The sequence below is a fragment of the Streptomyces sp. R41 genome, from assembly GCF_041053055.1.
Taxonomy (GTDB): Bacteria; Actinomycetota; Actinomycetes; order Streptomycetales; family Streptomycetaceae; genus Streptomyces.
On sequence record NZ_CP163443.1, the window covers coordinates 9580346 to 9637348 of the forward strand.

Sequence of the window (57003 nt, forward strand, 5' to 3'; positions counted from 1 at the left end):
CGTGTGACGCGGTAGACGATGTCCCATTCCTCATCGTTCAGATCGAGGATGCGCCGGACAGCGTGGAGGAAAGCGTCGCTGTAGTTGGCCGGACGTCCGGCTTCCAGGTTGTTGTACCAGCGTCGGCTGACGCCGGCGAGCTGGGCAGTCTCAGCCTGCGTGATTCCTACGTCGGATCTGACCCCGAAGGCGGCAGTGAAGCCGGGGATGTCCGACGTGTTCCGGCGCGTCCGGGCTTGCCACAGGGTGCGGGTGACGATCAGGCGCTGAGTGTCGCTCTTGTTTATAACGTTCATATATCGAGGGGGGTTGAGGTGCAGGTCACATTCTTTGCGCGTCCTGGCCTCTCCGCCGGGGCAGGAAATCACGCTCATGACGGCCTGCATTTCGGGGAGTTGACCACGAATACGCTGTCCAGCATTTGGAACTCGAAGGCCCCTTGCTGGGCAATGAGAACTGTCAGTTCTCACCGACAGCATAAGCGCAGGCTTTGGGTTCCTGTGGCGCACCAGGTGTCGCCTTAGGGTCACTGTCATCACCGCGGTGAATCGCTTCCGGCGGTGGGAAATCCCCATAGTTACTCGTGTAAAGGATCTTCATGTCGCGCTCCGTTCTGATCATCGGCGGGAACCGTGGAATCGGGCACGCCACGGTCCGCGCATTCGCCCAGCGCGGCGACTCTGTCGCCTTCACTTACCGCACCGGTGAACCCGAGCCCGACCTCCTCTTCCTCGGCGCCATGCCCGTGCGCTGCGACATAACTGACCCCGAACAGGTCGAGAGCGCCTTCAGGGAGGTCGAGGCCGACCAGGGCCCGGTCGAGGTCCTGGTGGCCAACGCCGGCATCTCCCGCGACAACCTGCTGCTGCGCATGTCGGAGGAGGACTTCGCCGCCGTCCTGGAGACGAACCTCACCGCCTCCTACCGGCTGGCCAAGCGGGCCACGCGCAGCATGCTGAAGGCCAAGCGCGGCGGCCGGATCGTCCTCGTGTCCTCGGCCGTCGCTCTCAGGGGTGAAGCCGGGCAGACCAACTACGCGGCATCAAAGGCGGGCCTGATCGGCTTCGGCCGCTCGCTGGCGAGGGAGATCGGCTCACGCCAGATCACCGTCAACATCGTGACCCCGGGCCTGACCGACACCGCCATGGCTGCTGCGCTCCCCGAGGACCGCGTCAAGGAGATCCTCCGTGACGTGCCGCTGGGCCGGATCGGCAACCCGGAGGAGATCGCCTCGACCATCTCCTTCCTGGCCAGTGAGGAAGCCGCATACATCACCGGCGCTGTGGTGCCGGTCGACGGCGGTATCTCCATGGGGCACTGACCCCGCCCTGGACAAATGGCGGCGCCGCGACGCTGCACAGGCGCGGTGCGAGCAGATCGGGAAGCACGATGGGGTGGGCGAAGTTGTGGCGCGGCCAGGGCAGGGCCCCGGCCCCCGGAGCCCTGTGGGAGCCGGACGGAACGAGGGTCAGCTGGCGCGCGGTCCGCGAGGAGTGTCGGGCGCTACTGGCGCAGATGCCGATCCTGCGGCCGTTCAGCCTGGAGCGGCTGATCTCCAATATCGAGACGGCGCGTGGCTGGCGGATCAAACTGGTGGCGATCCCCAACCACCTGCTGGCGAACACCGACGTACGCGGCCCGAGGCTGCGACTGGAGGGGGCTCCGGTCGACTTGATCGTGCCCGTGGAGGACGCCACGGGGTTCCACCGGCTGAGGATCATCCTCCACGAGCTGGCGCAGTTGTGGTGCGACAACAGGACCGACGCCAGCTTCGACCAGCTGGCCAGGCCCCTGCCGGACGTCCCGCCCGCTGTCCTGCGGCGTCCGACGAACAAAGGCCGGGTCGTCGCCTGTCACCACGATGGACATCTGCTGCGAGGCAGATTGATCGCGTTGTTCCGTGGCTTCCGTGCGCGCCTCGCCGACTTCCTTGTTGATGAATGCCAGCAGCTCCGCCGACAGCCCTTCTCCCTCGCCCCCGTGAGCGGCGATCGCCGCGATCTGGCTACGCAGCACCAGCGTCTTCGCGATGACCCGCTCGCCATCGGCATCGTTGGACCGGAACATGAGGGGTGTGGTGTCGAGGGCCTCCGCGAGTGCGTCGATCTCCTCGTCCGACGCGCTCGTCACGACGACGGTCCGCAGCTTGTGCACCAGGCCTTCGCGCAGGGCGGGCCTGCCCGTCCGGCCCTTGCCGACGGCAGTGATCTCTGCATCCGACAAAGGGGCCGCCATCAGGCCCAGAGGATAAACGATCTTGTCAGCAAGCTTCTGATGCAGCGCCGTAGCGTTCTCGCTGACGGCTCCCATAGATCCTGGCTCGTGCGGCCCCTGTCCTGGAGTCGCCATGCGCTCACAGCCGCTGCCTGCTGGATCCGGCACGCTGATGCCGCCGCCTACAGGCCGCACTTTGGCTAGGTGGGCATGGCGTCCCACGAGTCGTAGAGAGTTCAAGAGCTAACGCTGGATGTTGTGGCAGGTGCCACGTATGTTGCTGGTCCCGCGGCGAAATCGCCGAATCGGAATCCGCGTGGAGAAGGGATCTGGCAGCTACATCAGACGTCAAGTCCGCTGTTTCCGGAGGGAAATGAGAACGGCGCCCAGAAGTTAGCAGCTTCCGGGCGCCGAAACCGACACCCCGGAGGGCACGGATTCATAACCGGAGCGAGTCGGCTGACCTTTTCGACGAGAACGGCCGATTCACCCCACCTACGAGTGAGGAATTGTCGCATGCCCGAGTCCAGGAGCGAAAGGGCGCTCGTCTCCCACCCCACCGATGCCGTTGAACCCACTGTCCGCACCCGCGAGGAGCGCCTAGCTGCTCTCCTCGCGGACATGGTGCCCGGTACTCGCACCATCCGCGTATCCCAGTACGAACCCGGCCAGACCTGGCCGAGTCCGTACGCCCGCGCATACGACGCGCGGGGGCGGCTCATTCCCATCAACCGAGCGCAGAGGCTGACTGCCGCACGCTGGGTGATCCGTGCCCACCCCGAGGTGTACTGGGAAGAGGCGTACGACCTCAACATCACTACCGGGATCCTGCGGCCAGCCGCCGAGGCATACTCCGCCGCGGGCGGAGGTTGCTGATCATGGCCCGTATCAGGACCATCAAGCCCGAGGCCTTCGCCTCCGAGTCCCTTGCCACCGTCTCCCTCGCCGCTGAGCGGACGTTCTTCGGCCTGCTCACCCAGGCTGACGACCACGGCCGCTTTCGCGACCAACCCGCGGTCATCGCCGGGCTGCTGTGGTCCCTGCGCCCCGAGCACAATCCTGTCGATGTCGACGATGACCTGACCCAGCTTGCCTCCTCCCGCCTGATCTGCCGCTACGAAGGCGATGACGGCAAGCGGTACCTGCACATCGTCACCTGGCGCCAGCACCAGAAGATCAACCGGCCGAGCGGTGTCCGCTTCCCCGCCTGCCCGCACCACGACGTCGAGCAGCACACTCCGGACCCTCCACACACTCACGGAGACGGCACTGAGCCCTCCGTGAAGTCTCACGGAGGGTTCAGTGAGGGCTCACGCACCCCGCAGAAACTCGCCGAGGATCAAAAAACAGCAGATCAGAGCACATTCAACGAGCCCTCTCGGAGCCCTCATGTAGGGCTCACTGAGCCCGCCATGAGCCCTCACGGTCCGGATCTAGGACCTAGGAACTTGGATCTAGGAACTACTTCTCCTTCGGGAAGCGCAGGCGCCCCCGCACCCGAGTCCGTCTCGACCCAGCAGCTCATAGCCGAGTACGCCGCTGCCTGTGCCCACCGTCCGCCCAGCGGTGTGCTCGGTCACCTCGGACGGGAGACCGCCAAGCTCCTCGCCGAGGGCATCGACCCCGCTCACATCCGCGCGGGGCTGGCCCGCCACCGGACCAAGGGGCTGCACCCGAGCACCTTGCCGAGCCTGGTCCACGAGGCCATGAACGCCACCCCCGCCGGTTTGGTGCGGACGGAATCGCGGTCTAACGTGCCCGGTCACCGGGCCTGGGCCAACCCTGCCAACCCTGCCGCTGCCTACGCCGAGGAGCTGTGATGCGCGACCACGACGCCCAGCCCATCGGCGGCATCGCCCGCCGCCTGGCCAACATCCTCACCGCCCGGGGCATCGATCCCGCCGCTCCGCTCACCGACCCCGTTGAGCCCATCCCCGCCCTCCAGGCCGCCCAGGACCGCATCCCGGCCCGGTACCGGGCCGCGGTCGCCGACCACCCGGCTGTCGCCGCCTGGGTCCACGAGGTCGCCGAGGCCGGCCGTCCAGGACCTGAGGGAGCCCCGGGCATCGCCCAGGGCCGCTCGCTGCTGATTGTCGGCACCACCGGCACCGGCAAGACCCACCAGGCGTACGGCGCGATCCGGTCGCTGCTCATCGCGGGAGTCCGGCTGCGCTGGAAGGCGACCACGGCCGCCGACCTGTACGCGGAGCTGCGGCCTCGCCCCGGGCACGACGGTGAGCGGGAGCTGATGGACCTCGCCCGCTGCCCGCTGCTGATCATCGACGACCTCGGTGCGGCCAAGAACAGCGAGTGGACCGAGGAGATCACGATGCGGCTGATCAACCGCCGCTACAACGAGATGCTCCCGACGCTGATCACCACCAACCTCGGTATGGCCGACCTGCGTCAGCACATCGGCGACCGGGTCGCCTCCCGGCTGACCGAGATGAGCGACAAGGTCATCCTCGACGGTCCCGACCGCAGACGAAGCCTCGCAGCCGAGCGTCGCCGCATCGCTGTCGCCTGATCCCTGCCGGGACCGGCTGCCACCGCTTCCGCCTCCTTCACGCACCAACCCCTGGGTTGCGTATGCCCAAAACGCGCCCGGGGCGACCGGAGACACCCACATGCACAGCACCGAGAACCAGATGCCGCGCACCCTCGGCGACCACACCTGGCACGAGAGCGCCGCCTGCCGCGCGACGACCCACCACCAGGTCGACCCGGACCTCTTCTTCCCCGAGCCGGACGAGATGGACCGCATTCGCGCAGCCAAGGCCCTGTGCGCGCAGTGCCCCGTCCGTGCCACCTGCCTCGACGCTGCCCTCGAAAACGGTGACCGCGACGGCATCCGGGGCGGCATGACCGAAGAGGAACGCGACCTGCTGCACCGCAAGTTCCAAAGCCGCCTCGACTACGCCCGCGTGAACGCAGTGCTGGCAGGTCGCGACATCCACCTCACCCAGGCGGAGCGCGAGGCCGTCGTCCGCGCCGCCTACCAGGCCGAGATGCCGGCCGAGCGGCTCGCCTGGCTGCTCAAGGTGACCGAGGAGCACGCCGAGAAGCTCTACCGCCGCACCCGCCGGGAGATCCGCAACCGGGCCGTCGACCAGCTGAAGAGGACGAACAAGACCGAGGAGAAGCCCAAGAGCCGTACCAAGGTGCTCAAGGCACCCGCAGGGGAGACACCCGCACGAGGCGACCTCGGGACGGCCGCGTGAGCCACAGCGTGCCCATACCGGCGCGGATCACCGGCTGGGACCGAGCCGCGATCGTCGCCCTCGGCGGCGCCGGGTGCGCGCTCTCGTACGACGCCCTGCAGCAGATGGCCACCGCCATCCACGTCCGCGGACCCCTCACGTTCCTCTTCCCCCTGGTGATCGACGGCTTCATCGCCTACGGGGTGCGTGCTCTCCTGGTCCTGCGCACCGCCTCCTTCGCCGCCCGCTTGTACGTGTGGATGCTGTTCGGCACGGCGACGACGGCCAGCATCTGGGCCAACGCCCTGCACGCCGTACGCCTCAATCAGCAGCGCCCCGAAGGCGGCGGACTACGGCTCGGCGACGTCACCGTCGGCGCGTTGTCCACCCTCGCCCCGCTCGCCCTGGCCGGAGCCGTCCACCTGTACATCCTCATCGCCCGGCGGGTCACCGAAACCGGTCACCACGGACACCCGGACACTTTCGGCGTCCGTACTGACCGGATCACCGCTGACCGACCGGAGGCCCCGCTCGCGGCGGACGGACACCGGCCGGTCCCGGTCGCCACCGGACACCCGGCCGCCCTGTCCGGACCGGAAGGCAGCCGTCCGGCGGTTACCTCCGGCCCGGACACTCTGCTGACGGTTGATCGGGAGGAGCCGTCCGGACACCCGAAGAGCGCCCCGGAGCCGGAGCCCGCACACGGCGGAGACGCCGCTGACCTGGGCGGACAGCCGGTCAGCAGACCTGCCCCGGTCACCCGCCTGCGGCTGGCCGCCCCTTCGGTGTCCGAGCCGGAGAACGGCCCGGACACCGCCTCGGAGACCTCGGACAACGACGGTCCGGACACCGCCCCGTCGGCGGACACCCTCCTGCCGATCGCCCGTCAGGCGGTCGCCGACGCGGGCAAGGTCACCCGCGAGGTCGTCGCGGACGCCATCCGCGGACAGGGCAAAACGCTGGCCAACGACCGGCTGACCGCCCTGATGCGGCAACTCCGCGCCGAGACCGGCCAAAACTCGGCCACCAAGACCGGCTGACCGAACGGCCCCGACGGGCGGGCGGCCAACGGCAACAGCCGGGCCGCCCGCCCGCACCCCACCAACTCCCGTCCACGCACCGGAGACACACAATGCGCACCACACCGACCACGCTCGCCGAAGCCGACGCCTGGATCACCGTGCTCCGGCGGTACGGACACCTGCACCGCGCCGAACCCGGCCCGGACGGCAGCTGGACCGTGCAGCGAACCCCCACCAGCACGCCCCGCACCCTGCACCACCCGGTCCTCGCCCTCGACTTCGTCGCCGAGGTCCTCCACGACGTGCGCCGTACGAAGGCCCAGACGCCGCGATGACATGCCCCGAGTCGGCCGACACCACCTCTGACGTGCAGCAAGACCATTGCCCGGCACGAAGCCGAGCAAGCTGTAGCTTCCGAAACTCCTCCGCTGCCACGGGCCGCGGAGGAGATTCGGAAGCGCATGCCCCCGCCCCGGGCGGGGCGGGGGAGGCCCGGCACCAGGGGGTGCCGGGCTCGGAGGCCGCGACCGAGGGCGGATCGCAGCCAGGAGGGAAACCGAACCCACCCGCCACGCCGCCTACGCGCCCTCGCCTGCGCCAGAGCGTGCACCGCGACCAAGTCCGCAGTGTCCGCCTGACCCAGGACGAACTCGAGCTGGTGAAGCGCGCCGCGGAATCCGTCGGTCTGAAGACCGCCGGGTTCCTCGCAGACGCCGCGGTCGCGGTCGCCCAGGCCCAAGGCGGCCCCCAGCCATGGCTGTTGGACCAGCGAGGCCGGGTCGAAGAACTGATGGCCGCCAGCGCACAGCTCGCCCGCGCCGGCAACAACCTCAACCAGGTGGCTCGCATCCTCAACTCTGGCGGGCAGACGGAATACGCGGACGACGCGGTCGCCCGTGTCCTGCGGGCTGCAGACCGGGTCGAGGCCGCCGCGATCGAGATCGCGCGGCGCTGACGGTGGTCCCCGACATCTCCACCGGCAGCCGGACGTACGGGCTGCTTAACTACCTTTACGGACCGGGCCGTCGGGACGAGCACACCGACCCGCACCTCGTCGCATCCTGGATGCCGGAGCTCGCCCCCGACCCTGGTCGGGACCCGGCCGCCACGCTCAGGCAGCTCACCGACCGGCTCGACCTGCCCGTGCTCGCCCTCCCGAAGAGCCGCCGTCCGGCCCGGCACGTGTGGCACTGTCCCGTCCGCACGGCGCCCGGCGACCGTCACCTCAGCGACGCGGAATGGGCCGAGGTCGCCCGCCGCATCGTGCACGCCACCGGCATCGCCGAAGACGGAGACGCCAAGGCCTGCCGGTGGATCGCCGTACGACACGCCGACGACCACATCCACCTCGTCGCCACGCTCGTCCGCGAAGACGGCCGCCGCCCCCGACGCCACGAGGACGGCATCCGCGCCCAGGCCGAATGCCGAAAGATCGAGAAGGAGTTCGGCCTGCAGATCCTCAACGGCGGCGACCGCACTGCCGCCCAGCGCCCCACCAGCGCCGAACGCTCCAAGGCCGAGCGATCCGGCCGGACGGAGACACCCCGCGAGACGCTGCGGGAGAGCGTCCGCCACGCCCTGGCCGGAGCCGCCAGCGAGGAGGAGTTCTTCCACCGCCTCGCCGAGGCCGGCCTCCGGGTCGAACAGCGCATCGCCCCGTCCGGCGACAGGCTCGGATACAAGGTTGCCCTCCCCGGCGACCGCAACCGCGACGGCGAACCCATCTGGTTCTCCGGCTCGAAACTCGCCCCGGACCTCTCCCTCCCCAGGATCCGACAGCGCCTCGACGCCGGACGGCACGACGACGAGCCCGTCACCGACCATGCCGATGAACGAGCACCTCGCCCGGCCCGCGCTCGACGCCAGGCAGCCCCGGTCGCCGAACGAGCGGTATCGACCCTTGACGGGGACGACGACGAGGACTCCGCCGCCCAACTGGCCGGCGTCGGTGAACTCCTCGACGCACTCGCCCAGACGGCCCCGGCCTCAACCCGCAGGGAACTCGCCGAGGCCGCTCGCTCCTTCGAACGCGCCACCCGCTCCCACATCCGCGCCGAGCGCGCCGACAACCGAGCCATCCGCTCCGCCGCCCACGGCATCATCCGCGCCGGCAACGCCCTCGGCAAAGGCGAAGACGGCGGCGCCACCGCGATGCTCCTGTCCACGATGGTCCTCGTCACCATCGCCGCAGTGCGCTGGCACTCCGCCCGCGGTCACGCCCAGCAGGCAGCCGCCGCTCAACGAGCCGCACAACACCTGCGTAGCGCCTACCGATCGGCCGCCGCTGTCCCCATGAACGCGATGCGCGAGCACGGCCGGCGCCTCCCCGAACCCGTACGAGAGCGGTACGCCGACACCCTCGAAACCGCCCTGCCCGAGCAGGCCGACGCCGTACGCCGCGAACCCGGCTGGGACGCCCTCGCCGCCACCCTGGACCAGGCCGAGCGCGCGGGACACGACCCCAATGCCCTGCTCCAGAAGGCCATCGAATGGCGCGAACTGGACACCGCGGACAGCGTCACCGACGTACTCGTCTGGCGACTGCGACGCATCGGCAAACTCCCCGCCACCATGGACCCGCCCCGCGCCCGTACGAACACACGGGCAGCGCAATCACGCCCCCACCCGTCCCCGCCACAGGCGCCCGAGACGACCGCTGAGACTCGCCATGTCGACCCTCGCTCCCGAGGGCCGAGGCGCTGAGCAGCACAAAGAGCTGGACATCGACTGCCAGTGCCTGTTAGGGCTGGTTGATATGGAGAAGGAGACGATGCAGATACTCAACGTCCGCCCTCAGAGAACCGTTCTGCCGGAGACGGCCCTCGGCGACGACCCCCTGTTGCGGCTCCAGCAGGAGACGCAACTCGGTGACGGCAGCATCGGTCTCCGTGCCACCACCCACCCTGAGGAAATCGTCATCACCGGGATCCCCGTGATGTGCCCGCAGTGCGGCGCCCGGCGCGACTGGATGGTGATCTGCGACCGCGACGAGATCAGCATCCGCTGCCGCTGCGCACACCAGTGGATCGAGCGCGAACTGACCCGCGCGGACTACGAGGCGATGATCGACGTCGGAGGCCAGGACTATCCGAGCTTGGAGGCCGCGGCCCAGGCCGCAGGCTACGACGGCACGCTCGCCGGCATCTATCTGACCGAGCGCAGGCGCGAATAGGACCTGCGGCCAAGCACCGTGGACGCCGCCCGGTGGCGCATGCGGTCAGGCTCATAAGGTTCCCTGAGAACCACCAGGTCTCGCTTCTGATCGCACCTCAAGTAAGCCTGGCCGTAGGCAGAATGGGGCGATGGACGCTGGACTCACCGCGCTGCTCGGCGCCGCCGTAGGCTCACTCGCCACCCTCGGCTCCGCGATGGTCACCGGGCGCGCGGCGGCGCGCTCGCAGTTCGGCCAGTGGCGTCGGCAGCACCGCCGAGACGCCTACGCGAACTACCTGGGCGCGGTGTACGACCGTGACGTCGCCCTAGACGCAGTGCGCGACGCGCTGCGGGCGGACCGGCCTGACCTGAGGGACATCGACGAGAAGATGGAGCGCTTCGCCGCCCAGGCCCGCGGCGTCCACCGGGCCGCCGAGCTTGTCATCCTGGAGGGGCCGCCTTCCGTGGTGCAGGCGCTGTACGGTGTGGTCCACGCGGCCGACGACCTCGCCGAGGTCATGCGCCGGATGGTGCGTGACGCCCACGCGGAAGACACCTCCCGCAAGGCCGAGGACACCGCGCTCGCCGCCGAGCGAGAGCACTTGCTGTACCAGGCCGTGAAGGGACTTCGCGCAGCAGCCGCCGACGTCCTGGGCGACAGCGGGATACGCCTCTACTAGCCGCGCTCGTGGGCGCACCGGCGGATTGCAGTAAGAAGGCACTCGGCCGTCCGAGACAGGACTGCGATGTCCCAACGCCACGAGGGCTGCCCCAATCTTGGGGCAGCCCTCGGAAGTTCGCGGCGAACGGATCGTCAGCGGGTCGCCAGATGGTTGGCGAGGTGCAGCGCGTCGGTGGCGACGGACAGCGCGGTGTGAAGCCCGATGACCTCGTGAAGGGTGGGGTGCACGACGGCGGTCCAGTCGCCGCGGAGGTCCGGCCAGCTGGCGAGCAGGACCTCCGCCGAGGCCAGACGGAGGTGAGCGGTCACATCCATTCCGCCTCCGAGGCCGGGCTCCCAGCTGAGAAGGATGGAGCCGGGATGGAGACGCTCGGGCTTCAGGTCAGTAGTCCACACCGTGTGGATCGGCTGGGTGGGATGAGGAGGCACGTAGCGGAGGAGTGCGCCGCGCACCGACCGTGGCATGGGGTGATGGACCAGGTCACTGAGGAGCAGGTGTTGCTGGGAGTTGGAGGAGTTGATCGACGATGCAGCGGGCCGTGTACGCGGGTGGCACGTCATACGTCGGCCCAGTCCAGCTGGTTGCGGACGGCGGGCGGAAGCACGCCCTCCTGGCCGTTTTCAGCGATGTAGACGGCTTCGTTCGCTCCGGTGATCTCCACGATGCGGCCGATGCGGTGGGCGTAGGGCCAGTCGGGATTGATGGCGAGGCACACGGGCAGGTCGGGGTCGAAGGTCTGGAGCTGATGAACCAGTTGGCCAACGGTGATCTCGTAGGGCAAGGCAGTCTCCTGGGCGATGAGAGTGCGGAGCGGGTGTCACACGCAGGTGCAGTAGCGGGTGGGGAAGGTGATCAGAGCGGCGAGGAATCCGGCGACGGCCTGTGCCGGGGTATCCGGTCCGAAGGTCTGGCGCCAGGCTGTGGTGCCGTCGTTGTCCGTGACGTGGATGTGCCACAGCTCACCGCGTACTGCCTCCCGGCTTTCGGGGAGGAAGCCCACGTACACGCGTCGGTCGGGGCTGGAGCAGTGGACGTTGCAGTCCAGGTCGGCGACGACGTCCCATCCCTGGTCCTTGAGAAGGTCGGTCACGGGTCGGGCGCAGTGACATTCGAGGAGCCATTCACGCTCGCCGAGGGCGGGCGGAGGAAGTTCTGCGAGAGGCTGGAACGGGGTGGTGGCGGTGAGCGTCACGAACAGAGAACCCTTCGTTGACCTGGGGTTTTTCCGGGCTCTCGTACGTTGACATGGTCTTGGGCGGTGTCTCCAGTCGTTGCCCGCGGTGTGCGTCTGCCGTGGGCGAACTGGCCGCGGATGCGAGGACTGCTGTCCGTCCAACGCGGAATGAAACGGCCGTCCGCTCAGCTGGTGCGGGAGTGGCCGGTCGCGGGGCCGCGTGGAGAGAAGGGGAGGAGCGGGCTTGAGCAGCGAGGAGATTCGCGCGCACGACGAGGCTGTCGACGACGTCGAGGCGGCGTCGTTGGGCCGGTCCCGGATGGCTGATGGGCGGCGGATCGAGCTGAGCGTGGGGGAGCTGGCGCGGTTGGTGGGCGCCGAGGCCGACGGTTCCCTGTGAGCGGGTCGGTACGAGTGGGGCGGCGTCGGGCTAACTCCGCGCCGGGCGAGGCATGTTGTGTGGAGCGTTCTGGTGTGCCGTGGCGTTGGCGCTCGGTTGGTCCCTTGGCGGCTTCGGCGTCGGTGCGCCGGAGCGAGCCAGCGCCGCCTCGGCCCGAGGCTCCGCTGACCGCTTCAACGACCGGGCCAGGCCCTCGGTGAGGTATCCCTCCGGGTAGGCGTCGATGACGGCAGATGTGTTCGCGCTTCTCCCAGCGGAAAACCACGGGCGCACGCCGACAGCACGCGGGATCATGAGGCATGAGTCCGGATGACTGGCACCTCACCGAAGACATCGACGACTTTCTCGCTCGCGCCGGAGACTTCCTGCGCTCGCGTCCCGCCCTCCACACGGTCCCGCTGACGGTGACCGAGGCACTGCGTACGCGCGGGGCGGACGCGTACGGCGACGACGCCCCCATCTTCGGTCTGCTGGAGCGGACGGGCGAGGTCCGCGCGGCCTTCTTCCGTACCCCGCCCCGCCGCCTGACCCTCACCCCCCTCACCCCCGAAGAGGCCGACAGCCTCGCCGCCCACCTAGCCGACCTCGGCCATTCCCTCCCCGGCGTCAACGCGGACCACGACACCGCCACCTCCTTCGCCGAGGCTTGGCAGCGGCACACGGGCGCGATACCGACGCTGCACGAGCGGGAGCGTCTGTACCGCCTGGGCACGCTCACACCACCGGAGTCGTTCCCTGACGGCCGGGGGCGAGTCGCGGGCCAGGAGGATCGCGAGCGACTCATGCTCTGGCACCGCGAGTTCGTCACCGACATCGGAGGGACCCCCTCTGCGGACAACAGCTCATGGGCGGACACGCGCATCGCCGACGAACGCGTCACGCTATGGGAAACCCCGGACGGCACCCCCGTCTCCATGGCGGGCAGGACCCCCATGGTCGCGGGCCAGATCCGGGTGGCCCCCGTCTATACCCCGGCACACCTGCGCGGCCGCGGTTACGCGGGCGCCGCGACAGTCGAGGTGAGCCGGGCCGCGCTAGCCGCGGGCGCGGCGGAGGTGCTGCTGTTCGCGGACCTGGCCAACCCCACCAGTAACGGCCTGTATCAGAGGATTGGGTACCGCCCGGTCGCCGACTTCGCGGTGTACGACTTCTAGTGCGCCGCTCCGGAGAGCCGGCGAAGAACTCCGGAGGGCTCCGTAGCGGGCAGCGCAGCGAACACATCTGCCATCAGGGGCCTTCTTCCGCCGAACTTCGCTGGACTTCTTCAGCGCACTCGCAGCACAGGACACTGGCGCGGCAGGCGCTGAGCCCGCGCGGAGAGGCGCCGGGTGCCTCTGCCCCGCTCGAACGCGCAATTCGCACATCCCCTGGGCGCCTTGTCTGAGCCGTTACCTGCCGATGCAGTAGGCCGTGGACGGGATACGGGAGAAAAGATGGCCAAGGACGCCGCAGACGAACGCGCAACCGCTCACACACCAGTCACCGCGAGTGATGCCGACGGAGGCCGCTCGAAGTCCAGTGACGGCCCGACTCTCGATGAGATCCGCTCCTGGCCCGCTACGGTGAGCGTCCCCAAGGCCGCGACCGCGCTCGGCGTCTCAAAGAGCCACCTTCACGCACTGATCAAACGGGGTGAGTCACCGGTCAAGCTCGTGCCCCTCGGAGGCCGTCACCGCGTGATCACTGCTTCGCTGGTGCGTTTGCTCGAAGGCGCCTGACTGGGAGACGAACATGCCTCGCATGTGGTGGCCGAACTCGACGCTGAGGGCCATGGCCCCTGGCTGGGTGTCTGCCGACGGGTCTGATGGGACCGTCGAGTGCATTACCGGTCACGTGGCTTCCCCTTGTGGGGTACGTCGGTCATCGACGCCGGAAGGTGCGGACCGGAAGGACTGCGCCGGGGCCAGCCGTCGTCGCCATCGCTGGCGCGCACGACGGCCCGGGGAATGGTGGTGCGAGCTCGGGCGGCAGCCGCTCGCCGGACATCCAATGGAGTCGGTACCGGCGGCGTGACCGGAGTGATGCGGGCCGCCCCGCGGTTTCGGGACGGGACCTCGGGCGCGTACCGCAGCACGGGTGCCGGGTCGGCAAGGCGCGCAGTAGTCGCCTCGATCAGCTGGATGGGCGTGCGAGAGGTGAAGGACGCGTACCAGCGTGAGCTGTAACCGTCCTGACCACCCCACAGAAGCCATCGGTGCGTGTCGGAGTGCAGCTCAGCCTGCGAGTCGGGGAGTCAGCGCGAGTAGGTGAGCCCGGCCAACTGGTCGGGGGCCGTGCACACGGTCGCGGCCCACGTGTCCGTGCCCTTCCACGTCCGCCACGGCAAACAGGACTGACGATGCGTAAACGAGTGTGCGTTCTGTGAAATTTCGCCCGATTTCATCCTCGGATGATTCCCTGGCTGCCTTCCCATATCTGCTGGAGATGCGCCAAATGGCGGTGTGCCTGGCGGGAGGCATCGCGTCGCGCTCTCGCTCGACGGTAGTGAGCAGCTCGTCGGCATGCAGGGTGAGGTAGGTAACGTAGGCTTCGACCGCTGCCTGAATGAGAGCTTTCCATCCTGAAGTTGGCCCCGGGTAGCTGTTGCGGCGTAGTGATGGACCGTTCGGCCACGGCGATCCCGTGTGGTGTTGAGCGTAGTTTCTGCCTCTCCGTAGAAGACAGTCATGCCTCGGGGCGGCGCTTGTTGCAGAACGGTGCAACTGTGCCGCGGGGAAGAGGTGATGGTTGTTATTCCTGCGGGTCCGCGTGCAGATCGGTCAGCTTGTTGATGTCAGCGCGCAGCTGGTCCAGCTTCTCGCGGTACGCGTTCACCGTGTCCATGGTCAACTGGGAGCGAGGCGGGATTCTGGTGACAACCATTCCGCCTACGGGGGTCACCCCGACAGCGCTAGTCACGTATCCCCACTTGCGGTCTTCCAGGGCTTTGATGGATTCGGCGATGACCATCCATCGGGGATCACTGGTGGATCGGTGCAGCCAGACCGCGATGCTTGAGGGAGAGCGAACATGGAACGGTACTTGCAGGCGGTGGCGGACCGTCTTGAACTCCTTCTTCAGGGCCGCCCAAGCTTTATCCAGCAGATAGAGGTGAGTCCGCTGTTGCTTGAAGTAGGCATCGCCGGGATAGGGAGGTTCCCTGTCGGGCCGCCATCGTCCGACGGGAGCAGGCCGCCAGTCCGGCTCGGGCACGCTGGCCAGGACGGCAGACGGCACACCTTCAACATTTTTCTGAATCTGATCGATTTCGGTCGAGATGCCAGGCAATTCGGCGCTGTAGCGCTTGGTTTCCTCGCTCACGTCAGCAGGCGCCGCCGCAGTGGCGGCACGGTTCGGGAAGCAGAGGGAGTCAGCCACCGTGTTTTGGGCGAACTGTTGGGGCGCCGGGCTTCCCCTTTCCAGCAGCCGCTTACGCACCCGCTGCCACGCAAGGTCGACGCTGAACTCCGGCCCTATGCCGGGGATTCCGCGTTCAAGAATCTTGATCAGCTCGCCTGTGGCCTCCGGATAGGTGGCGCCGGGCAGTACGAAGGACTCCCGGTTGTGCGGGGCAGACGTAAGTACTACGTCCCCGTAATCCCCCGAAGGATCGCTGTCCGGAGTGGCCGGTTCGCCCAAGGCTCGAGCCAGTTCGTCGCGCGTGGCCCGACCATGAGGACCCATCGCGCCGGCCAAACCGCTGTAGCAGCAGTCCAGCACGGTCAGGCGGTAACGTGCCAACGCGCCAGCTGTCCGCAGGACACGGCGCAGGTCCCGGTACGCAACCGTTCCGACTTGCGGGTAGTTGGGGTCGGCGCTGGCCAGGCACAGGTAGAGGTTCTCCCCTTCTTGGTCGCGGAGGCCGTGTCCGGCGAAGTAGACGACCAGGGTGTCCCTCGTCGCTTCCGCGGCGTCGCGGACCGCGCTCAAAATGCCATCTGCGGACGCTTCGGCACCGAGCACTGTGACATGGCTTCCGGGAAGGCCCCAGAGGTCGCGCAGCAGCTTGGAGAGCCGCCGGGTTCCGTCGGCTGCAGCGGGTAGTGATGTCATGCCGGTGTAGGTGTCCAGTCCGACGAGCACTGCCCGGCTTGCCCGCGGGTCAGGAATCACCGTCAGCTACGCTGTTGGAAGGGGTGCCCCCCGCCAGTCCTGGCGCCTGGCCGGGGAAACCGGTACCGGTGAGCAGGCGTGTGATCTGATCTGCTTCTTCGGCGGAACCCGCCTCGATCACCATTCGGGAGTCGCCGTGTTCGACGACCAACCGCACCGCCGACTGAACACGGGGAGGCAGCGAAGCTCGGAACGCTTTGTGTGAGTACACCAGCGATGCCACGGAGAACCCACTGTTCAGTGCCAAACCGAGCCACTCGACCAGGCCAGCGGACATCGCGCCGTCATCTGCTTCTGAGCGGATCCGACTGATCTCCACGTGCGGACCCACCGTGCGGTCCTGGACAAGCCACCGCGCGAAGGCTTCCGTTAACCGCGGTGCATCCTGATTTTGCACGCTGCCTGCCAATTCGATACGAATGCGCACACTACCCCCACGTCGGGCTTCCGTTAGCGGATGCCGCTTGAACTGTACTGGCTGATCAGTGCACGTTCTACCGGACAGCGCAAGGGCATTTCCGTCGGCAAGGTGGTGAGGGTCGAAGGTGGGGCGGATCGGTCAAGTCGACTTGGGCGGCAGGGAGTCGAGAGAAGCATCGGCGGTGAAGTGAGTCCGCCTCACAGGGAGGCACCTCCGTTTCCCCCCCCGACCGTACTCGCTTCGATGGGGTGGCTGATCACCTCCGCCGCGCGCCTTGGTTTGCGACGAAGGCCGAACCGTCCTTCGTGGACATGGTCGCCAAGCTCCGCTGATTCGTGATCGCGACCTGGTTTTCCGCCACCGACCCAGCTTTGCCCACCTCGGACGATAGGTCTCGCAGGTCGGGGCCGGAGCCAGCGCCGCGCACCCAACCGCATGACCTGCGAAACCTGCGTGAGTCGAAATACCATATTTCACGCACACAACCGAGTGGCCCTTGACAAACCTGATTCCACATAATCGCCAACTCGTCGTCGTGGAGGGCGAAGCCGTGGTCGAGCAGGGGTGCAAGGGCGGGGTCGCCGGTGACGGTGGAGCCGGCGAGGTAGAGCGGAGAGACGTACAGGTCTCCGTCGGGGGCGAGGGTTGGCACGGTGGGACTTCAGGGCTGAGGGGAGTGTTAGCGCTGCCGTTGGGAGCCGGCGTGTGTGGCGAGCGCGGTCGGCGCAGCCGGAGGCGGAGGAACGTGCGTCGCCTGGGCTCGGGTGCTGCGGGCGAGCGCCGCCGCGGCCCGCGGGTCGGGCCTGGCCGTGTCTGCGCGGCTGACCGAGACGAGTGCGCGGTGGCGGTCGGGAATCTGGTCCAGAGCGCGCGGCACGGGGGTGGGGTCCGTGAACACGGCGGTGGAGGCCGTGATGAGGTGCTGCGGGGTGTACCGGCTGAAGAAGGCCTGCCAGCTCGGCGCGTACACCGGGTCGGCGCCGGCGGACATACGCCACGTCGACTTCTCGGGTGTGAGCAGCTCGTCGTACTCGTGCAGCCAGCCGACGCCCATCTGATAGGCAGCGTGGCCGTCGGGCGAGACCGTACGGAACGGCCGGGAGCCGTGCACCGGCTCCCACCCGTGCCGCGCGGTCAGGGACGCGGGGCTGGTGCCCGTGTAGTGTCGGCCACCGCTGAGGTAGTCCGCGAAGTTGTTGTGCAGTCCGTCGACGACGGTCTCGGTGAAGGCGACCACGATCTCGTGGGGCGTGTTCCGGTCGAACGTGGTGATCCAGTCGGGGACGCCGAGCGGGTCCTCGGCGTAGGAGATGGTCCACCCGCCGTAGAAGCTCTCCACGGCGTTGGCGACCCGTACGCGCTGGCACGGGCTCGTGTAGTAGGTGTCGGTGCCGAAGGCGATGGCCTTGGTCCAACCAGGAGCGAGATCAAGGGTGTTGAAGATGCTGCGGCTGTCGCCGGGGCCGGCGAGGTAGCCGGGGCTGACCAGGACATCCGCATTCGGGTCGAGGGCGAGGGGATCCAGGCTGGGCATGAGAGGGCCTTCGGGTGGTGGGGCACGGGCGGGCTGAGCGGCTCGTGTGGGGGCACGCGGGCGCGGTCGCGCGGCGGAATCTGGCTGGGGGCACTCGAGTTACCTGGTCCGGGAAGGGTGGGAGAGCGCGGTGACGTACGCCGGGACGCGCGGCTGAGGGGCGGAGACGTGCGAGAACGGCTCGGAAGAAGCCGCAGGACTGCGGCGCACGGCGGCGCTCGCCCCTACGGCCTGCTGAGCTGTCGCACCGTGCTGGTCCGGGCGGGCCGCTGCCGGGTGTGCCTTGCGGGCGAACTCCGCGAGTTCGGCGTACACGGGCGTGAGTCCGCGGGCCGCGGACGTCAGGGTGTACTCGGAGCCCCGGCCGGAGAAGGGGCTCGTGCGGGTGATGAGCTGGTCGGTCTGGAGCTGCGTGATGCGGTAGTGGAAGGAGCCGGTGGCGAGCGCGGCGCACCGTTAGGAAGGGGGCCGTGCTGCGCGAGGGCATGGAGGAGGGGGGATCGTGCCTTTCCTGCGCAGTCGGCCGAGTGCGTCTTCTGCGCGCTCCGCCTTGGCGAGTGACGACGTGCCGTCAGCGAGGTGGGTACGGTGCCAGGCCGAGAGCGCACGGTGGACGTGTTGTGTGGCGCGGCCGAGCGGTGAGGTCGTACACCCCGAACTGCGGCCGGTACAGGAGGCCGCTGGTCTGCATACGGCGCACGATCTGGGCCATGGCGTGGACACCTACCCATGGAAGCGCGGAGTTGATGTCGACCAGGCGCATGGGGCCGTGGTGCTGGATGGTCTGCATGGTCCAGGTGGTCCAACGGGGTGAGAGGCGGGCGACCGCCTGGTCGACGAGTTCGGTGTGACGGGTGGGTGTGGTGGAGAGGTCGGGCACGGTGGGGTCTCCGGAGGGTGGTTGAGCGCCGTCAGCGGGACCGGGCGGCGCGTTCCGACGTGGTGCGGTTCGTGTCGGTGGTCGTTGCCGCAGGGTGCTGGGGAGTGGTGGTCGGTTGCCCGCCGTGGTGCTGAGGTGAGCGGGCCCTGGCGGCGTGGGCGCGCCGATCGTGCGAGGACGTGGCTGTGGCTGCTCGCTCGCGCTCCAATCGACGGGCCGCGGTGCGGTAGGCGGCCTGGTCCTGTCGCTCGCCGACCGCGAGGAGATAGATCTCCCGTTTGTGCTGGGAGGAGGCGGGAGCGTCCCGGTACCGGATGACCAACCGCCAGCGGGTTTCCGGGTCGACGTAGACCTTGTGGCAGCCCGCCAGTTCGCGCTGGAGGGCGGCGCCGCGTTCGTTGCCGTGGACCAGGTGCTGCAGTTCGAGCAGGGCCAGGTCGCGGATGTTCTCCGGTACGGCGCGCAGGTCGGCGAGAGCCTCGGGATGGGCGGCGAAGGCGTACCGTGCCCGGCTCATCGCGAGCTCCCATGGGGGCGCGTTGGAGCAGGTTCTGCTGATCGCGGCGGGGAGACCGCCAAAGGAGCCACGGCGAGGCCGTTGCCGCTGATCGTGGAGCGAGCGCGGGCGGCTGCCGCCCGACGGCCGAAGGCGTTTGGTGGGGCGGGCGCCAGGGGGAGCGGCGAGTCCCGCTCCACGACCCACGCGTCCGCCTCCTCGGCGCTGGCGAAGACACCCTCCCGCACGGTGTACGAGCGCAGGTCTTTGGTCGTCTCTTCGAGGAAGAGGCGATACGGCGCAGACGCGGAGTCGGGGTGGCTGTCGTAGACGAGGGTGCGGACCTCGACGCCGACGTCGAAGGAACACGGGTTGTCGGTGTAGTGATCGAGGACCTCGTACCGGTTGCCGGGGTTGGTCCGGAGCAGATCCTCAAGGCGTGCCGTGAGCCCGTCGGCGGGACGGGGCCCATGGCGGTGGGACACCTCGACGGCTTCCTGTGGACAGCCCCGGCGGATCAGCCAGTGCTGCGCCAGCGGAACGACCGGGTGGCGCTCGGACGTGAAATCGAACGTGCGCTGCTCGACGTCGCGGGCGATGTGCAGCATGACGTACTCCGCCGTCCCGGGGATGTCCCAGATCGCCGACCGGTCGTACAGCAGCAGGTAACTGTCGCGGCCGTCGGCAGTGTGGTGCTCGGAGATGGGGATGAGCTGATCGTCCGAGAGCGTGACGGAGGAGAAGTCGTCCTCGATCTGCTCAGTGGCGGCTTGGAATCCGTCGAGCCGGTAGCCCGGCGCAGGGGGTTCGTACGCGCGGGCCATTTCAGACTCCGGCGGGCTCGGGCGAGGCCAGCAGCCGGTGGTGGGGTCGGGCTGCACTGGTGGTGCAGGCACCGAACGGGCCGTCTGGGGTGCGGAGTTGGAGCAAGGCCGGGTCGAGGTGGTCGCGGTGCCAGGTGGAGGGGCCGGTGAGGCCAGCCTGGACGTCGGTGAGTTGCTGCCAGGCGAGCCAGAGGGCGTGCAGCCGGGCCACTGCCTCGGGGTGCTCCTGCCACTGCCGGCACCACGGGCGGCCGGTGGTGATCTCCCGTCCATAGACCGGCAGGAGCAGGTTGTGCACCCAGTTGGTCAGCGCGGCCAGTTCTACGGCGTACGCCTTGGCGCCGAGCGCCAGGATGAAGACGGAGGCCGGCCCGTCGTTGGCATTGCCTTCGCCTGGGGCGGAGGCTGATGCCGGGCGTTCAGGGTGCACGGGATCGGCCGGTTCGGCGTCTTCCTGGGACGGCTGGTCGTCGGTGAGCCGGGCGAGCGTCTCGCCCTGCTTGCGGCTCTCGGCGACCAGCCGGGTGACCGTAGCGACGAGGTCGTCCAGGTCGTGGTCCGGTATGCGCACCGGCTCGCTCTCGTGGGTGGGTTCGGACATTGGTTACCCCTGGTGCAAGTTCTGGTGGGTGGGGTGCCGAGGTTCCGGAGAAACGGGGGTTTGGCCCGGCCGGGAAACGGGTGTAGAAGGCGCGGTTCAGCGCGGCGCGCGATGGCGGCATACGGTCCTGGGCGGGGCCAGGATCCGCAGGGCGCGAGCGGCCTGCTGGGGAACAACTCCGTTACCCAGAGCGGTCAGTTGGGCCTGGCGCCCCAACCCGGGTGTGCCGGTCACCCAGCCCGGAGGAAGGCCCTGCATCCACTCCACGAACCGCGGACTGAGGCGGCCGGCGTCGTCGGTCGGCCGAGGTGCGGGACGGGTGGCGCGCTCCCAGCGGGTGATCGCGGCGGCGTATGGCCCCCAGATCTCGGCCCGTCCCCTGTGGCCACCGGATCCTCGAACAGAGGCAGCGACTGCGTGCACGGGGTCCTGCTCGTGGCTCCCTTCCGCTGCCCGGCCGTGCGGGTGGGTGCGGCATGCGGGGTGGGCCGCAGGCGTGCTGCCGCCGAGGGCAGGGTCAAGTCCCCATTGCCGTGGCGCTGGTTGGGCGAGCCCTTGGTGCCGTCGGAGGCCTTCGGGGTGGGCAGGAGCCACTCGACCTCGTCCGCCAGGTTCGGGCCGTGGCCGCCCTGCTTGCGTTTCGCCGGGTGCTGACTGCCTCCGTTGGCCCCCAGGTTGCTGGTCGGGGTCTTGAGCAGCGGTGATCCGTCCGGATGGCCAGGCGGCGAGGAAGATCCGCTCTCGGCGGTGTGGGGCTCCGACGTCGGAGGCGCGAAGCACACACCAGCGCGCATCGAACCGGATGTCGGCCAGGGAGCCGAGTACGGCACCGAGTGCGCGCAGAGCAGGCTGGCCTGCCGTGTCTCCCAGACACCACGGGCAGAGTTCCACGTCGCCAGGGGAACCGGCGGGCGAGGTGAGGAGCCCCCGGACATTCTCGATCACCACCAGGCAGGGGTTGAGGGCTTCGATGGCGCGGACGACGTGGTGCCACAGACCGGACCGGGTGCCATCAGCCAGTCCGGCTCGGCGGCCGGCGACGGAGACGTCTTTGGCAGGGGAAGCCGGCCGTTACGACGCACACCTCCGGGATCTCGTCCCAGTTCACGGCCGTGATGTCGCCGAGATTGGGCACGGTGGGCCAGTGGCGGGCCAGGATCCGGGCGGCGCCCGGATCGATCTCGGCGTGCCAGGCGAGCGTGCCTCCGAGGGCGGCTTGGACGCCGAGGTCCAGGCCGCCGTAGCCGGAGCACAGGCTCCCGATCAACGGCGGCACAGCCACCGATGCCAGGTCAGCGGCCATGGCGAGGCGCCGGAGTGTAAGCGAGCCGGACCGGACCAGGGGCGGGCGGCTCCGCGGGCAGGCGGTAGATCGAGTTCGTCGGCCGTGCCGAACGGCTCAACGCCGCGAGCACGCGAGGTGGCGTGCCGTCCAGCCGGTCCGCCGCGCCCCGCAAGGTGTCGCTCACCTCTTGGAGATCGTCGCGTACGAGCTCCATCCGCTCCTGGACGACGTGGAACGCCGCCGCACGGGCGTCGCGCAGGTCCGCCGAGTCGGGGGCCTCGGCGAAGTGGCGCAGGAAGCCGAACTGGGCGTACGCCTCGGTGTAGTTCTCCATCGCGCGTCCCGCGGGCACCGCTGTCGAGGTGTACGCGTCGATGACTGGCCCGAAGTCGAGCCCGGGGTCCTCGTCGACGGCCCGGAAGAGGACCTCGTCCGAGAGGTCCTTGACCAGCCCTGTCAGCGTGGACAGTTGCTGGGACGCGGTGACGAGGTCGAGAAGATCGCTCGGGGCTTGGGGGACGGTGATTTGAACCCGCAGCTGGTCGAACTCCCGGGCAACGGCGTACAGCTCGTCCTGCTCCAGGCCGGCGCGGCCGGTGTGATCTGTCATGACGGGCTCCGGCGGGTGGGACGGTCGGGGGCAGGAGAGCGCGGGGCTGCGGTGGTTGCCGGGGCCGAGGCGATGGTGGCGTGGGGGCAGCTGCGGGATCGAGCCGCGTCGATGCGGGTCTCCGGCGGGGTGGCGGCCGCCAGGCTGCTTGTACGGGGTGGCGCGGGCTCAGTGCCGGACGCAGCTTGTAGACGGCGCCGGACCTTGTCCAGCGGGCCCAGGGCGTGCAGGGCGTAGCCGATCAGCCGTCCCGGGGCCAGGGACTCGTCGTCGGCCAGTGCCCGCACCTGCCGGGCGGAGGCCGCGGCCGTGCGGACGAGCGAGGCCTGGACGACCTGCTCGCCGAAGTGCTCGGCCACACCGGAAAAGGACAGCGGATCGCAGACACGCAGGACGCGTTCGCCGTCGAGAGTCCCGTCGGACAGCGCACCCCGGCGCTGCGTTTCCCACAGCACGGTCAGCTGATCGATGGGTTCGCCCCGGTGATGCAGGGCGCCCAGGGCGCGGTAGATCTGCTGATGGCCGATGTCCGCGAAGTCGCCGGGACGCAGCCAGTCGACGACGTCGAGCAGCTGCTCGGGCCGGGCGATGATGCAGCCGAGGAGGAACTCCTCGTCGGCGAGGACCTGTTCGTCGACCGACTGTGGCTGCTGCAAGGCCAGCGTGATCGAAGCCGGGGGCGCTAGCGGTCGTGGCTCGGTTCCCCACCGGTGGGCGAGATCGGCGAGGACCTCGGCCAGGATCTGGGCGTGGCGGACCGTCTCCTCGACTCCACCGCGCACGGCGTCGGCACGCGCGGCCTGGTGGAGGCGGATGGCGTGCTGGGTGACGCTGCGGTGGATGGCGCCCTCCAGGACCATCCGCCCGTAGACGGGCGCATGGGTGGGCCGCGGACACGCGGAGATCAAGGAGTGGGCGTACGACGCGGTGAGTCCACGGGTCCGGGTGCCGGCCTCCCGCACGGTGTCCGTCACCCAGGACAGCGGGATCGGGTCTCCGTTCTTCCCCGTTGTGGCCGGGTGGCCGTCGGCGCGGAGCTTGAGCATCGCGGCGTAGAGAGCGGCGTGTGCCGGACGGGAGAAGTGTTCGGGCCGCAGCCAGGGCGAGAGATGGTCGAGCTGAGCGGGGTCGAGGAAGACCGAGCCCAGCACCGCCTGCTCGGCCTGGACGAGCGGCGTCACCGCCGGTCCTTCCGCGCGGCTGCGCGCTCTGTGCGCACCTTCGCGACGGCACGGTCGGCGGCGGCCATGTCGGCGGCGAAACGGTCCAGTTCGCCGGTGAAGACGGGGTCCGAGGCAGGCATGGCGTCGGTCGGGGTGATCAGCCACCAGTTGCCGTCGCGGCGTACGGCGGGAGTGCCGGCGAGCCGCTCGGACGGGCGGACGGATGCCCAGGTCGGTACGGGGTGGGACATGGGAGCACCTCAAGAAGAACGAAGGGGAGGGCGAGCGGCGGCTCGGGGACGCGAGGGGTCGTACATCCGCGCGTCTCGTGCGGGCGTCGCGTCGGGCCGGGGTGGTCATGCCGCCGGGCCGAAGTCGTCGTGGTGCGGCTGCTTGGCCAGCGCGCGCTCGGTGATGGCCGCGGTCGCCTGGGCGGAGGCGGCGCCGAGCCGGTCGGCGTCGGGCTCGCGGTACCAGGGCTTGAGGTTCAGGAGGGCGGGGCGGATGCCGGTGGCCAGCAGCAGTGCGGAGCCCTTGGGCAGGGCCCGGATCGCGTCGGCTGGCAGCACGCGCTCCTGGCGCATCGACACCGACGTGGACTTGCCCGACTCGCTGGTGGACACGGACACCGTGCGTACGTCGTGGTCGCCGACGAGGCGGGAGAGCTTGTCCGCGAAGTCGGCGTCGTCGATGCCGGAGCCGACCAGCTTGATCGTCGCGGCGGACCACAGGGCGTCCATGCCGGCCTCGCCCCATACCCGTACGCCCTGGCGGTAGGACTGCAGGATCGTGATCGGGATGACGCCACGGGACCCGAGGTGGGAGTACAGGTCCGGGAGGTCCGAGATTTTGCAGACGTTGGCGGCCTCGTCGAGGATCGCGAGCAGCGGGGCGTCGAGGCGCCCGCCGTCGCGTTCGGCCTGGATGACGGCCGCACGCATCACCGCGTCGGCGGCTGCGGCGATGATCGCCGAGGCGGAGCCGCCGCCGTCCTTCGACAGCAGGAACAGGGTGTCCTTGCTGGTCGCGAACTCCTCCGGCTTGAATTCCCGTACCGTCTCCAGGCCGTTGGGCGGGGTGACCCAGCCGGCGATGCCCGGGTCGAGGAGACAGCTGGCGTACTGCCGGGCGGTCTCGAAGATGCCGTCGCGGGTCTCGACGGCTCCGGCCACGGTGCCCTGGAGCTGGGCGGCGACGGCGTCGAGGCTGGCGTCTTGCAGCAGGTCGATGGGGGTGCGGTCGGCGGGGGAGGCGAGCCAGGCCAGCACGTCGGTGATGGGCCGGTGGTCGCGGGCCGCGGCGAGGAACAAGGCGGTGAGGGTGTTGGCGGCGGCGGTGGACCAGAAGTCGCCCGCGCTGGACTCGTCCACGGAGGCGGTCACGAAGTGCCCGGCCAGCCGCCGGGCCCCGGCGAGATCGTGGGCGTCGGCGAGGATGTCCCACCACATGGTCCGCGGGGCGTGGGCGATCTGCTGCGGGTCCAACGTCCACACCGTGCCCACTTGGGAGCGCTCGTCGAGCGTCGCCGTGAAGGCATCGCGGGCCGCCTTGTTCGAGGTCAGCAGCACCGGGCCGGGGGCGCGAAGAATCGCGGGTATCGCCAGCCCGGAGGTCTTCCCGGAGCGGGGCGCCATGATCGCGAGGAGTACGTCCTCCCAGGAGGAGCGGACCTCGGTGGCACCCGGCTTCAGCGTGCCGAGCAGTACGCCGCGGTCGTCCGGCGCGACGGCCTTGGGCTTGGTGCCCTTCAGGCTGGGCCGCAGGTCGATGGCCTTCGCGGCGATCTTCTTGGGCAGCAGGTCGGCCAGGTCCCGCTGATCGGCCAGCCCGCTGGGATTACGGCGAACGCGCAGCCACAGTCGGCCGCCGAGGACGGCTGCTGCGGTGAGCGCGGCGGTGGGCAGCAGGTAGCAGCTGGTGAGGACGGCTGGCTGGGCGAGATGAGGCCAGACACGTTCCGGGTGCAATAGCGCGTTAGTTGGTTGGAAGGCGGCCCACGGATCGGAGCCGGCCACGGCGTTGGCGAGATTGCCGAACAGCCAGGCCAGCGAACCTCCCGCCATGCCGAGACCGGCGATGGCGATCAGGAGGTAGAGGAGGAAGTCGGTGCCGGTGGTGGTCGAGGGCGTGCTGGTGCGCGGAGATGGCAAGACGGGATCCAGAGGGGTGCGGACCTACGGGTGGCGGCGGGGCAGTGGGTTGCTCTGGCGATCACGAGCGGGCTCCTGGCGGCTGCGGCGGTGAGTAGGGGAGTCGGACGGAACGGCGGGGGAGCGGTCAGCGAGGCCGGCCCGGCCGGGGCGTGGTGGGTGGTGTGGCGGAGGGCTCTTCGGCGGCGGGCGCGGCTCCGGTGTGAGGGCGCGGGGCCGTCGCGTAGTAGCTGGCGACGCCTTCCTGCCAGCTCCGCTTCTGGGGCGGTCCGAGCCTCTGCGTCTGGTGGCCGGCGCCGCGCAAGTCCTCGGCGAGAGAAGTGAGCGTGGCAGCGGCGTCCTCGAAGAGGTGGGACAGGTCCCAGCCGTCATCGGTGTCGGCGACGTTGGCCTGCACAGCCGCGGCCTCGAAGAACTCGCCGAGGCGGACGAGGACACCGTCGTCCGGGTCCACGACGTGCTCGACGAGGTCGGCCGCCTTCGCGTACGTCTCGGCTCCGTTGAGCCGGTCGGTCAGGGAGAGGATCTGCTGCCCGTAGACGCGCGTGCCGAGGGGATCGGTGGGCGTGGTGATCCGGGTGACGTCCAGGCCGGGATCGAGTTCGACCTGGTAGCCGACCGCGGTGAGCATCCGGTCGGCATGGCTGGCCATCTGGTTCTCGCGCTCTTCGCCCATGTCCCAGGGCAGGCGGTACCAGAAGGAGAGCGGGGTGGTCTCGATGACGAAGCCGGCGCGCTTGAGGAGGGTGACGGCCAGTTCGTCCCCGCCTGCGGCGGTGACGTTGCCGGTCGGCTCGCGAGAGATGACGACATCGGGTGTGGTGGACATGGAGGCCTCCGTGGCGGGTCAGAAGTGTGGGTTCTCGGTGGGCCGGTCGCCCCCGGTGGCGGCTGCCAGCAGCTCGGGCAGGTCGCCGGGGTCGGCGTCGCGCTGGTCCAGCCACCACCCGGCACGCGTCAGCGGTCGCGCGGTGTCCTCGATGGCCGTCCACTCCGCCTCGCTGGTGGTGCCTTCGACGACGAGGGCGGTGTACGCGGCGGCCATGAGCTGGTGGCGGCAGCGGGTGCCCCAGGCGATGGCGCGGTCGGTGCCCTCCAGAGGAGGCATCCGATACCGCGTCGACCATTCCTCGGCCTCGGCCTCCTCAGTGGCTCGCTTCTTCGCCAGCCACTCGGCCTTGGACTCGGTGTCCTCGCCCTGGGCGGCACGCCAGCAGTCGGCGCAGTCGCGCTCGGCGAGCCAACGGGCGTAGCCGGCACGCCGGTCGGCCGGACGGTCGGAGAGATCGGCCTGAGTGCTGTCTCCACAGGCATGGTTGATGGTCCAGATCTTCTTTACGGCCATGAGCCGGGCTCCTTGTGCGATCGAGAGGAAGGTCAGCGCGTACGACGAGGGCTGGACGGCGAAGCCGGTGAACGGGCTGTTTCGTCCGGGGAAGTGAGCTGGGCGGCGGGGCGGTGCGGGGAAGACGCGAGAGCGGCGCGGGCACGGGCGGTGTGCGTGACCGACGGGACGTCGTGCCGAGGGAGCAGCAGCACCTCGGACAAGGACGGGGCGTTGCCCGGCGTCAGGTCCGGCATGACCGCCAGGTCGAGCTGGGCGGTGACGAGCTGGTCGCCGAGGAACGCGACGTGGTGGGCGATGGTGCGCAGGTGCTGGCCCAGCTCGCGGCCGTTGGCGGTGTCGAGCCGATCGCACCAGGCGGCGGCCGTGTCGATGAACTCCTCCAAGTCGCCGACGACGCCGTGGTGTTCGTCGAGGATCTGCTCCAGGACGTCGGCGACATCGGCCGAGCGGCGCAGCTCGTGCAGTTCCCCGGTCAGGGCCGTCAGCGACTGCCCGGGCAGCGCCTGGCGTTCGGGCACCCCGTCCGGCGTCGGGATCGGCGGCGGCAGCATGATGCGGGGATCGGCAGCGACCGAGAGGCCGACGTCCTGGAACTCGCGGCTGGTGCGGGCCACGGCCCGCACCGCCGTGTTGTGCGGGGTGTCGTCGGACAGCACGTAGAGATCGAGGGTGCTGTTGTGGCGGAAGTGGTGCTTGCGCAGCACCTCGTCGAGGAACGGGTGGTCGTCCGACACGGCGGCGACCACACCGAACTCCGGGTGGACACCGAAGGCGACGTCGGGCTCGAGTTGCAGTTTCATGCTGAAGGCTTCCTTCGGGTTCGGACGACCTAGCGGGCGCGGACCGGCTGCCGGGCGGCTGGGGCCGGGCGGAAGGCGACCGTGCTGTCGGGCCGCTGCGGTACCGAGGCGCCCGCGCGGGCCGGGGAGATGGCGGTGGCGGCCTGGGCCCGGCGCTGCCAGGTCGCGGGAGTCGGATCGGGACGTCCGTTGCCGCGGATGTAGGAGAACGCGTCGAACGCGAGGGCTGTGCTGTCCAGCCGCGTCTCGACGTACCGAAGATCGCCTTCGCCGTGCAGCAACACGCCCTCACCTGTGCGCATGTCGGTACCGACCGCGCGCAGCGTGCCGTCGGGATCTCGGACCTGGTCGTGCACGACGATCCGGGCGGCCCGGATGTCGGCAGCGAGTGTGCGGGAAGCGGTGAAGACCGCCTCCTCGCCGCCCAGGCCCTCCTGGACGGGGTTGTTCGATGGCCCGTCGAAGAGGCTTCGGCTGGGGGAGGGCCGGGTGGCGGGTTTGAGGTCGTACTCGGCGTCGGAGGTGACGCTGTACCGCGCGGCGCGCAGCGACTGGACGGCCTGCTGCCCGCGCCGCGTCAGGTCGCGGTCCGGCCCGGTCAGGGCGTATATGCGGCTGTCGGCCAGCCGCTCGAAGCCGACCCGCCGCAGTATGTGATCGGCGACGTGGTTGGCGTGCGACATCGCGGCCACGACGCCGTACTGGGCGTGGTGGGCGACGGTGATGTGCGGGGGTATTTCCGCCACGAGAGGTGCACCTCGCAGAGGTCGGGGCTGTGCGGAGGACGAGGATGTGGCCCGAAGACGGATTTGGCGGGGCCGGGGAATCCGCGCTAGCGCGATCGGCGCACGCGGTCGTGCGGGACGAGGCCGGGCGGCGCCGCGGCGGCGGACACCGCCGCCGTCGCGACGCTCTGGCGGGTCGCGTGCGGCGACCGGTCGCGTGCGGCCTGGACCTGCGCGGACTGCTGTGACCTGTCCGGTCGGCCGTGCAGGGCTCGCTCGGCTCGTGCCATCTCAACGAGCGCGCCGCCGCTCTCCATCCAGGTCAGGGAGTAGTGCCAGCCCTCGGCATTGCGCTCCACGACGGCCTTCGCGAACGCGGCCTCGGCGCGAGAGTGATCCGGCAGCAGCGCACCAGTGATGTCCTCGAAGTCGGCCTGAACACGCGCGCCGCCCTCCAGGGCCTCACGCAGCACCCGAAGCCGGTACGGCCACCGCCGATCCGCACGATCCTCCGGATCCAGGAACGGGAGCGTCTCCTCGGCGTGCGCGACGAGAGCAGGACCGTGGTCGAGGAAGGGAGCGAACACACCCCACATCTCTGCATCCCGCTGCTGCTGGCGCAGGTCGTAGCGCTCGTCGAGGGGCCAGTGGTCGTCGTCGCACAGGCTGTCGGAGAGCGCGTCCCACTCGCCAAGGACCCGCTCGCCGGCAGCTACCGCCATGGCGACCTGTTCAACGCGTGCCTCACGCACGGCCTGCTCGTAGCGGGGAAGCAGCCGCTCGGCCACCGCCGACGCCGCGCGCACCGGGTCCGCGTCGACGACGATGCCGTTGGGTGCTTTCACCCGGTCCGCGACATCGCTGCCGCTCGGCTGCAAAGCGGCGACCAGAAACTCACGTTTGCGCCGCGGGCGGTCGACGACGACCAACTCGCAACCGGCGTCGCTGGTCAGCACCGCGTCCCGGGACAGCACGAACTGATCGAAGGCCCAGTCCACATGCCCGAGATCCCAGACCCGCTGCGCGAGCGGGAACTGATCGGAGTACGCGGCGTGCTCCTGGGCGACGACGGCCCATGAGCCGGGCAGCCGGGCTGCGAGTCCCTCGGCGAACGCCACAAGGTCCGCGCGGTCGTTGGGCCTGCGGGCACCGGAGGCGACCTGGCGCTCTGAGGCCGACGCGGTGAAACGAGATACGGGGAGGCTGCCACCGCGAGAGGTCGGTATCGGGTCAGCCATGACGGAGCACCGCTTCGTTGGGTGGCGGAGCCTGTTGGGCGTCGAGCCGCCGGGATTCGTCAAGGACGCCGAACGGGCCTGTGGCCAGAGGGATATAGCGGTGAGAGGAGTTGGCCGCGATCGCGCGGATATAGCGCTGGACGAGCCGATGCGCCACGCGGTGGATCGTGTACTGATGAGGCATGAAGGCGGACTTCCTAGGAACGCTCGGGGCGGGAAGACTCGGGGGGCCGGGATGTGGTGCCGGCCCCGAGCGGTGGGATTGATCAAGGACGAGTGATCGCGGCCATCCGGGCGTCCGTGTCGAACAACTCGCGCTCCTGCGGATGCAAAAGATGTTGAGTGATGAACGATCGGCCTGCGACCTTCCACAGGCCGCGTCCCTTGGTGAGTGCGGAGACGGCCTGGGTCTCGACGCCGGTGAGCCCCAACAGGGAAGCAGCGGAGGCGAGTTGGTCGGCTTCCTGGCGGTAGATGATCCGGGTGGAGCAGTCGGTGAGCAGGCCCTCGGCCAGGGCCCGGCCGCGGGAGCCGGCATCACCGGCGGCGAGCAGGTCGCTGAGGCGGTGGATGACCATCAAGTTCGCGATGCCGAGGCCGCGGGAGAGCTTCCACTGGCTCTGCATCCGTTCCAGCAGGGCGACGTGCCGCATCACGCGCCAGGCCTCGTCGTAGATCACCCAGCGCCGTCCTCCGGCGGGGTCGGCGAGGGCGGACTCCATCCAGGCGGAGGCGCAGGTCATGGCCAGGACGAGCGCGGTGTCGTCGCCGGCGCCGCCGAGGCGGGAGAGGTCGATGGACAGCATCGGCGCGCTCGGGTCGAAGGCCACGGTGCTTGGCGCGTCGAACATGCCGGCCAGGTCGCCGTGCACGAGTCGGCGCAGTGCGTGGGCGAGGTCCTCGGCGGCGTGCCCGAGGCGTCCGGACAGCTCGCCGAGCGCGGCATCGAGTCGCTCGGGAGAGCCGAGGACGTAGGCGACCTCGCCCAGCAGCGGAGTGGTGCCGCGGGCCTCCGCGTGGGCGACGACCTGGTCGAGCGCCACATCAAGGGCGGTGTGCTCCATGGGATGGAGCTCGCGCCCCAGGATCGTCTTCGCGAGCGAGCCGAGCAGCAGAAGGCGCCGCTTGCGGACCTCGCCCGTCCAGTCCTCCTCGCTGACGCCGTACGGCCGGGCGGGCGCATCCAACGGGTTCAGGCGCCCCGGGAGGCCGGGGCCGAGCGCGATGGTCTGTCCGCCCAGCTCCTGGGCGACGACGGTCCACTCGCCCTTCGGGTCGCAGGGCACGTAGATCCGGTAGCCGAAGGCCACGGCGCGCACCGCGAGGGACTTGGCCAGGGCGGACTTGCCCATGCCGATGATCCCGGCGAGCAGGATGTTGGGGTTGGTGAAGCCGTCGAGACGCCCGTAGAGGGCGAACGGGTCGTAGGTGAAGGCCGCTTCGGCGTGGACGTCACGGCCGATGTAGATCCCCTGCGCGCCCAGGCCGCCCTCCGCGAGAAAGGGGTATGCCCCGGAGGCCGTAGCCGTCGTCATCCGGTGGGCGGGGAGCTTGAGACGGCCGCTGCGGGCGGAGGCAGCACCGGGACGGCCGGTCGCCGGGTAGGCGGCCCGGAGGTCGGGGTCGAGACCGGGTGCGGGGCGGCGGGCTTCGGGGCGTGCGGCGTGGCGGGCCTGGTCGCGGGCGGCGGCGAACTGATGACGGGCGGCGCGTGCGGTTCGGCGGTCGCTCTTGCGGGGGACGAACAGCGGGCTGGCGCTGGCGCGGGTACGAGAGGGCATGAGGGTGGTGCTCCTGGCGGTCAGTGGCGGGTCAGGCCGGTGAAGGGGTCGCGCAGATCGGCCGGGGTGTGGTCACGGCGGACGCGGGCGGTAGTGGCCAGGTGGCGCTGGCACACGGTGAGTTCGGGCGCTCCCTCGGGCTGCCGGGCCCGGCAGGCCTCCCGGGTGGGGAGGCGGCCGGAGCCGGGGTGAGGGGCTGCGTGGAAGGCGGCGTGGAGGTGTTCGGCTGCCTGCCACAGCCGGATCCGGCACGCCCGCAGGTGGTCGCCCTCCGCCCTGGCCACGGGGGTGGTGCGGGCGGTGTGGGCGTCGAGGAGCCCGTACAACGCGACGACGTGGGCGTGCAGGGAGTCGAGTTCGGCACGGCCGGCGGCGACCGGGGCGACGGGCATGTTGATCGCCTGGTGGAAGTCGAGCGCGGCGGTGGCGAACGGGACGAAGTCCGGAGCCAGTTCGGGCAGGGGCTCGGTCGGCATGAGGGTGCCCTTCGGTAGAGCGCGAGATGGTGGTGCGGGTGCGCTACGGGCGGGCGAGGGGCAGGGCGGCGTTGGTAAAGGCCTCGGCCTGCTGCCAGGTCAGAAGGCGCAGGTCGACGAGGGCGGCGACGGCGGCCGTCTCGATAGCCGCGCAGGCGGCGTTGAGCTGTTCGTCGGTGTCGGCGCTGACGGTCAGCAGGCCGGTGAGGGCGACGTCAGCGTGTCCGGCGATCAGCTGGCGCTCGCGCTGCTTGATGTCGGCGTACTCGACCGAGTCCTCCTCGGAGTCGACCTGCCCCTTGCGCTGCCGCTCGGCGGCGTCCGCGATCACGGTGGCCTTGCGGCGCTGGACGTCCTTGAGCGCGGAGTCCAGGCCCTTGGGCTCATAGGTCAGCGAGAGGGTGCGGCGCACGCCGGAGGTGAACAGGAGCTGGTGCAGGAAGCCGGGTGAGGTTTCGATGCGGGGCCAGTTCTCTATCCAGAACGTGGCGTGGTGGGCCGAGTCGGTCTGGATCCGGTCGGCCTTCTCGACCAGGACGACGGGTCCGGCGGCAGCGGGCTCGGCCTGCGCGCGGCCGGAGGAGGACCACTGGTCCAGGGCGGCCGATGCCTTCGGGTCGTACGCGGTACGGATCACGGCGGCGATCTCGGCAGCGTCCAGCCAGCCGCTGGGGGTGAGACCGGAGTTGCGGGCGGCCTGGTCGAAGGTGGCGGTGAGCTGGGCCAGGACCGTGAAGCCGCCGGTGAGTCCGCCTCCGGCCTGGTTGATCAGGCGGCGGGCCTCTTTGAGGTCGAGGGCGAGCGCGACGTACGCCTCGTGCGGGGCGGCGGCGGGGCCGGCGGCGGCCAGCAGGTCGTTGTAGATGGGCCCGGCGAGGTGGGTCTGGGTGTTGCCGTGCTCGCGCCAGTAGCGGTTGAGCGCGTCGCCGGAGTCGGGCACCGTGCGCTCCAGGACCTGGACCCGGGCGATGTGCCCGGTGCGCGCCAGGGCCGCCAGCGTGCGCCCCCAGCCTGCGACGTTGCTCGTCTGGGTGGCCGGGTCGAGCAGGGCGAAGGCACGCGAGGAGACCTTCACGACAGCGGTGAGGGTGCCGTGGTGGGGATCGTGCACCGCGCCGAAACGGCCATGCGGGGAGGTGACCACCCGAAGGGACGCCGCGGTGCCCGGGAGGTGGAGTAGGCCCTCGCGGCGCGGCCGGGTGGACGGCCGTGCCAGCCAGACCAGCTGGCCTCGGAAGCGGCGCAGTGCGTATCGGGCGGTGATGGGCGCCCAGTCGGCGAGGGAGCGTCCGCGATGGCGGATGAACACCGCCGCCAGGATGACCGCCCACAGCGGTATGAACTTGAGCGCCCCGGTGACGCCGGAGGTGAGCAGCACCGCGAGCAGCAGCAGCCCGGTGAGGGTGACGACGATCAGCTGAGGAGCCGACAGGCCGAGCAGCACGCCGCGCCGCGAGCGATGCGGGAACTTCACGGTGGCCGGGCCATCGGGCTGAGAGGTGTCGGAAAGCATGGCGAAGCCGTCCTTGGAACGTGGAGAGCAAGAAAGAAGAGGGGAGGAAACGGGGCGGGCGGCGCCGGAGGCGACCTGCGCCGCCCGCCCCGTCAGGCGAGGGCTACGAACCCGATCCGCCCGGCGGCTGGGGGTAGACCCACCGCTGCGGCGTGGCACCGCCCTGCGGAGAAGGCCCGTTCACCGGAGACGGCCCGGTGCGTCGGGGTGCCGGCGGATCCAGGTGCGTGACCTGCGGCTGTGCCACCGCCGCGCCCTGGGGCGTCGGTCCGGAGGAGACCGGTGCCGTGTCGGCCGCCGCCCCCTCGCTGGGACGCTGGATCAGCGGCTGACCCTGGTCACCATCGGTGGGAGGCCGCCGGATCAGCGCGCGGCCCTTGTCGCCGGTGGCGTTCGGGTCCTCGCCGAAGCGGAAGTGGGTCTGCTTCGGCTTGTCGTCCCCGGCCGATCCGCCGGTCGGGTCGATGCCGGAGGCGACGCCGCCCCAGCCCTGGCCCGGGACCTTCGAGGGACCCTGCGGAGCACGCATGCCGGTGCCGGCCTGCATCGCGAGTTGGCCCGCGGTCTTCGTCGCGCCGGCGGCCACCGCGAGTCCGGCGACGCCCGCACGGTGCATGTCGTCCTGGCCGCCGCCGTCGGCCGCCCAGTGCACGAACTTGTACGTGGCGTAGGGGCACAGCATCACCAGGACCATGACGACGATGCCCGCCATGGCGTCGGACAGGGCGGCGAGCCCGTCGGAGGCGTCGCTCTTGCCCATGGCCGAGACGCCCAGCAGGAACACGATCGTCATCAGCAGCTTGCTGACGATCAGGGTCGCGGTCGCCTCGATCCAGCCGCGCCGCCAGCGCTTGGCGACTTCCCAGCCGCCGCCCGCGCCGGCGAACACCGCCAGCGTCACCAGGACCAGGATGCCGACCTTGCGGGCGACCATCACCGCCCAGTACAAGAACGCGCCGATGGCACACCCCAGGCCGACCATGGCGGGAATCGTCCAGCCCAACGCGTACATCGGTCCAAGGTTGTTGACCTCGATGACGCGGCGGATCGCGTCGTCGACCGAACTGTTCGCCGCCTTGAACAACCCGGCGGACAATGCGTCGACCACGGTCAGCGCGACGGTGGTGCAGGCGATGGCGGCGAACGCGAACAGGACACCCACCGCCGTCCCAGTCACCGCTTGCGCGAGAGCGCGTTCGTCACGGCGCCAGGCGGCACGCATCAGCTGCAGACAGAACGTGCCGACGGTCAGGATCAGACCGATGGGCAGCAGCAGCTCGTAATTGTCGCGGAACCACGCGGCGTTGAGATCGACGGCCGTGGTCTTGTCGACGGCCGTCGAGGCGAGGTCTGCGGCGGACTGGGCCAGCTCGCCCATCGACTTGGCGATCCAGGCACCGATGCCATCGGTGATCGCCTCGCCAGTCGAACCGACGACGCCGCCGACGGTGTTGCAGACCGTCTGCATCAGGGGAAGGTCACATGCCCCCATGAGGGCACCTCCTTTCGGGGATTGGGGGCGATCAGGGCGCGACGCTCGGCAGCACGCCGACCAGGGCACAGGCCTTGTCGGGGCGGCACTGGACGGCGAGCGTCGTGGAGCGGGACTCGGCTCCGGCCCCGGAGCCCTTCCAGGCGATGGACTGCTTGCCGGTGACCGTGACGGCGTAGACGTACGCCTCGGTGATCGCGCCGGGGTCCTGGGCCAGGGCGGTCTTGAACGCCTGCGGGAAGTGGCCCTCACCGACCTTGGCGGTGGCGTGCTGGCGGTTGTCGTGCATCCGCGACCACAGCACCGGGCTGGGCACCTGATCGGAGACGGACTCCCAGTCGGCGTACTTCTTCTCGCTGGTCATCCACCGCTTGAGCCCGGCGACGTGCTCGGCCCGGGAGAAGGAGCGGGTGTCGTATGTCCACAGGACCTTGGTGGCCGCCTTCGCGAACTCGATCGGATCGCTCGTCCGGGGCGGCGACGCAACGGCCTCACGCTGACCGTCGGTCGCCTCCGGCGAAGCCGCCCGCGGCGTGGACTTCGGAGTCGGGGAGGGCTTCGCCGAAGTGGGGCTCTCCGTGCGCGTCAGATACGCGAGGAGACCGGCGACGGCCAGCAGCACGGCGAGGACGAGGCCGCCCATCAGGGCACGCCGCAGGACCGAGGAGGGCGCCCCGTACGTGCGCTCCTGAGTGGTGAGAGAACGTTTCTTCGGCATTAGTGGACCTGCGTCCCCATCGCCGAGAAGAACGCGACGATGCCGTTGGCCGCGCCGAGCAGCAGCGCGCACCCGGCGGCGATGACCGTGCCCTTCTTCCCGTTCGCCTCGGCCTGGTGGCCGCCGCTGTGGTGACCCCAGGCCCAGACGATGGCCGAGATCGCCAGGGCGCCGACCACCGCGACGATCCCGAAGAGGTTGATCGAGGAGACGACGTTCTTCAGCACGTTGAGGCCGGGGAGACCGCCCTCCTTCGGCGTGATGCCGGGGTTGTACGCCAGGAACTGGGCGTGCTGCATGAGCTTCACTTGGAACTCCAGTGCGAATTTGGGCACGCGAGGGCCCGAGAGGGGATGGAGCGAGGGGAGGGGGAGAAGAAGCCGGTCAGACGACTCGGCGGGCGGCGACGATGTCTGCGCGCCAGTCGGCGAGGGTCGAGATCTTGACCACGTCACCGGTTTTGGGGGCCTGCAGAATCAGCCCCTGGCCAATGAACATCCCGACGTGTTCCGGCACCTTGGCGGTGCCGCGGGTGAACAGGAGGTCACCCGGCTTGAGAGCATCGACGCTGACCTCCTTGCCCTCCCTGACCTGCGTGTATGTCGTCCGGGAGAGCGAGACACCGCCGGCCTTGTACGACGCCTGCATCAGCGACGAGCAGTCGCACCGGCCCATCGGGTCCTGGCCGTGCGGAGCGGAACACGAGCCGCCCCACTGATACGGCGTACCGAGCTGGCCAAGGCCCCAACGGATCGCTGTACGCACCGACTTGGGCGCAGTCGCCGGGATCTTGTAGCCCTCGGGAACGGACCCGGCGGGAATCGCGCCGAACGAGGAGCCGTCCTCGCCGGTGCCGCATTCGGTAGTCGCCGAGGAGCCCGTCTGCTCGACCTCGTTGCCCGAGTCGCTGTCCTTGCCGGAACTCCCGCTTTGACCAAGGGCCTTGGCGATGGCCTTCTGGAGAGCGGTGGCCAGCGGCTCCCACTTCGCGTACGCCTCGGGATAGCCGCTCTTCTGAACTTCCTGCGCGGCCTGGGCGATGGTCATCGACTGCCAGCCCGAGACCTTGAGCAGGCCCTCGTAGAACTTCGTCGAGGCGTGCACCGGATCACGAACCTCCGCGGCCGTACCCCAGCCCTGGCTGGGACGCTGCTGGAAGAGGCCGAGCGAATCCCGATCGCCGTAATCCAGATTCCGCAGTCGTGACTCCTGCAGTGCCGTGGCCAGGGCAACGATCTGCCCCCTCGCCGGCACCTTCATCGCGACGCCGGTGGCCTGGATCGTCTCGGCGTTCGGTATCTGCTTCTCGGGTTCGTCCAGCCCCGAAACGGACACGGACTTCTTCCCGTTCCCCTTGAGGATCGACTCCACCTGCTTCGCGACCGCCGCGCTGTCCACCGTTTGTGCACCGTCCGCGGCACAGGAGGCCTGGGCGCTGCTGGAACCAGCCACAGCGACGGCGACCGGTGCGATCAACAACGTCGGGCCGAGCGCCACGGCCCCTGCTATGGCAACGACCTTCTTCACGGGCGCTGCCCGAACGCCAAGTGGCGAGACAGGGAATCTGGCCCTGGGGAGGGGCGCGCCTGGGCATGCTGCATCGACAGCTCCTTGCTCGTAGGCAGCGCGGCGCAGCGTTCTCGTCGAAAAGGCCACCGGCACCGCGCCGGATATGAATTCGCGTCCCTGGGGGAGGCGGGGAAACCAGGGCCGGGAGCTGCTAACTCCCGGCCGCTGGACCCTTGCTGGAAAGCGGCAGCCAGCCGCGCTCGTAATCTCACTCGCCACATGGGGGAGTCCCCTTCGTCGATTAGGAAATCAGTCGGTGGGGTGCTAGGCATGCTGCTGTCTGGACGGAACAGCACGTATCGGCACAGCTCAGCAGGGATGGAACCAGGTCTCTTCCTGCGAACACGGCGAGACTGTAGGGACGAAATCCGGCCGTGCCAAACGGCCCGTGCTTCGGGCGGTTTGGGGTTGCTGAGTAGAGATCCGACTCATTGGGTGCGGCCGGAATTTGGAGTTAACCTCCAGCGCATTGCTCCCAGCTGCAGCTGCAGCTGCTTCTGCCGTTCCGCGGAGCGACCCATATCGACGTGCGCAGCCCTCCGTGAGCGGAGAAATGTGCGCACGACCGCCTCCCTGAAAGAGAGAAGTGCGCAATGCCGTACACCCTGTACCGAGGCGACGCGCTGACCGCCCTCGCTGGCATCCCAGATAACAGCGTCGATGCCGTGATCACCGACCCGCCCTACAACAGCGGCGGCCGAACGAGCAGCGAGCGCACCGGCCGCTCCGCGCGCGCGAAGTACACCTCTGCCGACGCCGAGCACGACCTCGCCAACTTCCCCGGAGAGAACCGAGACCAGCGCTCGTACGGGTTCTGGCTCACCCTCCTGCTCACCGAGTCGTATCGCGCGACCGTCGAGTCCGGCACCGCGCTCGTCTTCACCGACTGGCGGCAGTTGCCGACGACGACGGACGCGCTCCAGGCCGCCGGGTGGACATGGCGGGGGATCGCGTCGTGGCACAAGCCGGTCTCCCGGCCGCAGAAGGGCCGGCTCAAGCAGTCGTGCGAGTACATCGTGTGGGGAACCAAGGGATCTGTGGACGCCAACCGCAACCCCGTCTACCTGCCCGGTCTCTACACGGCGAGCCAGCCCCGGAAGGGCCGCGTGCACATTACGCAGAAGCCGGTGGAGGTGATGCAGGAGCTGGTGAAGATCTGCCCGCCGGGCGGAACGGTCCTGGACCCCTTCGCTGGCTCTGGGACGACCGGCGTCGCAGCCCTGCGAGAAGGTCGCCAGTTCATAGGGGTCGAACTCTCCAAGCACTACGCCGACATCGCAGAGGAGCGTCTCCACAATGCTCTGACGCAGGACGACTTCGAGCTCGCCGGACCTGAGGAGTGAGAGCGAGAAGCTCCGTCACTGGGGCCAGGACGCAAGAAAGGGCGGTTGCGTCACCAGGTTCGTGTGACGCAACCGCCCTTGACCGTGGGACGAATCAGTAATCCGGGGGCTGGCGTCCCCACCCTGCTGGCGTGAAAATCGGGTCGTGGCCGTCCGGCTGACGTCGTGTCGCCTTGGTGCGATCCGAGCCCGGGAATCAGTAGGACGCTGGGGGTCCACCGACAGGCACCCGGATGTGTTGCCTCGAGCACGAGCATCAGACTCTTCCGCCTGACGGACCCCTGTCGGACGGTCGCGCGGTCGCAACCTGCCTCCACCGGAAGGAGACGCATCGTCACGACAGTGGGTCGGGATTTTCGCATCAGGAGGCTTCGATGCTCTGCCGGATCAGACCACCCGCCCGATCGAGATCCTCACGCGATCCAATCCGTACCTCGATGCCGTCCCGGATGCCTAGGCACCCCAACCCGCGGATATCCCGCGAGAAGCCGTCCTGCATCTCCACCGTGTCGGGATCCAGCTTCAGATTGACTACGAGCACTCGGTTGCGAGGCTGAACGCGCACCGTGGCGACATTCTTGATCCGCCTGTACGCGATGTAGTGGAGCTGGGTCTCCTTCTGCACGTCGCTGTGCGAGAGGAGAACCTCGTCGAGGTCCGCATACAGTTCCTGCAGGCCCTGCGGGGATTCGTCGAGGTACTGCTGCACCGACTTTGCCGAGCCCGGCCCGGAGGGGCGAGGCGTGTTCTGGGCTCTCCTCCGCGACGGGAGAGCAGCGCCGGCAACCGAAGCTACGAGCTGGAGCGTGAGCACGTCGTCGAACACGCGGTAGCCCACCAGGTCGATCCGGCGGCCGATCATCTCGATGGCGACAGTGTCGTGGTGCGTGAACGACCCGGCGATGCAGACGATTCGGGGATTACTCCAGTCGATCTCCTCGGCCGCCCTGGCGCCGAACTTCTCCCTGACCAGGCTCTCGAACTCGTGGTGGTGGTCGTGCAGCCACGACAGATACGAGAGCGCCTGGTTCACGACGTTTTGGTCGCGCGTGCGCTTGTACTCCACGATGACAGGCGTCCCGCTCTCATCCAGGCCCAGCGAGTCGATGCGGCCCCGGTGACGACCGGTGCGGTACTCGGTCACCAGGAAGCGGATGCCGAGCATCGCTTCCATATTGGCCTCGATGAGAGTCTGCAGATCGCGTTCCACGCCCACGGAGGCTCCGGGTATCTCGGTAGCCTGCCTACCCCTCACCCTGAAGACCTTCAGGTCGCTCACGTATCTCCCCGGCTCTGCCTCGATCACTGCAAACGAACAATCGAAACCAGGGGGCATATATTCCAGTGAAGTTCGAGACCTGATGGCTGGGGTGAGGCGATCCGACGCATAGCTCGGATGTCGCCCCGTCTCGCCTTCCGGTCGCCGGCGAGGCGGCGTCCGCATGCATTGTGACGGTGGCCTCCCCCGTGTGATCTGCCAGGGGAGGCCACCGTGTCCAGGGGCTGAGCGCTCGCGGCATGAGGGCTTTCCGCTTGCAACGGCTGACGCGATCAGGTGAACCCGGAGCCCAGTGCCGTGCTCCTCCCTGCCGCCGTCCGAAGCCGTGCCGACCCCGAGCGAGTTCTGGCCGGCCATTTCGGGCTCCATCAGCCCAGCGACTATCAACTCACCCGATCTGAAAGCGGCTTCTCGCACGATCGCTGCCTCGCGGCTTGGCCGTTGAGCAGCCTCAGAGGCGACCGGTTTCCGGATACTCCAGCGTGATTGTCAGTGGCAACTGTCAGGGTAGGAGCAGTAGATGTGAACGAGGGGCGGTGTAGGTGCTGCAGCGTGATGACTCGGGAATCGCAGAGTCGTTCGATTTAGATTCGTTGACGGTGGGCGACCGGCTCAGACTGTTCAACTTCACCCAGCGCGATAACCACGTCGCGTACCTGTGGGTGCTGCGGGCGATGAATGTGCTGCGGGCTGTGCACCAGGTTCAGGTCCACACCGATGACGTGGCGAAGTCCTTGAGTGAACTTGCGGCAGCGCACGACGAGGTGCCGAGTGCTACGGACCTGAACCTGCGGGCGATGCTCGACAACCTCGCGGCCGAGGATGAACAGGTCCTCTACAAGGTGGAGGATGCGACGCGGTGCGGCAATCTGGCCGCCTACCGCAATCGCCAGTCGGTGTACCAGTTCACGGAGATCGGCTACCGCGTCTACTGCGCGGTGGAAGAGGTCATCGGGTCGCGGGTCCAGGACGCAAACCTGTCGCGTCTGGTCTTCGCCGACATCCTGGCGGACTTCAAGGCCCTGGCCACCGCGAACCGGCAGGGTGACCAGGACGAGGTCTACCGCAAGCTCACCCGCCTCGACAGCGTGCTGGAGGACATGACCCAACGGGCAGCGCGCTTCTATTTGACGCTCAACGACGTAGTGCGTACGACGGACATCTCCCCCGAGACGTTCCTCCGGTACAAGCATGCACTGCTTGCCCACATGAGCGAGTTCACGGCCGAACTGGAACGCTATGCGCCCCGCCTGGCTGAGGCTGTGCATGAGGTGGAGGACACCGGGGTGGAGACGCTGCTGGAGCGGGCTGCCGCAGCGGACGAACGGCCCATGATGCGCCCGGCTGTACGGCTGGAGGACTGGCGGAGGCGCTGGATGGGGCTGCGGCAGTGGTTCTTGGCCGATGGCACGGGCGGGTCCAGGGCAGATCAGTTGCAGGGCGCCACCCGCACTGCGATCTCTGGGGTCATCGCCTTGCTGAGGCAGGTCACGGAGTCACGCAGAGGCGGCGTGAGCCGCACTACTCAGCTGCGGCATCTGGCAGCGTGGGCTGCCGCGGCACCGGATGAGCAAGCGGCGAACGCTCTGGTCGCCGCCGCTTTCGATCTGCGCGCCGTACGGCATCTTTCGGGCGCCCATGACAATGACGACCAGATCTCGCCGCGTTCGACGTGGTGGGAGGCGCCGGGTGTGGAGATCAGCGTCAGCCTCTTCAAGCACGGTAAGAGGCCGGCGCAGGGAGGTCCGCAGCCGGTGCGGAGGTCCCGGGGCGCGCACGCCCGCCTGCGCGAGGCGCAACTGGCAGAGCGGGCCGCGGAACGGAGCGCGGCGGAAACGCTCCTGGAGCACGGACCTCATGATCGAGTACTGAACCACGCGGAGACTCGCGCCGTGCTCAAGCTGCTGACCCGCGCCCTGGAGGCGCGAACGGTCGTCGCGGGACGTCTGCGCTCAGGCACCGGCAGCAGCGATGTGCTGACGCTGCGTCTCGTGCCCAGCGAACGCGGGAGTCGCGTGCGGACCGAAACTGGCACGCTGCACCTGCCCGGTTTCGCCCTGGAGATCAAGCCCCATGGTGCGATGCGTCGCCGTCTTGGATCGGAGGCGCCCTGATGCCTGCCCATCGCGTAGCCGCATCCGTGGAGCCCGCGGACCTCAGCTCGTACCAGCAGGCGGCCCGGCTCATGTTGTTGCACAGCGTGGTCACCGAGACCTACCCGCGGACCAAGGCGCTTGCGTCGGTCCTGCAGTGGGCCGACGAACTGACGAAGGACTTCCGGGACCTTTTCGGATACACGCTGTCCACGAGTGCCCGTCATGCTCGCCTGCTGCGGCGGCTGGATACCTTCGACGAGAGCCAGGCGTTTCTCACGGTGAAGAGTAAGAAGCCCTTCGACCGGCGGCGGCTCGCATACCTGTGTCTGGTCCTGGCGTGCTTGAACCGGTCGCGGATAGAGATCACCCTCGCCGATCTCGTCAAGTTCCTTGCTCCGTACGCCAACGCCATCGAGTATCTCGGCTTCGACGCGACGGCAGCGGGCCACAAGGACGCGGTCGTTGACGTGATGGACTGGCTGGTCGACCGAGGGGCGCTGCGGATTTCCGACGGTTCCACCGAGGACTGGGCCCGCGACCACGATCGTGGGGACGCGCTGTTCGACATCGACCACGACACCTGCGCAGCCCTCTTCAAGCCCAACAGGCCCTTGCAGCACCTGACGAGTGCCGACGGTCTGCTGGACACCCCGACCGCGGGCACCGGGCGGGACCCGCGTCGGCGTCTGGCTGCCCAGCGGGCCCGACGGATGCTCATCGAGCACCCGGTGGTCTACTTCGCCGGCATCGACCCGGAAACCGCGATCGCGCTGCGCCAGCCCACTCTGGCCGAGGACATCGCGCGTCTGACCGGTCTGCCCGTCGAGCGCCGGGCTGAGGGGATCATGCTTGTCGATACCACGGGGCGCTTCACCGACAAGCGTTTCCCGGGGCGAGGAGGAGCAGTCAACCGGACCGCCGGTCTGATACTGGCGAAGATCGCGGACCTGCAGGAGGACCCCGACCGTTCCGGCAGCCTGCAGCGCCTTCTCCCACCTGACCCGCGAGAAGAACACGCGGACCTGCTGAGTCGCATCGACATGGCCCTGCCCGAGGCCGGCACGCTCGAAGCCCTCGCCTATGACCCGCAGACAGACAACGGCCAAGGGACACACGGACCAGGAGCGGAAGCCGACGCAGGCGAACAGCGGGCGGGCCTGCCGTTCGTTGAGCAAGGTGTGCTGGAGCAGATGATCACCGAGCTGTACGAGGAGTTCGGTCCGTCCTCGTTCACCAACAAATGGCAGGGCGATCCCGGAGGGCTCCTGGCCGAGGCCCTCTCTCTGCTGGCAGACCTGCGCCTGGTGCACCTCGTCCCTGGGGGAATCCTGGTGTGCCCTGCCGCGGCGCGTTACCGCAATATCACCGCCGTGCTGCCTCGACCTGCGTACGAAGGTCAGTTCGCCCTCGACTTCCCCCTTGAGGACACCTCTCGATGACGCTCATCCCGCATCCCCGCAATGCCGAGTATCCGGAGGCCCGATTCAAGCCCACGCGTGCGGGCGTGATCGGCCTGTGGGACTACATCGACGAGGAGTTCGTCTTCGCCGACGGTCGCCTGGTGCTGCGCGGGCACAACGGATCCGGCAAGACCAAGGCCCTGGAGGTGCTCTTCCCCCTCGTGCTGGACGGCGTCCTAGACGCGCGACGGCTGGATCCGTTCAGTGGCGAGGAACGGACCATGAAATCGAACCTGCTCTACAAGAAGCAGGAGTCCGCATACGGCTATGTATGGATGGAGTTCGCCCGCACTGCGCCTGACGGCAAGGTCATCGAGGCTGTTACCGCTGGCATCGGCATGCGAGTGACGAAAGCGATGCCCTCGCCGGCCCGCTTCTACTTCGTCACCGATGGCCGCATGGGCCTCGACTTTGGTCTCCTGGACGATGCCTCGCGGCCGCTGCGGGAAAAGGCACTGGCGAAATTGCTGGGCGAGGATGCCACGTACGAGACGGCAGAGGCATATCGCGATGCCATCGACGACCGGCTGTTCGGCCTTGGGCGAGAGCGCTACAGCCAACTGATCAACCTGCTGCTCCAGTTGCGGCGCCCTCTCCTGGCCAAGGACCTGGATCCGGTCAAGGTGTCTGACACCCTCACCGCGGGTCTGCGCCCCGTCGACGAAGACCTGATCAAGCAAGCCGCCCGGGACTTCGAGAACCTCGCAGAGATCCAGGCGCTCCTCAATGCCTTGGCCGGGGCCGACACAGCCGTACAGAACTTCCTGCGTGAGTACACCAGTTACCTGCAAGTCCACGCCCGAGACCGCGTAGACCAGGTCAAGGAGCGCACACAGGCCACGGCCGATGAGTGCGACAAGATCCTTCAGGCAGCGGAGGAACGGCGCACCGCCGACGGGCAACTGGCTGAGGCACGGCAACGCCGGGACACCGGTGAACGGCAGTGCAAAGAGATCGGCACACGTCTCGCCACCCTCAGGAATCATGACGCCGTTACGCAGCAGAAGGACCTCGACGAGCTACGTGACCGAGTGCGCGACGAGAGCCAGGGCATCAAAGACAGCGACCGCCTCCTCAACGGCGCTTGGGGGCACCTGGCCACTCTCAAGGGTGAGGCAGGGAAGGTCGGCGACCGGTGCGAGAAACTCAACGCAGCCGCATCACGGCACACCCGAGACCTCTTGGACGCGGCACGCCGCTCCGGCATCGTCCTCGAAGAGGACGCACTGAACTTCGATGCCGCGTTCCCGACGCACGTCGTCGGGTACACGACCGCGCGCGAAACCGAACTCGAGGATGTGCGCCACCATCTCACCGCAGTCGAGCAAGCTATGGAGGATCAGGGCCGCGAGCAAAAACGTGTGGATATCGCAGCTGCTGAACTCACGGAGACCGAGCAGAAGTCAGCTGCCGCCGCCGATCAGCTCAGCCAGGCGCGCGCAGAGGCCGCCCAGGATCTCGACCAAGTCATCGCTCGCTGGACCGGCGACGGCGAAGCCGCGGTTCTCTGCCCCGCCGACCGTGCACCCCTGCTCGCTGCTTTGGCCGCCGCAGGAGAGCCGGCAGCGACCCCGCTGCCTGAGGTCTTCCGCTCTCTCACTGATCAGCGCCGAACTGCAGCCCTCACCCGCGTCGAAACGCTCAAGAGGCAGTACGACGACATCTCGGACGCCCTGCACAAGACGCGAAGCGAGCGAGACAGGGTGGCGGCTGAAGAAGACGAGGCACCTCCGCTCAGCGACCTGCGACCCGCCAACAGAGAGGGAAGGCCAGGCGCTCCGCTGTGGCAGCTCGTACGGTTCGCCGATCACATTTCCGATGACCACGCTGCCGCGGTGGAAGGCGCCCTGTACGCGGCCGGGTTGCTCACCGCATGGCTGCACCCCGGCTCGGAGGCCACCGACCAGGCACTGCGCGATAAGGTGGCCGACGCTTATCTGCGTCCACTGCCCGTCACACAACGGCCCAGCGGGAGCACACTGGCCGACATCCTGGTTGTCGAAGACCAGGAACATGTGAGCCCCGAAGGTGTGCAAGCCGTCCTCGCTTCCATCGGTGTCACGGACGAAGCTCCGACAGCTGACAGAGACATCGACACGGATAGCGCCCCTTGCATCACCGTCGGGTCGCATTTCTCCCTGGGCGTTCAGGTCGGTGCCCATCCCAAGGAACAGCCGGAGTACATCGGAGCCACTGCACGGGCTGCACGCCGACGTGAGCGGCTGAGCCGCCTCGATGGGGCCATCACCGTGGTGGAGACCCAGCTCACAGATGCCGAGGGTCAACGGCAGGACGCCCAGGAGGTGTTCGACGACTTCGACCGCGCGCGCTGCCAGCTTCCCAGCACCCAGATGATCGACGAAGCGGCACGCCAGGTGGCGGTGATCGCCGGCAATCTCGCCGGGGCTCGCCGTCGCCTTGAGAAGGCTCGCAAAGACCTTGATGGTGCTGTTGCCCGTGCACACGAGAAGAAGCGGCTGTTGAGACAAGCTGCCACTGCCGCGCGGCTTCCTACGACCCGTGAGGAACTGAAAGGTGTAGCCCAGGCAGTCACCGATTTCGGCGCTGCCGGCAAGGAGCTTGCGGTATGCCGAGAACAGATTGATGAGGCCGAGAAGGACCTCGCGGGCCGCAAAGAGATTATCGAAGGGCAGGCGCAGACCTACGCCGAGGAGGCCGAGCAGCTGCAGACACGCAAGGGTGCTTTCGCCGTCCTGGAAGAGCGGCTACGTACGCGGCAAGAGACGCTTGAAGCACCGCTCCGGGAGATCCTCCAGAAGATCAAGGTGGCTGAGGGGCAGCTGGCGGAAGCAGAGAAGGCACACCGGCGGGCGGTGAAGGACGTCGAAGACCAGCGTGACCGGCTCATGAAGGCCAAGAACACTCTGGAGTTCGTCGGCGACGTCCTGACGACCGCCGTGCGTGAGCAGGTACGAACGACCCTCACCCTTGAGCCGTATGCCCGGCCGGACCTGCTCGGCCTCCTCGACACAGTGGTGGACACCGTTTGGGTACCGCGCGAAGTGTGGCCATCTGCCGAGGAGACCGTGCGGCGACTCATGGACACGCTGACTGCCCACGACACCTCGGTCACTGGCATCGAGGCAGCCCGCAGCGCCGTCCCTACGACCGTCATCTCCCTTGTCGACGCACTCGATGAAGCCACTCAGGGCCGCCGTATCACCGAGAGCCTCCTGAAGACCGCCACCACAAAGATTTCAACGGCCATCACCACGTTGGAAGGCGCCCTGCTCGGATCCGATCAGGGCTACCTCTTCGAGTGGGAGCAGGCCGGCGACATCATCCTGGCCCGGGTTACCGACAGCGAAGGCCCGGCGCCGGTGGCGGACTTCGGGCGCCGATTGGCCGAACAACTCGCCGACCAGCGGGTATTGCTGGAGGAGAAGGAACGCACCGTCCTTGAAGACGGCTTGCTGACCGGGCTCGCCGAGCAGATTCACAGCCGCACCACTGCGGCCCGCGATTTGGTCAGGAACATGGATGCCGACACCCGGGCCAGGCCCATGTCGTCCGGAACGACGGTCGGCATCCACTGGGTCGTCTCCGACAGCCTGACCGACTCCCAGAAGGCCGTCAGCAAACTGCTGGAGAAGGACGCGTCCGGACTCGCCCCCGCGAGCTTGGCCGAACTCCGCTCCCACCTGCGCAGCCAGATCCGCACCAAGGCCGCCGTAGACAAAAAGCAGAGCTACCAACACGTGATCGCCGAAGTCCTGGACTACCGATCCTGGCGCAAGTTCGAACTGCGGCTGTTCCGCCCGGGCATGAGTGAGGAGGAGAGGAAGAAAGGAGAAGTTCTCACCAAGGCCAAACACAGTGTGATGTCCGGCGGTGAGAAGTCCGCCTCCATCCACCTGCCACTCTTCGCCGCCGCCCACGCCCAGTACAGTTCCGCCTACCCCACCTGCCCACGCCTGATCGCCCTCGACGAGGCGTTCGCCGGCATCGACGAGAAGTACCGCCCCGACTTGCTCGCCCTCACGGCCAAGTTCGACCTCGACCTCTTCATGACCGGCTACGACCTGTGGATCACGTATCCCGACGTGCCGCAGATCTCGCACTACGACATGAAGCACGACGAGGCATCGCACACTGTCTCCGCCATGCTGCTGGTCTGGGATGGCGAACAGATCCTCGACGACGTCGGATACCCCGGATCCGAAGATCTGGCCGCCGAGCTGCTCAACTTCCGGCCAAGCCGCCACGTTCCGGCCCACGCGGGGTTGCTCACCGACGTGCCTGATGAAGAGCCCATAGACACCGGCACTGAGGAAAACGAGGGGGAGTAATGAGCCTGCCGACGCCCGACGCATACGAGCGCTATCGCGGCCCCGAGTTCCGCCGCCTTCTTGGGGCCGCCCGGCGCTCTCTTGAACGCAATGGAGGTGAGATCACCGGCTCCATCGGCCTGACGAATCCAACGACAGATGAGCGCAACGCCATCATCGGCATCACAGGCGCGTATCGCTCTGCGGACGTCCGCCGAGTTTCTTTGCCACTCGAGGCACTGGACCAGAACGTCCGCAACGTCACCGGAGCCTCACTCCGTGACGTCTTGGAACGAATTGGTCCTCCACTACGGTTTCGAGCCGACGAACGGAGCGCCATCGATCAGGCCCGCCAGCAGTTGCTGGCCGAGGGAGAGGCCAGCGCGCTCCACGTCGAGAACCCCTGGTACAAGGAGTGGCTGAGCGGCCTAGCCTCCGACGGGACGATCACTGGGCTGATCAATAAGAAGGACGAACGCCTCCTCAGCCAGGCCATCCGCGTTCTGGAATACCTCTATGCCCGCGCCAGCGGGTCGCCCCCGGTCATGCTGGCCGCCTTGGCCGACGCCACCACGGGAAACACCAAGGCCCTCAACCCTGGCCAAGGCTCACTGCCGACCCTCGTACTCCGCGCGCTGGCAGCAGCACGAAGAGTTCCGCTCGAGGCAGGAGCCGAGGCCCGACGCGAGCTCTGGGACGCGTTCGACGTCATCGTCGACGACCTGGCCAGCCGTGTCCTCGTCCTCAATCTGCCGGCGACTGGTCGAGGGCTGGGGGAGTGGCTCACCGACGCGGCTCGATACGGCACCCCCTTCCACGTCACACTCCACCAACTGGTCACCTTGCCTGTCACTGTTCACCTGCCGCGGGTGTACGTCTGTGAGAACCCAGCCGTCCTCCGCCGCGCCGCCGGAGAACTCGGCGCGAGCAGCCCGCCGTTGATCTGCGCCGAAGGCCGACCGTCAACGGCCTTCCACCGACTGGCCCGCTTGATCGTCAACGGTGGAGGCCAGCTCTTCTACCACGGGGACTTCGACTGGCCGGGAATCGACATGACCAATCAACTCATCGGCCGCTACGGAGCCGAGCCCTGGAAGATGAGCGCTGAGGACTATCTGGAGGGGCTCCGGACCGAAGACGACCATGTCGCCTTGTCCGGGAAGGCCCGCAGCACTTCATGGGACCCGCGTTTGAGCAATGCGATGCAGGAGCATCAGGCGGCTGTCTACGAGGAAGGAGTTGCTGACGCTCTCCTGGCGGAGTGGGATGACCAGCCCTGATAGTCATGGAACCTGCGGATTGGTATCCGCCCGGGGCACATCGGCTGAATCTGGCCAGGGCTGCTGATCGCAGGTAGTGGGGACGATGATCGGCATGGCGACCGATAACGAGAAGCAACCGGCGCTGTGCTTCTCCGAGCAGGCCCACTAGGTGGGGCGGGCGGCCGAGCGAGGGCCCGCGGAGTACCAAGACGAGTACCAGGATGTGACCGGCTTCTGACGCTCCGAGCCGGTGGAGGTCAGGTGGCGTCGATCGGGCTGTGAGCCTGTTGCGTCCGCCGGGCCTGCTCTCAGGGCAGCCACGTATCGGTCTGTGGGCCCTGCTGCGGAATCTGGACGGACCGGGGTGACATTCCCTGAGATCACTGAGACGCATTCATAGCAGCATGATTACGGACATAGAGCCCGGAAGCTTGACCCAGTCCGATGTGATCACTTCCTCCTGGGGGATGCCGATCAGTAGGCTGTAGCGGTGATTCGTCGGTGTCCATGCCCCTCGTGCCTTGCTTCTTCTACGGCGGAGCGCATGCATGCGCCGAGCGAGGTTGTGCTGTCGTTGCGGGAGTCAGGGGGTGTGCGGTGAGCGGCGCGACTCTGCCTTCGCGTATCGGTCCGTACCTCGTCGAGCGGCGGCTTGGCGCGGGCGGGATGGGGGAGGTGTACCTCGCCTACTCGGTCGCGGGGGAACCGGTCGCCGTGAAGGTGATCCGGCCCGACCGCACGGATCCGCACACCCGCGCCCGCTTCGAACGCGAGGCGACCATCGCGCGCACGATCTCGGGAACGGGCCGTGTGGCCCGTTTCATTGAGGCGGATCCGTTCGCCGAGCAGCCTTGGCTGGCCATGGACTACGTTCCGGGCCGTCCGCTCTCCGATGTCGTGAAGGACCAGGGTCCGCTGTCTACGCCACTCGTGGCGAGCCTCGGCGCGCTGCTGGCCGAGGGGCTGGCCGCTGTTCACGCCGCGGGTCTGGTGCACCGCGACCTGAAGGCGCAGAACGTCGTCCTCGGTGACTTCGGTCCGGTGATCATCGACTTCGGGCTGGGCGCCTTCGTCGGGGCGTCCAATGGGTCGCTCACGCAGGCCGGCATGGTCATCGGCACGGTGCGTTGCATGCCGCCCGAGCAGGCCCTGGGTGAGCTGGACGTGACGCGGGCCGCTGACGTGTACGGCCTGGGCACGGTCCTTCTGTACGCGGCGACCGGGCACTATCCGTACGACGGCGCCCGGTGGGAGGCGGTGGCCGCTCAGGTGGTCAACGCCGAGATCGGCCCCGACCTGTCCGGGCTGCCTGCTGAACTGACCCCCGTCGTATCGGCCATGCTGGCGCACAGGGCGGAGGACCGCCCCTCCCTGGAGGAGGTGACCCGGCAGTGTGCCGATCTGCTGCGTCTACTGGGTACGAGTCCGGCCCGGGCACGGCGCGCTCTGATTCAGGAGACGACGCCGAAGGACCATCCCACGATGGTACTGCCCCAGCCTGACACGCCCATGCTGGACCGGCTCGACTCGCTGGAGAGGCAACTACGCGAGGAGTCGGTGTCCCCGGCGGAGAACCTCCCCGCCTCGTCGTCCGACCGTGAATCCAGCCCGGACGCTTCGGCCGAGAGCGATGTCCGGAGCGACGTCGCAAGCTCGCTCGTGTCCGTGCAGGAGCCCCCCAGCGAACGCCCAGCCGAACCCGCGCCGAAGAAGGGCCGTCCCCCTGCTTCCCGGCGGGTCGCCGACGAGCTGCGCAAGCGCTACGCGATGGGACCGGCACTCGCCTGGTCGAAGCGCTGAACCGCTCTTCCTCACCTTTCGCCGACGGGGCCGGTCCAGGGCGATACAAAGGGTGCGCAGCAGCACACCGCACATCACGAGCACACAGTCCACAGAGGAGCACCACGTGACCACGGCGATGCAGCCCGAGGTTCCTGAGGCGCGCGACGCCGATGCGGCGCGGTCGGCATTTCCGGCCGGTACGAAGCCGACCTTCGCTCCCGGCGCCCAGGTGCGCATCCGCCACGAGCAGTGGCTCGTGAAGTCCGTCGACGAGTCCCGCGACGGACTGATGGTCGAGGTCAGCGGGGTGTCCTCGTTCGTCCGTGGCACGGACGCGGTGTTCTACTCCGGCCTTGACCAGATCGATGTACTCGATCCGCGCAAGACCCGGCTCATGCCCGACGACACCTCCAGGCACGCCAAGGCCCGCCTGTACCTGGAGGCGGTCATCCGCAAGACCGCGCTGCCGCAGACCGAGCACGGCATCGCGCTTGCCGACTCGTTCCTCATGGACCGGCAGGAGCACCAGCTGCGCCCCGCAGAGCTGGCGCTGTCCATGCGCAACCCGCAGCCCCGGCTGCTGATCGCCGACGTGGTCGGGCTAGGCAAGACGCTGGAGATCGGCATCACACTCTCGGAGCTGATCCGGCGCGGGCGCGGCGAGCGCATCCTCGTGGTCACGCCCGCCCATGTGCTGGAGCAGTTCCAGCGCGAGCTGTGGACCCGCTTCGCCCTGCCGCTGGTGCGCCTGGACTCCACCGGCATTCAGCGCATCCAGCAGGAGATCCCGGCGGGCCGGAACCCGTTCGCTCACTTCAAGCGCGTCATCGTGTCCGTCGACACCCTCAAGTCGGCGACGTACTCCCACCACCTGGAGAACATCACCTGGGATGCGGTGGTCATTGACGAGTCGCACAACCTCGTGAACAAGGGCACCCGCAACAACCGCCTCGCCCTCCGGCTCGCCGAGCAGACCGATGCGCTGATCCTGGCCTCCGCGACCCCGCACAACGGCAATGCCGAATCCTTCGCCGAGCTGATTAAGATGCTCGATCCGGCGGCGATCGCCGACGCCAAGAATTACAAGGTCGCCGACCTCGACCACCTCTACATCCGGCGTACCAAGACCGACCGCGAGGTGCGCGACGGTCTAAAGGGCAAGCCCTGGGCCGAACGAGGTCCCTCCCTTCCGGTGTCGGCTCCGGCGACACCGAAGGAGGTTGCCGTCCTGGAGAAGCTCGAAAAGGAGTGGACCCCGGGGGATCCGAGCCGTTCGTCGGTCTGCGCCGAGCCGATCATCGCCTACGGATTCCTGAAGGCGTTCCTCTCCTCCCACGTCGCGCTGCGGAAAACCCTCGCCAACCGCCGTGCCTACCTCGACAATCCGAAGAGTCGTACGGCGAAGGGCAAGGCCAAGACCGCGCCGGACACTCCCGAGCGCCGCGCCGCTCTCGCCGCGGAGAGCAAGGCTCTCGCGGAGCTGGAGGCGCTGGTCGCGGAGTTCACCGACCAGGACTCCGCCAAGCTCGACGCACTCGTCCGCACGCTGAAGGACGACCTCGGCATCGGCCCGCACTCAGAGCGCCGCGTCGTGATCTTCTCCGAGCGGGTCCACACCTTGGACTGGCTGGCCCGGGAGGTCCCGGCCCGCCTCGGCTTCAAGAAGAAAAACCTGGCCAAGCCCGACGCGACGCGTCCCTGGAAGGCGTACGACGGCGTCGTCGAGGTCATGCACGGCGACACCACCAACGACCAGCAACAGCGGGAGATCGTCGACCGCTTCGGCCGGCGCGAGGAGCCGGTGCGGTTGCTGTTCACCGGTGACATCGCCTCCGAGGGCGTCAACCTGCACCACCAGTGCCACGACCTCATCCACTACGACCTGCCCTGGTCCCTGATCCGCATCGAGCAGCGCAACGGACGTATCGACCGTTACGGGCAGGCGGTCAGCCCCGAGTTCCGTGCGCTCACCCTCACCGCCGACGTGCCCTGGCGGCGCGACGAGGAGAGCGGCGAGATGCTCACGCTCGACGACCGGCTCGTAGGCACCCGTCTGTTGCGCCGCGAGGCCCAGGCGCATGAGATCGAGACCGGTGAGGGCAGCGCCGAGGCCGTTACCGGTCTCTACAACGACAAGAAGGAAGAAGACCGCCTCACCTACGACCTCATCAAGGGCGGCACCGTCGAACGCTCCATCAAGCAGTCCCAGCAGGAGTCCGGCGGGGTCCTCGCGGGGCTGCTCGCCGGCGCCAACGCACGGCTCGCCGACCCGACGGCCACTCCGGCCACCCTCGGCACGGCCGCGGTGCCCGAGGCCGGCGTACCCCATGTGTTCGCCGATACCAAGGCGTACTTCCACACAGCGGTGGACCTTATCTACCCGCAGGCCGAGCGCGAGGCACTCGACTGGAAGCCCGAGACGGCGGGCGGCCGCATCGAGTTCACTCCGCCCGACGACCTTCAGTACCGCTTCAGGGAGCTGCCGAAGTCGTATCTGGAGCAGGAGAAGATCCTCACGACGCCCAAGTACGACGGCACGCTGCGTCTCACCTTCGACAAGCAGTACGCCGCCGACCGGCTGGAGGCCGCCCGCAACGCCAAGCAGGGCAAGACCGACGAGCCCACGTCCCAGTGGCCCAATGTCTCCTACGTCTCCGACATCCACCCCGTGCTCGACTGGGTGACGGACAAGGTCCTCGCCAAGCTCAAATACGACGAGGCGTTCGTCCTCGCCTACCAGCCAGACGCCGCCAAGGCCAAACGGATTGACGCCGCTCTGCCCGCGGCCCTGACCGGCCCGGTCTATCTGCTCCAGGGCGTCTACTCCAACGTGGCGGGCAAGCCAACGGTTGTGGAGTGGATGGCTGTCACCGGTCTCGCCGAGGCCGCTCCTCGCGTGTGGCGCATGGACTCGGCGTTCCTCGCCGCCTGCGGCGTGGGCCCCGACATGCCCGGCCGCGCCCAGCCCGTCGACCGCGACCTCCTCCAGGAACTCGTCCCCGCGGCCGTCGACGCCGCCGAGAGCCACCTGCGTGAACGCCGTGCCGACTACGACAAGCAGGTCGACTCCTACCTGGCCCCGTACGAGGACCGGGTACAGGTCTGGGAGCAGGGCGCCCTGATCGCCGTCGGCAACCAGGAGCGCCGCCGCAAGCAGGTGTCCGACACTGCCAAGCGCCGCCGCGACCTCGTACGCCGTCTGCGGACCGACGGGGACCCGATGCTGCGGGTCCTCGGCGTCCTCGAACCTCTCCACCCCACCACCGTCACCGTCGCACACGCCGAGGAGTCTGCGCGATGAGCTACACCTACGACTCCTTCGCAAACCGCGGCGAATACCTTTCTGCCCACTACTTCAGCGAGGAGCTGGAGAACACCCTCAAGAAGAGCAAGGCTGGCGACGAGGGCCTGTTCACCCTGTGGACCAGCCGCGAGACCGACCCTCACGACCCGCAGCCCACCCCGCGCGAAGTCCTCCCCCGGCTCCGCGGTGAGTACCTGTCCACCGTGCGCCCCTTCTTGGCCGCCCGCGCCCAGCAGGAAGAACTCGGCAGCACCTACGACGACCCCACGGGCGAGTGGGCCGAGCGCCTCACGACCTGGCACGCCGCCGTCCTCAAGGCCCTCGGTTACGACGGTGACCGGCCCGAGCCGATCACCGTGCACAACGCGGGCAAGGAGTACGAACTCCAGGTCGCCTGGCACGGAGACGGCATCCTCGCCGTCGACTGCGGCTGGACGGCCAAGCTTGACGACGCCCTCGACCCCGATGAGGCCGGACAGCTCCTCCACCCCCTCAAGACCGCCGACAGCCTCCTCGAAGTCGGCGAGAAGCTGGCGGGCTGGCTCTTCCAGAGCGAACTGCACGAGCCCGGCGGCGACACGCCCCGCTTCGTCCTGCTGCTCTGCGGCGGCGTACTCGTCCTCGCCGACCGCAACGCCTGGGCCGAAGGCCGCTATCTCGCTGCCAGCCTGGATGCGTCCCTCGCCCGCAACGACACGGCGAAGGCCGGCGAACTCGCCCTCCTCGCCGCCCTCTACTCCCATGACATGCTCGCGCCCCGCTCCGACGGCAAGGGTCGCCGAATCGACGACCTGCTGAAGGCGTCCCGTGACAACGCCGTCGGCGTCAACTCCGAGCTGCGCAAGGGGCTCCAGCACTCGGTCGAGATCATCGCGAACGAGGTGCTCGCCCGCCTGCGTGAGGCGGAGGTCGAGCCGCGGGAGATCGAGGACCTCAAGAAGGGCCCGTTCGCCAAGCAGCTCACCCGCGAATCACTGCGCTACCTCTACCGCATCCTCTTCCTCCTCTACGCGGAGGCTCGCCCCGAGTTGGGCATCCTGCCCGCCGACGACTCGACGTACCAGACCGGGTACTCGATCGCCCGGCTGCGCGAACTGGTGGCGCGCGAGCGAAAGCTGGTCGACGAGGACAGCCGTATCGGTTTCCACCTCTACGCCTCCCTCGACGTCCTCTTCAACAAGGTCAACTACGGCCACCGCCCGCACGGCACCGAAACAAACGACGACAAGCCCGCCGAGGAACGCAGCGAACTACGCGGCCTGCGCTTCGAGCCGCTCCGCAGCGAACTGTTCGACCCCAAGGCGATCACCCTCATCGGCCGCCGCATCCTCCACCCCCACTGGGATGAGGACGGCGACGAGCAGCCGCGATGGCTGGACCTGCGGCTGCGTAACGCGGCGTTGCACCAGGTGCTGCGCCTGCTGACCATGAAGGAGGCTGGTCAGAAGGGTAGACAGGGCGGCTTCATCTCCTACCGCAACCTCGGCATCAACCAGCTCGGCGCCGTCTACGAGGGCCTGATGTCCTACACCGGCATCATCGCCAAGGACGAGCTGGCCGAGGTCGCCAAGCCCGGTGCGAAGAAGGGCGACAAGCAGTACGGCGATCCCGAAAAGGGGTCCTGGCTCATCCCCGCCGACCGGCTGACCAAGTACAGGGAGAACACGTACGTTGTGTACTCCGCCCAGGACGCTGAGCAGTACGGCCTGCGTGGCCCCAAGAAGTACGCCGAGGGTAGGTTCGTGTACCGCTTGGCCGGCCGTGACCGCGAGACGTCTGCCTCGTACTACACCCCCGAGTCCCTCACGAAGGTCACCGTCGAGCTGGCGCTCAAGCACCGCCTCGACCAGGAGAAGGATGCCGACGGCAATACGGTCCAGACCCGCGCGAGCGAGCTTCTGCGCTACACGATCTGCGAACCGGCCCTGGGCTCCGGCGCGTTCCTCAACGAGGCGATCAACCAGGTCGCCAAGGAGTATCTGAAGCGCCGCCAGGATGAGCTGGGTGTCAGCCTGGACACGTCGAAGACTCTGGATGCCGAGCAGAAGGTGAAGGCGTACATCGCCCTTCACAACGCGTACGGGATCGACCTGAACTCGACGGGTGTGGAGCTGGCGGAGGTGTCGCTGTGGCTCAACACCATGCACCCGGGCATGCGCGCGCCGTGGTTCGGCCTGCATCTGCGGCGAGGCAACTCCCTTATCGGAGCCCGGCGTTGGGTGTACGAGGCCGAGCGCATCAAGAAAGAGCGGACGATCGGTGCGCACACGCCGACCAAGCTGCCGTTCCGAGCGGCTGGGGATGGCTCGGAACAGTTGCTGCCGGATGGGGCTGTGCATCAGTTCCTTCTGCCGACGCCTGGGTGGGGTGCGGTCGCGGGGGCGAGCGGGGATGCGAAGAAGTTGGTGGAGCAGCTCGCCGGGCCGCAGTTGGAGCAGTTGAAGGCGTGGAAGAACAGCATCAAGGCGAAGCCCAAGACAACGGGCGGCAAGGGTAGCCAGCTCGCTCGGTTGCAGGCGGCGGCTCTTCGCGTCGAGTTCCTGTGGAAGCTGGTCGCCAAGCGCATGGAGCTGAGCGAGCGAGAGATCGCCCGCACCATCGATATGTGGGGGACGGATCGCGAGGA

At 68.7% G+C, this 57003-nt stretch carries 56 protein-coding genes (2 of these 56 only partly in view); 22 read left to right on the forward strand and 34 right to left on the reverse strand.

The features are described from left to right. Window positions 1-296 carry the beginning of a helix-turn-helix domain-containing protein gene (locus AB5J53_RS43475; RefSeq protein ID WP_369251086.1) on the reverse strand. Its footprint begins 520 nt before the window's first position, so 296 of the gene's 816 nt are visible here — the first part of the coding sequence; its start codon is at window positions 294-296; its stop codon lies off the left edge, out of view. Window positions 297-598: 302 nt separating this feature from the next. Between AB5J53_RS43475 and fabG the strand changes: the two genes are divergently transcribed. Beyond that, a complete protein-coding gene (fabG, locus tag AB5J53_RS43480; RefSeq protein ID WP_369251087.1) occupies window positions 599-1321 on the forward strand; it encodes a 3-oxoacyl-ACP reductase FabG in 723 nt (240 codons plus the stop codon). A gap of 182 nt (window positions 1322-1503) precedes the next feature. On the opposite strand, the gene AB5J53_RS43485 is transcribed toward fabG, so the two are convergent. Further along, complete coding sequence (locus tag AB5J53_RS43485) at window positions 1504-2310, reverse strand: hypothetical protein (RefSeq protein WP_369251088.1); 807 nt, start codon at window positions 2308-2310, stop codon at window positions 1504-1506. Between the two features lie 420 nt (window positions 2311-2730). Here AB5J53_RS43485 and AB5J53_RS43490 point away from each other — a divergent pair, with 420 nt between their 5' ends. The 10 genes from AB5J53_RS43490 (at window position 2731) to AB5J53_RS43535 (ending at window position 10269) form a co-directional block, all read left to right on the forward strand. Further along, window positions 2731-3090, forward strand: coding sequence for a hypothetical protein (locus AB5J53_RS43490; protein WP_369251089.1), 360 nt, complete (start codon window positions 2731-2733; stop codon window positions 3088-3090). Window positions 3091-3092: 2 nt separating this feature from the next. Further along, window positions 3093-4034 (forward strand): hypothetical protein, encoded by a 942-nt coding sequence (locus tag AB5J53_RS43495; protein ID WP_369251090.1) that lies wholly within the window; start codon window positions 3093-3095, stop codon window positions 4032-4034. After that, window positions 4034-4741 (forward strand): ATP-binding protein, encoded by a 708-nt coding sequence (locus AB5J53_RS43500; protein WP_369251091.1) that lies wholly within the window; start codon window positions 4034-4036, stop codon window positions 4739-4741. The genes AB5J53_RS43495 and AB5J53_RS43500 overlap by 1 nt, the downstream gene beginning before the upstream one ends. 100 nt (window positions 4742-4841) lie before the next feature. Beyond that, complete coding sequence (locus AB5J53_RS43505; protein ID WP_369251092.1) at window positions 4842-5435, forward strand: WhiB family transcriptional regulator; 594 nt, start codon at window positions 4842-4844, stop codon at window positions 5433-5435. Further along, window positions 5432-6454, forward strand: coding sequence for a DUF2637 domain-containing protein (locus AB5J53_RS43510; protein ID WP_369251093.1), 1023 nt, complete (start codon window positions 5432-5434; stop codon window positions 6452-6454). Before AB5J53_RS43505 ends, AB5J53_RS43510 begins: the two co-directional genes overlap by 4 nt. Before the next feature lie 92 nt (window positions 6455-6546). Continuing rightward, window positions 6547-6771 carry a hypothetical protein gene (locus tag AB5J53_RS43515; RefSeq protein ID WP_369251094.1) on the forward strand — a complete coding sequence of 75 codons (225 nt, stop codon included), beginning with the start codon at window positions 6547-6549 and terminating at the stop codon, window positions 6769-6771. A 269-nt stretch (window positions 6772-7040) separates the two neighbouring features. Then, window positions 7041-7391 (forward strand): plasmid mobilization relaxosome protein MobC, encoded by a 351-nt coding sequence (mobC, locus tag AB5J53_RS43520; protein ID WP_369251095.1) that lies wholly within the window; start codon window positions 7041-7043, stop codon window positions 7389-7391. 2 nt (window positions 7392-7393) lie between these two features. After that, window positions 7394-9139, forward strand: a complete 1746-nt coding sequence (locus tag AB5J53_RS43525; RefSeq protein WP_369251096.1) for a relaxase/mobilization nuclease domain-containing protein — start codon at window positions 7394-7396, stop codon at window positions 9137-9139. A 67-nt stretch (window positions 9140-9206) separates the two neighbouring features. Beyond that, window positions 9207-9608, forward strand: a complete 402-nt coding sequence (locus AB5J53_RS43530; RefSeq protein ID WP_369251097.1) for a hypothetical protein — start codon at window positions 9207-9209, stop codon at window positions 9606-9608. 130 nt (window positions 9609-9738) lie between these two features. Beyond that, window positions 9739-10269: a proline dehydrogenase gene (locus tag AB5J53_RS43535; RefSeq protein ID WP_369251098.1), complete on the forward strand. Its 531-nt coding sequence runs from the start codon at window positions 9739-9741 to the stop codon at window positions 10267-10269. A gap of 134 nt (window positions 10270-10403) precedes the next feature. On the opposite strand, the gene AB5J53_RS43540 is transcribed toward AB5J53_RS43535, so the two are convergent. The 3 genes from AB5J53_RS43540 to AB5J53_RS43550 form a co-directional block, all read right to left on the reverse strand. Beyond that, window positions 10404-10580, reverse strand: coding sequence for a hypothetical protein (locus AB5J53_RS43540; protein WP_369251099.1), 177 nt, complete (start codon window positions 10578-10580; stop codon window positions 10404-10406). Between the two features lie 248 nt (window positions 10581-10828). Then, complete coding sequence (locus AB5J53_RS43545; RefSeq protein WP_369251100.1) at window positions 10829-11053, reverse strand: hypothetical protein; 225 nt, start codon at window positions 11051-11053, stop codon at window positions 10829-10831. A 36-nt stretch (window positions 11054-11089) separates the two neighbouring features. Beyond that, entirely contained in the window at window positions 11090-11362 is a 273-nt protein-coding gene (locus AB5J53_RS43550) for a DUF317 domain-containing protein (RefSeq protein WP_369251101.1), read from the reverse strand. Window positions 11363-11690: 328 nt separating this feature from the next. On the opposite strand from AB5J53_RS43550, the gene AB5J53_RS43555 reads away from it, so the two are divergent. From AB5J53_RS43555 to AB5J53_RS43565, 3 genes are all read left to right on the forward strand, one after another. Continuing rightward, entirely contained in the window at window positions 11691-11846 is a 156-nt protein-coding gene (locus tag AB5J53_RS43555) for a hypothetical protein (protein ID WP_369251102.1), read from the forward strand. A gap of 299 nt (window positions 11847-12145) precedes the next feature. Beyond that, entirely contained in the window at window positions 12146-13000 is an 855-nt protein-coding gene (locus AB5J53_RS43560) for a GNAT family N-acetyltransferase (protein ID WP_369251103.1), read from the forward strand. A gap of 279 nt (window positions 13001-13279) precedes the next feature. After that, entirely contained in the window at window positions 13280-13564 is a 285-nt protein-coding gene (locus AB5J53_RS43565; RefSeq protein WP_369251104.1) for a helix-turn-helix transcriptional regulator, read from the forward strand. A 104-nt stretch (window positions 13565-13668) separates the two neighbouring features. Here the strand turns inward: AB5J53_RS43565 and AB5J53_RS43570 are convergent, their stop codons facing one another. The 28 genes from AB5J53_RS43570 to AB5J53_RS43705 all read right to left on the reverse strand — a co-directional run bounded on the left by AB5J53_RS43570 (window position 13669) and on the right by AB5J53_RS43705 (window position 37520). Then, on the reverse strand, window positions 13669-14058 hold the full coding sequence (locus AB5J53_RS43570; protein ID WP_369252845.1) for a DUF317 domain-containing protein: 390 nt from the start codon (window positions 14056-14058) through the stop codon (window positions 13669-13671). A 518-nt stretch (window positions 14059-14576) separates the two neighbouring features. Continuing rightward, window positions 14577-15908: a caspase family protein gene (locus AB5J53_RS43575; protein ID WP_369251105.1), complete on the reverse strand. Its 1332-nt coding sequence runs from the start codon at window positions 15906-15908 to the stop codon at window positions 14577-14579. 19 nt (window positions 15909-15927) lie between these two features. Continuing rightward, window positions 15928-16365 (reverse strand): hypothetical protein, encoded by a 438-nt coding sequence (locus AB5J53_RS43580; RefSeq protein ID WP_369251106.1) that lies wholly within the window; start codon window positions 16363-16365, stop codon window positions 15928-15930. A gap of 673 nt (window positions 16366-17038) precedes the next feature. Continuing rightward, a complete protein-coding gene (locus AB5J53_RS43585) occupies window positions 17039-17893 on the reverse strand; it encodes a DUF317 domain-containing protein (RefSeq protein WP_369251107.1) in 855 nt (284 codons plus the stop codon). A gap of 99 nt (window positions 17894-17992) precedes the next feature. Next, the gene (locus tag AB5J53_RS43590) at window positions 17993-18208 is read right to left on the reverse strand and encodes a hypothetical protein (protein ID WP_369251108.1); all 216 of its coding nucleotides are present in this window, start codon (window positions 18206-18208) and stop codon (window positions 17993-17995) included. A gap of 256 nt (window positions 18209-18464) precedes the next feature. After that, the gene (locus tag AB5J53_RS43595; protein WP_369251109.1) at window positions 18465-18773 is read right to left on the reverse strand and encodes a hypothetical protein; all 309 of its coding nucleotides are present in this window, start codon (window positions 18771-18773) and stop codon (window positions 18465-18467) included. A 31-nt stretch (window positions 18774-18804) separates the two neighbouring features. Beyond that, window positions 18805-19290 carry a type II toxin-antitoxin system RelE/ParE family toxin gene (locus tag AB5J53_RS43600; RefSeq protein ID WP_369251110.1) on the reverse strand — a complete coding sequence of 162 codons (486 nt, stop codon included), beginning with the start codon at window positions 19288-19290 and terminating at the stop codon, window positions 18805-18807. Continuing rightward, window positions 19287-20093, reverse strand: a complete 807-nt coding sequence (locus AB5J53_RS43605; RefSeq protein WP_369251111.1) for a hypothetical protein — start codon at window positions 20091-20093, stop codon at window positions 19287-19289. The genes AB5J53_RS43600 and AB5J53_RS43605 overlap by 4 nt, the downstream gene beginning before the upstream one ends. 1 nt (window position 20094) lies before the next feature. Continuing rightward, on the reverse strand, window positions 20095-20694 hold the full coding sequence (locus AB5J53_RS43610; protein ID WP_369251112.1) for a DUF4913 domain-containing protein: 600 nt from the start codon (window positions 20692-20694) through the stop codon (window positions 20095-20097). 96 nt (window positions 20695-20790) lie between these two features. Next, complete coding sequence (locus AB5J53_RS43615) at window positions 20791-21714, reverse strand: DNA cytosine methyltransferase (RefSeq protein WP_369252847.1); 924 nt, start codon at window positions 21712-21714, stop codon at window positions 20791-20793. Then, a complete protein-coding gene (locus AB5J53_RS43620; protein ID WP_369251113.1) occupies window positions 21707-21997 on the reverse strand; it encodes a DNA cytosine methyltransferase in 291 nt (96 codons plus the stop codon). Before AB5J53_RS43620 ends, AB5J53_RS43615 begins: the two co-directional genes overlap by 8 nt. Further along, complete coding sequence (locus AB5J53_RS43625; protein WP_369251114.1) at window positions 21987-22589, reverse strand: hypothetical protein; 603 nt, start codon at window positions 22587-22589, stop codon at window positions 21987-21989. The genes AB5J53_RS43620 and AB5J53_RS43625 overlap by 11 nt, the downstream gene beginning before the upstream one ends. Continuing rightward, window positions 22586-23770, reverse strand: a complete 1185-nt coding sequence (locus AB5J53_RS43630) for a DnaB-like helicase N-terminal domain-containing protein (protein ID WP_369251115.1) — start codon at window positions 23768-23770, stop codon at window positions 22586-22588. The genes AB5J53_RS43625 and AB5J53_RS43630 overlap by 4 nt, the downstream gene beginning before the upstream one ends. Beyond that, on the reverse strand, window positions 23767-24003 hold the full coding sequence (locus AB5J53_RS43635; protein ID WP_369251116.1) for a hypothetical protein: 237 nt from the start codon (window positions 24001-24003) through the stop codon (window positions 23767-23769). The genes AB5J53_RS43630 and AB5J53_RS43635 overlap by 4 nt, the downstream gene beginning before the upstream one ends. Before the next feature lie 105 nt (window positions 24004-24108). Continuing rightward, window positions 24109-25902, reverse strand: a complete 1794-nt coding sequence (locus AB5J53_RS43640) for a type IV secretory system conjugative DNA transfer family protein (protein ID WP_369251117.1) — start codon at window positions 25900-25902, stop codon at window positions 24109-24111. A 127-nt stretch (window positions 25903-26029) separates the two neighbouring features. Beyond that, a complete protein-coding gene (locus tag AB5J53_RS43645; RefSeq protein ID WP_369251118.1) occupies window positions 26030-26731 on the reverse strand; it encodes a hypothetical protein in 702 nt (233 codons plus the stop codon). Window positions 26732-26749: 18 nt separating this feature from the next. After that, complete coding sequence (locus AB5J53_RS43650; RefSeq protein WP_369251119.1) at window positions 26750-27247, reverse strand: hypothetical protein; 498 nt, start codon at window positions 27245-27247, stop codon at window positions 26750-26752. 32 nt (window positions 27248-27279) lie between these two features. Next, window positions 27280-28050, reverse strand: coding sequence for a hypothetical protein (locus tag AB5J53_RS43655; RefSeq protein WP_369251120.1), 771 nt, complete (start codon window positions 28048-28050; stop codon window positions 27280-27282). 29 nt (window positions 28051-28079) lie between these two features. Beyond that, window positions 28080-28796 carry a hypothetical protein gene (locus tag AB5J53_RS43660; protein WP_369251121.1) on the reverse strand — a complete coding sequence of 239 codons (717 nt, stop codon included), beginning with the start codon at window positions 28794-28796 and terminating at the stop codon, window positions 28080-28082. Between the two features lie 86 nt (window positions 28797-28882). Next, window positions 28883-30013, reverse strand: a complete 1131-nt coding sequence (locus AB5J53_RS43665) for a hypothetical protein (RefSeq protein ID WP_369251122.1) — start codon at window positions 30011-30013, stop codon at window positions 28883-28885. Next, window positions 30006-30197 (reverse strand): hypothetical protein, encoded by a 192-nt coding sequence (locus tag AB5J53_RS43670; protein WP_369251123.1) that lies wholly within the window; start codon window positions 30195-30197, stop codon window positions 30006-30008. The genes AB5J53_RS43665 and AB5J53_RS43670 overlap by 8 nt, the downstream gene beginning before the upstream one ends. A gap of 82 nt (window positions 30198-30279) precedes the next feature. Next, window positions 30280-31794, reverse strand: coding sequence for an ATP-binding protein (locus tag AB5J53_RS43675; protein ID WP_369251124.1), 1515 nt, complete (start codon window positions 31792-31794; stop codon window positions 30280-30282). Window positions 31795-31814: 20 nt separating this feature from the next. Next, window positions 31815-32270, reverse strand: coding sequence for a DUF6238 family protein (locus AB5J53_RS43680; RefSeq protein ID WP_369251125.1), 456 nt, complete (start codon window positions 32268-32270; stop codon window positions 31815-31817). 43 nt (window positions 32271-32313) lie between these two features. After that, a complete protein-coding gene (locus tag AB5J53_RS43685) occupies window positions 32314-33783 on the reverse strand; it encodes an SCO6880 family protein (RefSeq protein WP_369251126.1) in 1470 nt (489 codons plus the stop codon). A 103-nt stretch (window positions 33784-33886) separates the two neighbouring features. Next, entirely contained in the window at window positions 33887-35275 is a 1389-nt protein-coding gene (locus tag AB5J53_RS43690) for an ATP-binding protein (protein ID WP_369251127.1), read from the reverse strand. Window positions 35276-35306: 31 nt separating this feature from the next. Then, entirely contained in the window at window positions 35307-35993 is a 687-nt protein-coding gene (locus AB5J53_RS43695) for a hypothetical protein (RefSeq protein WP_369251128.1), read from the reverse strand. Then, entirely contained in the window at window positions 35993-36292 is a 300-nt protein-coding gene (locus tag AB5J53_RS43700) for a DUF6112 family protein (protein WP_201053878.1), read from the reverse strand. Before AB5J53_RS43700 ends, AB5J53_RS43695 begins: the two co-directional genes overlap by 1 nt. Window positions 36293-36377: 85 nt before the next feature. After that, the gene (locus tag AB5J53_RS43705) at window positions 36378-37520 is read right to left on the reverse strand and encodes a C40 family peptidase (RefSeq protein WP_369251129.1); all 1143 of its coding nucleotides are present in this window, start codon (window positions 37518-37520) and stop codon (window positions 36378-36380) included. A 635-nt stretch (window positions 37521-38155) separates the two neighbouring features. Here AB5J53_RS43705 and AB5J53_RS43710 point away from each other — a divergent pair. Next, window positions 38156-38905 (forward strand): site-specific DNA-methyltransferase, encoded by a 750-nt coding sequence (locus tag AB5J53_RS43710; protein WP_369251130.1) that lies wholly within the window; start codon window positions 38156-38158, stop codon window positions 38903-38905. Between the two features lie 361 nt (window positions 38906-39266). Here AB5J53_RS43710 and AB5J53_RS43715 read toward each other — a convergent pair whose 3' ends face one another. Beyond that, complete coding sequence (locus AB5J53_RS43715) at window positions 39267-40184, reverse strand: DUF5655 domain-containing protein (protein WP_369251131.1); 918 nt, start codon at window positions 40182-40184, stop codon at window positions 39267-39269. Window positions 40185-40726: 542 nt separating this feature from the next. Between AB5J53_RS43715 and AB5J53_RS43720 the strand changes: the two genes are divergently transcribed. The 7 genes from AB5J53_RS43720 to AB5J53_RS43750 form a co-directional block, all read left to right on the forward strand. After that, the gene (locus tag AB5J53_RS43720; RefSeq protein ID WP_369251132.1) at window positions 40727-42298 is read left to right on the forward strand and encodes a TIGR02677 family protein; all 1572 of its coding nucleotides are present in this window, start codon (window positions 40727-40729) and stop codon (window positions 42296-42298) included. After that, the gene (locus AB5J53_RS43725) at window positions 42298-43719 is read left to right on the forward strand and encodes a DUF2398 family protein (RefSeq protein WP_369251133.1); all 1422 of its coding nucleotides are present in this window, start codon (window positions 42298-42300) and stop codon (window positions 43717-43719) included. Before AB5J53_RS43720 ends, AB5J53_RS43725 begins: the two co-directional genes overlap by 1 nt. After that, window positions 43716-48050, forward strand: a complete 4335-nt coding sequence (locus AB5J53_RS43730) for a TIGR02680 family protein (protein WP_369251134.1) — start codon at window positions 43716-43718, stop codon at window positions 48048-48050. Before AB5J53_RS43725 ends, AB5J53_RS43730 begins: the two co-directional genes overlap by 4 nt. Next, window positions 48050-49309, forward strand: coding sequence for a TIGR02679 family protein (locus tag AB5J53_RS43735; RefSeq protein WP_369251135.1), 1260 nt, complete (start codon window positions 48050-48052; stop codon window positions 49307-49309). Before AB5J53_RS43730 ends, AB5J53_RS43735 begins: the two co-directional genes overlap by 1 nt. A 579-nt stretch (window positions 49310-49888) precedes the next feature. After that, entirely contained in the window at window positions 49889-51091 is a 1203-nt protein-coding gene (locus AB5J53_RS43740; RefSeq protein ID WP_369251136.1) for a serine/threonine-protein kinase, read from the forward strand. Window positions 51092-51197: 106 nt separating this feature from the next. Further along, the gene (locus tag AB5J53_RS43745; RefSeq protein ID WP_369251137.1) at window positions 51198-54374 is read left to right on the forward strand and encodes a DEAD/DEAH box helicase; all 3177 of its coding nucleotides are present in this window, start codon (window positions 51198-51200) and stop codon (window positions 54372-54374) included. Further along, window positions 54371-57003, forward strand: the 5' end (the start) of a protein-coding gene (locus AB5J53_RS43750) for a hypothetical protein (protein WP_369251138.1). Its footprint extends 2869 nt past the window's final position; the window shows 2633 of its 5502 coding nt (coding positions 1-2633); its start codon is at window positions 54371-54373; its stop codon lies beyond the right edge, outside the window. The genes AB5J53_RS43745 and AB5J53_RS43750 overlap by 4 nt, the downstream gene beginning before the upstream one ends.

Bases quoted from the DNA above. Each gene is read 5' to 3' on its own strand.
- fabG (WP_369251087.1), top strand. From the start codon at position 599: ATGTCGCGCTCCGTTCTGATCATCGGCGGGAACCGTGGAATCGGGCAC.
- AB5J53_RS43485 (WP_369251088.1), bottom strand. From the start codon at position 2,310: ATGGGAGCCGTCAGCGAGAACGCTACGGCGCTGCATCAGAAGCTTGCT.
- AB5J53_RS43490 (WP_369251089.1), top strand. From the start codon at position 2,731: ATGCCCGAGTCCAGGAGCGAAAGGGCGCTCGTCTCCCACCCCACCGAT.
- AB5J53_RS43495 (WP_369251090.1), top strand. From the start codon at position 3,093: ATGGCCCGTATCAGGACCATCAAGCCCGAGGCCTTCGCCTCCGAGTCC.
- AB5J53_RS43500 (WP_369251091.1), top strand. From the start codon at position 4,034: ATGCGCGACCACGACGCCCAGCCCATCGGCGGCATCGCCCGCCGCCTG.
- AB5J53_RS43505 (WP_369251092.1), top strand. From the start codon at position 4,842: ATGCACAGCACCGAGAACCAGATGCCGCGCACCCTCGGCGACCACACC.
- AB5J53_RS43515 (WP_369251094.1), top strand. From the start codon at position 6,547: ATGCGCACCACACCGACCACGCTCGCCGAAGCCGACGCCTGGATCACC.
- AB5J53_RS43530 (WP_369251097.1), top strand. From the start codon at position 9,207: ATGCAGATACTCAACGTCCGCCCTCAGAGAACCGTTCTGCCGGAGACG.
- AB5J53_RS43535 (WP_369251098.1), top strand. From the start codon at position 9,739: ATGGACGCTGGACTCACCGCGCTGCTCGGCGCCGCCGTAGGCTCACTC.
- AB5J53_RS43560 (WP_369251103.1), top strand. From the start codon at position 12,146: ATGAGTCCGGATGACTGGCACCTCACCGAAGACATCGACGACTTTCTC.
- AB5J53_RS43565 (WP_369251104.1), top strand. From the start codon at position 13,280: ATGGCCAAGGACGCCGCAGACGAACGCGCAACCGCTCACACACCAGTC.
- AB5J53_RS43585 (WP_369251107.1), bottom strand. From the start codon at position 17,893: ATGCCCAGCCTGGATCCCCTCGCCCTCGACCCGAATGCGGATGTCCTG.
- AB5J53_RS43600 (WP_369251110.1), bottom strand. From the start codon at position 19,290: ATGAGCCGGGCACGGTACGCCTTCGCCGCCCATCCCGAGGCTCTCGCC.
- AB5J53_RS43605 (WP_369251111.1), bottom strand. From the start codon at position 20,093: ATGGCCCGCGCGTACGAACCCCCTGCGCCGGGCTACCGGCTCGACGGA.
- AB5J53_RS43610 (WP_369251112.1), bottom strand. From the start codon at position 20,694: ATGTCCGAACCCACCCACGAGAGCGAGCCGGTGCGCATACCGGACCAC.
- AB5J53_RS43620 (WP_369251113.1), bottom strand. From the start codon at position 21,997: ATGGCCGCTGACCTGGCATCGGTGGCTGTGCCGCCGTTGATCGGGAGC.
- AB5J53_RS43625 (WP_369251114.1), bottom strand. From the start codon at position 22,589: ATGACAGATCACACCGGCCGCGCCGGCCTGGAGCAGGACGAGCTGTAC.
- AB5J53_RS43635 (WP_369251116.1), bottom strand. From the start codon at position 24,003: ATGTCCCACCCCGTACCGACCTGGGCATCCGTCCGCCCGTCCGAGCGG.
- AB5J53_RS43645 (WP_369251118.1), bottom strand. From the start codon at position 26,731: ATGTCCACCACACCCGATGTCGTCATCTCTCGCGAGCCGACCGGCAAC.
- AB5J53_RS43650 (WP_369251119.1), bottom strand. From the start codon at position 27,247: ATGGCCGTAAAGAAGATCTGGACCATCAACCATGCCTGTGGAGACAGC.
- AB5J53_RS43655 (WP_369251120.1), bottom strand. From the start codon at position 28,050: ATGAAACTGCAACTCGAGCCCGACGTCGCCTTCGGTGTCCACCCGGAG.
- AB5J53_RS43665 (WP_369251122.1), bottom strand. From the start codon at position 30,013: ATGGCTGACCCGATACCGACCTCTCGCGGTGGCAGCCTCCCCGTATCT.
- AB5J53_RS43670 (WP_369251123.1), bottom strand. From the start codon at position 30,197: ATGCCTCATCAGTACACGATCCACCGCGTGGCGCATCGGCTCGTCCAG.
- AB5J53_RS43675 (WP_369251124.1), bottom strand. From the start codon at position 31,794: ATGCCCTCTCGTACCCGCGCCAGCGCCAGCCCGCTGTTCGTCCCCCGC.
- AB5J53_RS43680 (WP_369251125.1), bottom strand. From the start codon at position 32,270: ATGCCGACCGAGCCCCTGCCCGAACTGGCTCCGGACTTCGTCCCGTTC.
- AB5J53_RS43685 (WP_369251126.1), bottom strand. From the start codon at position 33,783: ATGCTTTCCGACACCTCTCAGCCCGATGGCCCGGCCACCGTGAAGTTC.
- AB5J53_RS43690 (WP_369251127.1), bottom strand. From the start codon at position 35,275: ATGGGGGCATGTGACCTTCCCCTGATGCAGACGGTCTGCAACACCGTC.
- AB5J53_RS43695 (WP_369251128.1), bottom strand. From the start codon at position 35,993: ATGCCGAAGAAACGTTCTCTCACCACTCAGGAGCGCACGTACGGGGCG.
- AB5J53_RS43700 (WP_201053878.1), bottom strand. From the start codon at position 36,292: ATGCAGCACGCCCAGTTCCTGGCGTACAACCCCGGCATCACGCCGAAG.
- AB5J53_RS43710 (WP_369251130.1), top strand. From the start codon at position 38,156: ATGCCGTACACCCTGTACCGAGGCGACGCGCTGACCGCCCTCGCTGGC.
- AB5J53_RS43725 (WP_369251133.1), top strand. From the start codon at position 42,298: ATGCCTGCCCATCGCGTAGCCGCATCCGTGGAGCCCGCGGACCTCAGC.
- AB5J53_RS43730 (WP_369251134.1), top strand. From the start codon at position 43,716: ATGACGCTCATCCCGCATCCCCGCAATGCCGAGTATCCGGAGGCCCGA.
- AB5J53_RS43735 (WP_369251135.1), top strand. From the start codon at position 48,050: ATGAGCCTGCCGACGCCCGACGCATACGAGCGCTATCGCGGCCCCGAG.